This is a genomic window from Streptomyces sp. NPDC005799, assembly GCF_040630525.1.
Lineage (GTDB): Bacteria > Actinomycetota > Actinomycetes > Streptomycetales > Streptomycetaceae > Streptomyces > Streptomyces griseorubiginosus_B.
Map to the genome: position 1 here is coordinate 56,916 of NZ_JBEXXQ010000011.1, position 55,322 is coordinate 112,237.

Sequence of the window (55,322 nt, forward strand, 5' to 3'; positions counted from 1 at the left end):
GGACGTGGTGCCGGCCTAGGCGCCCGCACCCGGTCCGTCACTCGTGGGTAGGGTCCCGTTCTGACGGGACTCAACGCTCGCGTGTACACGGACAGGAGATCGCGTGTCCTCTCTCTTCCCGGCCCTGGAGAGCCCGCACGGGCGGGTCGCCCTGCGGTTCGGCGACCGGTCGATGACCTATGCCGAGCTGGCGGGCGCGACCGGTGCCCTGGCGGCACGGCTGCCCGCCGGCAGCAGGGTCGCGGTGTGGGCCACGCCCGCGCTGGAGACCGCCGTCGCCGTGGTCGCCGCGCTGCGCGCAGGGGTGGCCGCGGTGCCGCTCAACCCGAAGTCGGGCGAGAAGGAGCTCGGGCACATCCTGTCCGACAGCGCACCGGTCCTGGTCCTGGCCGCGCCCGGCGACGAACTCCCCCCGCCGGTACGGGACTTGCCGCGGCTGGATGTCGAGGTCACCGGCGCCGGGAGCAGGCTCCCCTCCCCCGCCGTCGCCGACGAGGACCCCGCCCTCGTCGTCTACACCTCCGGCACCACCGGCCCGCCCAAGGGTGCCGTCATCCCCCGTCGGGCGATCGCGCACACCCTGGACGCGCTCGCCGAGGCCTGGCAGTGGACCGGCGACGACGTCCTCGTGCACGGGCTGCCGCTGTTCCATGTGCACGGCCTGGTGCTGGGCATCCTCGGCCCGCTGCGGCGCGGTGGCTCGGTCCGGCACCTGGGCCGATTCACCACCGAGGGTGTGGCGCACGAGCTCGACAACGGCGCCACCATGCTGTTCGGCGTACCGACGATGTACCACCGCATCGCCCAGGCCCTGCCGGAGCAACCGGAGCTGAGCCGGGCGCTGGGCCGGGCCCGGCTGCTCGTCTCCGGTTCCGCGGCCCTCCCCGTGCACGACCACGAGCGCATCACGGCAGCGACCGGACAGCGGGTCGTGGAGCGCTACGGCATGACGGAGACGCTGATGAACACCAGCGTCCGGGCGGACGGCGAGCCGCGCCCCGGCACCGTCGGCCTGCCGCTGCCGGGCGTGGACCTGCGGCTCGTGGAGGAGGACGGGACGCCGATCACGGCGTACGACGGCGAGACCGTGGGCGAGATCCAGGTGCACGGCCCGAACCTCTTCACCGGCTACCTCAACCGGCCCGACGCCACCGCCGGGGCCTTCACCGCCGACGGCTGGTTCCGCACCGGCGACATGGCGGTGCGTGACCCCGACGGCTACGTCCGGATCGTCGGCCGCAAGGCCACCGACCTGATCAAGAGCGGGGGTTACAAGATCGGGGCCGGGGAGATCGAGAACGCGCTGCTGGAGCATCCGGGGGTCCGGGAGGCGGCGGTGACCGGGGAGCCGGACGCGGACCTGGGTGAGCGGATCGTGGCCTGGGTGGTACCGGAGGACCCCCAGTCACCCCCGTCCGACAGCGCGTTGGCGGACCATGTCGCGCGCCGCCTCGCCCCCCACAAGCGCCCCCGGGTCGTGCACTTCCTCTCCTCCCTTCCCCGCAACGACATGGGCAAGATCATGAAGCGGGCCCTGACCCGTGACTGACACCGAACGCCTCTCGGCCCGAGAGTTCCTCGCACTGCTCACGGACCCCGCCACCTTCACCGAACTCCCTTCGCCCATCCGGGAGTCCGCCCCCGACGGCCCCCTCACCTGGCAGGGTTACGACGCCTCACGCGCCCGCGCCGCCGAACGCACCGGCGAGTCGGAGTCCGTGGTCTGCGGCACCGCGAGCGTCCTGGGCACCCGGGCCGTGCTGATCGCCTTCGAGTTCGGCTTCCTCGGCGGCTCGCTCGGCGAACGCACCGGCGACCGGCTGGAGGCGGCGTACGGCCACGCCCGCGAACAGGGTCTGCCGGTGGTCCCCCTGGTCGCCACGGGCGGCAGCCGCATGCAGGAGGGCATGCTCGCCCTGACCCAACTCCAGCGCGTGGCCCGCCAGTCCGCGCTCACGCGAGAGGCCGGACTGCCCCAGATCGCCGTCCTGCGCGACCCGACGACGGGCGGCGGCTGGGCCACCCTGGGTGCCGGCGCGGACATCGTCCTCGCGCTCCCCCAGGCCCAGGTCGGCTTCGCCGGCTCCCGGGTCCGTCCGCCCGACGCGGATCCGACGGCGTACACGGCGGAGGCCCAGGTGGCGAACGGCGCGGCGGACGCGGTCGTACCGCTGGCGGAACTACGGCAGACGCTGGGGCTTTGGCTGCGACTGCTGACGGACGGAACGAGATGCCGGGCGACGCCGGACGGCGGGGAACTGTCCGTACAGCCCCAGGCGGACACGGCTGCCGCCACCCCCGGACCGTCGGCGACGAGACCGGCCGCGACGGAGCCCCCGGCCACCGCCACCACGGACACCGCATCAGCGGCCGGCACCGAACCCGCCGGTGCCACACCCACGATCCGGCCCGGCACCGAGCCCGAACCCGCGGCGCCCGGACCCGTGTCCGCCCCCGTGCCCCACGCCCTCGGTGCCACCGGCCTTCCGCGCACCGGCTGGGAGGCCGTACAACGGGCTCGTTCGCCTCAACGCCCGCGCGCCGAAACCTACTTGGACGCCTACTTCACCCATCGCCTCGCTCTCAGCGGTGACCGGTGCGGTGGCACCGATCCGGGGATGCTCTGCGGGTTCGGTGAGCGGGACGGTCGTACCGTCGCCTTCGCCGCGCAGGCCGGCACCGCGACCCGGCCCGCCGGCTACCGCACCGCCGCCCGGCTGATCCGTCTCGCGGACCGGCTCGGGATCCCCGTCCTGACCCTGGTGGACACCCCTGGTGCCGCGAATGACGCGGAGGCCGAGCGGCTGGGCGCCGGGGCGGCGATCGCGGAACTGTTCGGCGCGGTGGCCGCCGCCCGCACCCCGATCACGACCCTGGTCATCGGCGAGGGCGGCTCCGGCGGCGCGCTGGCCCTGGCGGCACCCGGCAACACGTACGCCACCCCGGACGCCTACTTCTCCGTCATCGCACCGGAGCTCGCGGCCGCGATCCTGAAACGCCCACCGCAACAGGCCGAACCGACCGCCGACCAACTCCGCATCCGCCCCCAGGACTTGATGGACCTGGGCGTCATCCGCGGCATCTCGGGGCCGCCACCCCATGGGCGTCAGGTGTGAACGGCGACTCCCGGCCTCGCTCTACCCCTCTCCCTGGAGCCGCAGGCCGAGGACTCCGCGGTCGTGTCCGACGACCAGGTCCGCGCCGGCCGCGAACAAGGGGCTCCGCCCGGCCCGGATCGCCCACCCCTCCGACATGCCTGAAGTGCCCCCGGCGAAGTTCTCCGGCCGCCCGCGCAGTCCGTCCAAAAGTACTGGTGGGACCAGAGAAGCAGCATTCTTTATTCTCACTACATATATAGCGATATGCCGCAAAACCCCCATTCAGCCGCACCCCACCCGGCCCCCTCCAAGCAGCGCCGCCACTCCCACCCCCGCACGATTCCAGTGAGGCCCTCCGCTCGGCGGGCCGAGGAAAGAGGTCCGCCCACCCGGCGGTCCCCACGGTCTGTGCTCTCGGGAGGACCCGCCATGACCGCCAGTCTGGAGCAGCTGCGCCGCTGCCATTTCGCCGTCGACCTGGGGGCGGCCCGGACCCGCGTCTATGTGAAGGGCGCCGGACTCGTCGTCGACCAGTCCTCCGCCGCCGCCGTGAACACCAGGACCGGCGCCCTGATCGCCGTCGGCGAGTTCGCGGAGAGGATGACGGGCCGTACCCCGCACTACATCCGCGTCGTCCGCCCCGTCTCCGGCGGAACCGTCGTCGACATCGAGATGGCGCAGCGCATGCTCCGGCACCTGCTCGGCGACAAGGTCCGCCGCACCTTGCGCCGCAAGCCCTTCCTGCGCGCGGCGGCGTGCACCCCGCACGACGCTGATCCGCTCGCCCAGCGGGCCGCCATCGAGACGCTCGTGGGGCTGGGCGCCCGGCGCGTGGAACTGGTGGACACCCTCATCGCCGCCGCCGTGGGGTGCGGGCTGCCCGTGGAGCGCCCGGAAGCCACCATGATCATGGTGTGCGGGGCCGCGGCCACCCAGGTGGCCGTGCTGTCACTCGGGTCCATCGTGACCGCCGAGCGCATCCCCGTTGGCGGTGAGGCCGTGGACCACGCCATCGTCCAACATCTGCGCCACGAGCACGAGTTGATCCTGCCCAGCCAGTCGGTACGGCCCCTGCAGCTCGCCCTCTCCGGCAACGGCCTCACCCTCCAGGGGCCCGCCTCCACCGAGATCCACGGACGGGACGTCGCCACCGGCCTCGCCCGTTCCGTGCGGGTCGACACCGCCGCCGTACGGGACGCCATCGAGACGCCCCTGACCGCCGTGCTCGACGGCATCGGACGCGTCCTGCGCGACTGCCCGCCCGATCTGGTCGCCGACCTGGCCGACCGCGGAATCATGATGGTCGGCGGTTCCGCCCTGCTCCCCGGCTTCGACCAGATGCTCCGCGCGGCCACCGGCATGCCGGTGCACATCGCCGAACGGCCGGACGTGTGCGCCGTACAGGGCCTGGGGTACATGCTGGAGGGCAAGATCGAGCCGCTGGTTCTCGACCCGCTGGCCACCTGAGCCTCGAGGACCCGGGTCCACCATGGGCCACCCGGCCCCGGCGGTCACCGGATGTGAGCCGGTGCGCCCCGTGCGCGCCATGTCGCCCTGGGTTAGGGTGTATTCACCGATGGTGACGGGAGGGGACGCTCCGTGACAATCCATACCACCCAGTTCCTCGACGCGGCGGCCACGGCCCCCCGCCTCAGCGTCACCCGCATCGGCGTGACCGGACACCGCTCGATCCCGCCGTCCGTCCTGCCCTATGTCCGGTCCGCCCTGCGGCGCGAATTCAGTGCCGAGGGCGTCGAGTTGGAGGCCATCAGCAGTCTGGCGGCCGGCGCCGACCAGCTGTTCGCGGACATCGCGCTGGCCCACGGCGTCCCGGTGACGGCCGTGATACCGGGCATGGACTACGAGGCCCATCTGGGCGACGCCGAGACCCGCAGCACCTACCGCAGACTCCTGGGCTCCTGCGCGACCCGCGTCGACCTCCCCCTCCAACCGACGCACGAGGAGGCGTACTTCGCGGCGGGCCGCTGGATCGTGGACCACTCCGACCGCCTGATCGCCGTCTGGGACGGCCGCCCGGCCCGCGGCCCGGGCGGCACGGGCGACATCGTGGCGTACGCGCGGCGCACCGGGGTGCCGGTGACGGTGCTGTGGCTGGACGGCGTGCACCGGGACTGACGCGCACCCGCCGTCCCCTGCCACCAACTGCCCTCAACTGCCCTCAACTGCCGAACCGCACCAGCCACTCCGTGTGCGCCGGTGACATCAGACGCTCCGCCTCCCCCACCGCGTCGGCCCAACCCGCCTCCGTCACCGTGGTGGACATCGCGATCCGGGCCGTCTCCAGGTCCTGTTCGATGAGGGAGTGGGCGTGGGTCAGTGGTCCGTGCCGCCGCACCTCCTGCCAGGCGACACCCGCCGCCGCGGCCGCGCTCAGCAGTCCCGCGAGATCCGCGCCCCCGATCACCCCGAAGGCCCGCAGCATGGCCGCCGTCAGCGCCAGCAGGGTCAGGACCGCGGTGACGGCCGACCAGCGGGCGGCGGCGCGGTGCGCTCGCGAGGCCCGGTTCTTGTACCAGACGGTCTGCTCCAGGAGCCGGTCGCGCAGATAGATGTCCCGGCGCGCGGCGAACGACTTGGCCCGTACGGCCCGCATCTGGGGAGTGATCTGCCCCTCGCCCCGCTCCCACGGCCCGCCCCGGGAGTCCTCCCAGCCGCAACTGCGCAGCTCCCGCAGCCGCTCCTCCAGCCGCGCCGCGAACACGGCGTCCGGGTCGGCGACCCGGGAGTGGAACGGGCCGCCGTGCACCATGTACTGCCAGGCCAGCGACTTCAGCACTTCGGCCGCCGCCCGGTGTGCCTGCCAGCGGGCCCGGGAGCGGCGGCGCGAGGTGCGCAGCCCGAGGGCGATCGTCGCCGCGTACAGCGCGGCGGCGCACACCGTCCACACATGCCCGGAGGCCCGCTCGGTCAGCGCGGCGGCCGTGGTCGCCAGCAGAAGCACGATGAGATGAGTGCGGACGGCCCGGAAGGACTCGCTCTGATGACGCAGCGCCCACTGATCACTCACCCGGAACAGCGGTGGCAGATCCTGAGCGCTCAGTGTCGTGCTCGGTCCGGGAGATGTCGCAGCTCCCATGAAGCCCCCTGAGTCCACTGCGCGCCCCCGAGTCTCCGCGCGCCCCCGGCTTCCAGCGTAAAAAGTGAATGCGTACGGAAGCCAGTCCCGCGCGGTGGAGGTTCGCGGCAGCCGTCAGCGCCCGAACCAGCAGCGCACCGTCGTCCCCTCGTCGTCGCTGTGCAGGCGGACCAGGTCGGCGACCAGGTTGACCAACAGCAGGCCGCGGCCGCCGCGTTGGTCGCGCGAGGCAGGGCGGCGGCCGGCCAGGGGATCGGTGATGCGGCCCGCGTCCCGTACCTCGCACACCACCGAGTCACCCTCCGCCCACACCCGCAGCGAGCCCGAACCGCCGCCGTGCACCACGCTGTTGGTGGCCAGTTCGGCGGTGACCAGGGCCAGGTCCTCGAGCCGGGCGGACGTCAGGCCCAGCCGGGCGGCCTCGGCCACGGCCACGTGGCGCACGTCGCTGAGGGAGGCGGCCCGGAAGGCGAACACCGGGGCGTCCGGGACCGGCGGCAGGGGTTCGTTGTAGCGGGCGACGATCTCGCCGGGGGCGTACGCGCTGCTGTCCTCCGCCGCGCCGGAACCGCCGCGCACGAGGGTGGGGTGGGTGGCGTAGGCGTCGGCGATGACCTCGGGGGCCAGCCGTCGGGTGTCGTACGGGCACAGGATGGTCGCCGTACGCCCTTGGAAGGCGACGTTGATCAGCGCCTCGTGCTGGACGCAGGCGGGGTACTCGGTGGCGCTGCGGCCGGCCCAGATCGGCTCGCCGATGATGTGGACGCGGGTACCCGAGGACTGGGCGTCGGTGAAGGCCCGCAGTACGCCGGGGATGATCCGGCCGGGGTTGCGGCCGGCCTCCCGCATGTCGAGGAACCGTACGGAGTCGGCGTCGGCCCCCAGGCCGTCGCGGATCAGCCGGAGGTTGTCCGTCGGCACGGCGACGGCGACCGGTTCACCGGCCTTGAGGGCCGCCCGCACGAAGGGGACGGTGCCCTCCAGGTACTCCCGCTCGTCGGCGTAGAAGAGCGCGGGGTGCACGAAGGGGCCGTCGGGCTCGGTCATGACGGTCATGGCGTGCTCACCTCGATCGCCGGCAGCCCGGGCCAGAACATGTCCAGCAGGCGGCGCAGGGTCGGTGGCGGTTGCTGCAGCACGATTCTTCTGCCCTCCTCGAGGGTCTGGGCGGCGGCCGCCAGCGCGCCCGCTCCCGCCACGTCGACGAAGGTCACGGCCGACAGCTCCAGCCGGTACACCCGCCCACCCTCGCGCACGGCCCGCTCCAGGGCCCGTTCCCAGTCGACGCGCGTCACCAGGCCCACCTCGCCCGCCACGCGCAGCCCATGACTCCCCGGCAGCGAGGACACCGTCAGTAGCGGCGGTGACCCCTCGGCCGGACGGGGAGCCTGGTTCCGGACACCCACGCGGTCTCCTCTCCCACCACGGGTTTCCGTACCCTACCCTCCATCTTCTGGACGATTGGCGGGTACCCGCGACACGAGCCGGTCATTCCCCCTCCCACTCCTCCGCTCGTTCCCCGTCGCGGGGTATACACAGGCGCGCTTCGGGCAGGCGTCTGTCAGCACCGCCGGGTCCCCGCGGAGTTCCGGTACGGCCTCGCGGCCACACCCGGTGGCGATCAGTGACTCAACGTCGAGACGACTGTCGGGAGCAGCGAGGCGGACATGACCTCTGCGGCACACACACCTCTCGGAGGGTGGTTGAACACCCTGGTCATCGACGGCCGTGTGGTGGAGGGGCACGCCGTGCTCACTCCGCGCGGCGAGCTCGTCAGGGGCTGTGCGGACACCCTGGCCAGGAAGCTGGAGGAACTCCCGGACGGGGTCAGCGGGGTCGATCTGGACATGACGGACGTCGTCTTCATGGACACGGCGGGGCTGCAGTTCCTCGACCTGCTCGACGCCTACGGTCGGCGGCACCGCGTCCCGGTGCGGGCCACACGCTGGAACGGGCAGCCGCGCCGGATCCTGGAGCTGGTCGGGCTGGACACCGAGGACCCACTGCGGCACGCGTCCGACCGGACGGCGGGGCCGCGCACCACCTCCGCGGTCGCCCGGGAGCGCGCGGAGCAGCTGGACGAACTGCGGGTGGAGATCGAGCAGTTGCGGCGGGCGATCGTCTCCCGCCCGGTCATCGACCAGGCGCGCGGCGTGCTGATGGCCACGCACGGCTGCACCTCGGAACAGGCCTGGGACATCCTGCGGGATGCCTCCCAGCACTCCAACACCAGGCTGCGCGCGGTCGCCGCCGCGGTCGTGGCCGTGGCGGAGTCCAAGGGCCCGCCGCCCCCGGAGGAGGTGCGCCGAGCCCTTCGTACGGCGATCTCCCGCCGTCTGCACGGCGGTTCATGACGGCCGTCAGTACGGCAGGATCCGGCCCGAGGGTGTCCTGCGGTCGATGGTCGTGTCGCGGGGCGTGCTGGGGCGGCGGTTGACGCGGACGCGGATCTGGCGGTTCATGACGCCTCCTCGGGCCTGGGAAGTCCCTCCGGCTGACGTGAACCAGCCTGGTCCCCGCGCCTTCCCGGCACATCGTGCCCACGAAGTCACCTGTCCTAACTCCCCGGCAGGAGACGGGGCATGACCCGCTACGCCCCGGGGAGGAGGGCGACCCCGAGACACCCCGGCCCTCACCGTCACCGCGCAGTCCGCCCTGGCCCTGCGAAACCCCATCCCGCACGGCAACGAAACGCAAGGGAACGGGCGAAATCAAGCAGACCAAACGAAACCGAACGGAACGGAACGCAGGACGACCACCCCCACACGACCTCCGCGCAACGGCCACCTCGAAAGGCCCCCACCGCGCCATCCCCGACCCCGCCCCCGAAGGCGCACACTGGAGGCCCGCCCGGAGGGCGCCATGTGCACACCCCGTCTGTCCCTGCGGCTCCCGCGCCTCCTGCGGCTCCCCCGCCGTCCCATCCCACCCCGGCCGCCTCGCCCGGCCCAGCTCCGGGCCCTGGTCGCCGTTCTGGACGAGGCGGTGGCCGCGCAGTCGCCGGCCGACGCGGCGGTGGCCGCCTGCGGCGAACCGGGTCCCGTCTCCTGCCTCACGGCTCGCGCCTGCGGCCGCCAGAGCATCGCCCTGCACCGTCTGCGCACCCGCCTGCAGGATCTCCGCCTGACCGACCCGGACCTCGCCCTGGCCCAGGACCGGGCCGCATGTCTGCTGGCCTACGACCTGTGGATGCTGCGCGAGTCCCTGAACCTGGCCTTCACGGTCCACCCCGACCCCCGTACCGAGGCCGCGCGGCTGCGTCTGAACGGCCTCGGCCGTCACGCCGACGACCTGCGTCGCCTGCGTGACGGCCTGCGCGACGGTCTGCGCGCCGAGGTCAGCTGAGACCGAGGTCAGCTGAGGCCGAGCGAGGACAACGCGGTGGTCCAGTCGCTCGCGATGGCCGCACGCGCGTCGTCGAGATCCACCGTGCCGTTGCACACGGCCTTCTTCAGCTTGTTCTCCACGGAGTCCTTGCTTGCGGCCGTCTCGTCGCCGTAGCGGGGCTCGGGCCAGAGGTTCTGCTCACTCTTGGGCGCGCCGCCGAGTTCGAGCGGCACGAGGTGGTCCTCCTCGTAGTCGGACGTACTGGTGTCGTCGTAGCCGTACTCGGCTATCTGCTTGACCTTGAGCGCGTTGGTGTACGAGGTCGACGGCCGTACGGTGGCGGTCCAGCCGGACACGCAGATCGTGGAGTCGATGGTGGCCTGGGTGACGTCGGGGTTGTAGGCGCCGGGCTGGCAGGTCGGGTCCGGCAGCGGCAGATAGTCCTGCGAGCAACTGGCGGCGTGGGCGGCCGAGCCGGTGCTGAGGATCAGTCCGGCGACGCCGAGACTGAGGGACGTGGTCGTGGCGGTGAGGCGGCGCGTGGCACGCATGGGGGTCTCCCACGATCGGCCCGGGTTGTCCGGGCAGTCGTGGGCATGACAGCACCGCGAGGTTCTATGCGGGTAGAACCGTTGGCCAAAGAATCAACTACCTCGCCCAAGCCTTACCGCGCCATGGCCTGCGATTGCCCAAAGCCTGGGAACCCCTTGGGCGTTGGGCAACCCACTGGCAACCAGGCCGCCAGGAGCTCGCACGGCCGGCCCGGCCGGACCGACCGGCCTACGGTGAGGTGGTCAGCGTGCTCGGCGCGCCCGCGGGCGGCGTGCTGGAGGTCGACGTGGCCGGCACCGGCGGCGAGGCCTCACCGGAGTCGGCCTGGGCGACGACGACTCCGATCACCGCCGCGGTCACGGCCGTCAGCGTGATCAACCACCACATCCCGATCGGTTTCGCGTGAGCGGCCATGGCACCCTCCTTCGACGCGAGCGTAGGCGTGTCGGCGAGCTCTGGCCCGCCTTTTCCCAACACTCGACAACCGCACCACCCCACCGCAGCCCCGGCCCCCGCCCCCTCCCGGCCGGACACGCCGTTGATCGACATGTCATCAGCGCCTAGGTTCCAACGTCATGACGAACGTACGCATCGGCGTGATGTACGACCGCGACTGGGCCCCGGAGGACCTGCCCGGCTTCGCCCGGCGGGCCGAGGAACTCGGTGTGGACGACCTGTGGGTGGTGGAGGACCTCGGCTGGAACGGCGGGGTGTCGGCGGCGGCCGTGGCGCTGGCGGCGACGGAACGCGTCCGGGTGGGCATCGGCATCACCCCCGCGCCCCTGCGCAGCCCGGCTCTGCTGGCCATGGAACTGGCCACCCTGGCCCGGGTGTTCCCCGGCCGGCTGGTGGCGGGTATCGGTCACGGCGTCCCGGAGTGGATGGCCCAGGCGGGCGTCGCCCCTCGCTCCCCGCTGGCCCTGCTGGAGGAGACGATCACGTCGGTACGGACCCTGCTGCGCGGCGAGCGCCTGAATCTGGCGGGCCGGGAAGTCCACTTGAACGAGATCCAACTCGTCCATCCGCCGGCCGAGGTCCCGCCGGTCGTCGCCGGCGTCGTACGCCCCCGCTCCCTCGAACTCTCCGGCCGGGTCGCGGACGGCACGGTGATCACCGAGGGCCACGGTCCCGCCGACCTGACGAACGCCCGCGCGCTCGTCTCGAAGGGCGGCGCGCCATCCGGCCACACCCTCACGGTCCTCGCCTTCGCGGCCGTCGGTGACGACCCCGACGAGGTGGCCCGCGCCCTGCGTCCCCACGTCGAGGGCCACGCCGCCTGGCTCGGCCGCCCGCAGGAGGAGGTCTTCACGGTCTCGGGCCCGGCTCCCCAGGCCGTGTCCCGCATCCACGACCTGGCGACGGCCGGCGCGAACACGGTCGTCCTGCGCATCGCGGGCGCGGAGCCCCTACGGCAACTCAAAGCCGTACTGACCCACCGCTGACAGGGCCCACCGCCCCGCGGCAAGAAAAAAGGGGGGCCGGAGCTCTCGCTCCGGCCCCCCTTTGTCGTCGGATCCGCTACTTGCGCGTCGCCGCCGTGGGCCTGGGTTCCGTGCCCTCCGCGCGGAGCGGGCTGCGGTCGGGGCGGGGCTTGGGGGTGCCGCCCTGGGCCGTGGTCGTCTTCTTCTTGGGCTGGGGGGTGACGTCCTGCGGGAAGGTCAGCTGGTCGTTCATCCAGGTCAGGGTGGCGGGCATCTCCCGTACCCAGGTGGGGAAGTTGTGGCTGCCGCTGTTCGGGAGGATCGAGGCCACCCGCATGGGCGCCTTGACGGCCTTGATGAAGTCCTGGGTCTGCGCGTAGCCCTTCTCACCATGCTTGCTGGTGGCGACCAGGACCGAGACCTGGGGCGCCGGCAGATGCTTCAGCCGCCACATCAGGTCGTGGCCGTCGACCCGGGCCTGGCGGCCCAGGCCGCTGCCGAAGAGGTTGCCGGTGGTGGGGTCGTCCTTGACCCGGTAGTCGGGCGACAGGGCCGCGGCCGTGGTGTAGACGTGCGGATCGCGCATCACGAGCTGGAGGGCGCAGCTGGCACCCGAGGAGTAGCCCATGACGCCCCAGGCGCTGGCGTAGTGACCGGCCCGGTAGACGGACTTGATGGCCTCGGGGAGGTCCTTCGCCAGGAACGTCTCGGTCTGCGGTCCGCCGGGGACGTTCACGCACTCGGTGTCGCGGGGCGGGGCGATGGTGGGCCGGATCATCACCACGATCGTCGGCTGCATCTGGCCCTTGCTCTGCAGGTCCGCGGCGGTCTGCGGGACCCGCAGGTGCTGCGCGAGGTTGAAGATGGAGCCCGGGTAGCCGCTGAGCGCGACGATCACCGGGAAGCGCTGGCGGTGGTACGCCTTCTGGAAGTACTGCGGCGGCAGATAGACGAAGGCCGGGTCGACCACGCCGGTGCGCTTGCCGATGATCTTGACCGACTCCACCCGCCCGACGGACGCGGCCGGGCCGTTGGGCAGTCCGCTGACCCGGCTGAGCTGGTCGTTCCCGGCGGGCTGCACGAGCGAGCCGTGGACACTGCTTATGCCGTTCACCGCACCGTCACCGTTCTGGTCGGCCGCCTGCGTCACACCGACGGGAGCGGTGTCGACGTGGCCGAACAGCTCGCCCCAGGAGCCGAAGAACTGGTACGACGAGTTCACCGCGCACGCGAACGCCGCGACGATGGTCACCTGCGTCACCCCGATGGCGCCCAGCCGGCCCAGCACATGCCACAGTCCCGGCTTCGCGAACCGTGGCCACAGCCAGACCAGCAGCGCCACACAGAGGGCGGACAGCGCCACCATCGCGTATACGGTCGTTTGACTGGTCAAACCCATGTCACTCAGTCCCTGACTTCCTGCCCGTGCACAGTTCCTACGCACAGAAGGAGGGCAGAAGAGCCTTCCGCGTTCCGTAACGAGAGTTTTAGGCGTAAGACATGGCCTGTTCCGCTATGTCATACAGGGAATCCCGCCCCCACGAGTGACGAAGGTCATGGGAACGGCACGCACCGCTGCTCAGTGCCACGCCTCCGACAGGCGTACGAAGGTGTGGCCCGATGCCAGCAGCCGGGGGACGGCGGATGCGATGCCGCGGGCCGTGCCGCCCTCCGGGTGGTTCATGTGGCAGATGACCACGGAGCCGGCCGGGGCCGCGCCGACGGTCGTGCTGACCTGTTCGGGGCTGAAGGTGGCGCCCGCGTCGCCGTTGACGGAGAAGCCGGCGAACCGTTCGCCCAGCGCGGTGACGATGCCGGCCGCGATGTCGTCGCAGTACGCGGTGCCGGAGCGGAAGAAACGCGGTGGGCCGCCCAGCAGTCGGGTGAGCTTCGCCCGGTTGCCGGCGACCTCGTCGTAGACCTCGGCGGCACTGCGGGTGCCGGGGATGCCGTAGGCGGAGCGGCCGGTCACGGAGAGGGGGAGGTGGCGGGTGCCGTGGTTGGCGATCTCGAAGAGCGGCTCGGCGGCGAGGCGGCGGAAGACGGCCGGGTTGGCGTCTATCCAGCGGGAGTTGAGGAACAGCGTCGCCGGTATCTCGCGCCTGCGCAGAAAGTCGATCAGGGCACGGTCGTAGCCGCTGCCACCCCGGCCGCCGCAGGCGTCGAAGGTCAGCGCGAGCGCCTTCTGGCCGGCGGGGAGCCGACGCAGTACGCCCGGTGCGTCGAAGCCCCAGGTGCGGGGCACGGCGTGACCGTAACGCGCGACGATCTCGGCCCGGGTGACGGCGGGAAGGCGAGCCGGTCTGACCGTCACCGTGGGCGAGGGGGCGGCGGAGGAGACCGCGGTGGAGGGAACAGGAGAGGAGGGGGAGGGGGTGGCCGCCACTGCCGGTCCGGTGGGCTTCTGCGGCGCCCCGCAGGCGGTCAACGCTCCCCCGGCCAAGGCCGCCAGCACCAGCCGCCGAGTCGTACTCATCCACTCCCCCACCTGCCGGAACGTCCGTCGGCCATGCTAAGCAGCGCGCTCCCCGCCCCCGCCCGCACACCGGACAAGCCTTCCCCAACAAACCTTTGTTGATCATTTGCCCGACCTGACCGAACCATCCCGGCGACCGGCCGATGTGGTCGTGGTCGTGTCCAGTACCTCGTCGGTTCGGTCGTGGTGTCACCGCCTGGCCGCCGGCCGGGGCCATGGGGACCGTGAGCGTGGTCGACGAGGTGACCGAGCGGGTGCTCGTGACGACGGGGGTCTGGTAGACGTACGTGCCGGGGTGCCGTCGGCGTACACCGTGGCCGTCCCGTCGCCGCCGAGAGGGACATCGTGATGGTGGTGCCGCCGTCGGGGGCGGTCGCGGTGACCGAGGCGTCCGCGGCCTCCATGGCGGTGCACCTCTCCGCTGAGCGGAGCCGAACACAAACGAACAGCACTCTGGGCGGGTAGGTCAACAGTTCCGCACGAGAAAAAGGCCAATACGGCATACCCGCCCACCCATTCCTTCATGAACAAACAAAGTCGATCGCACGCTTCTTGACGTCCCGGCGGACTGGCGGCTCTCATGGCCCACTGAACGACCGACGGCATGACGTCGGGACCTCGAAGGAGAGGCGGAACCATGCCCGATCGAGCACCCCATCACAGACCCCCGCGCGAGCGGTGGCGGACGGCCTGCGCCGCGTTCCTCACCCTGCTCGCGGGCCTCGCGGCAGTGCTGCTGCCCGCCACGCCCGCCAGTGCCGCCACCGTCTCCTTCACCCTGGGCGCAACCAGGACCGACCAGAACGGCAACACCCTCCAGCTGCACGGGCTGGGCATCGTCAAGGTCGGCGGTACCTGGTACGGCTTCGGCGAGGACAAGACCGGCGAGACCTCGTCGGACACGTCCTTCCAGGACATCCCCTGCTACACCTCCACCGACCTGGCCACCTGGACGTACCAGGGGGTGGCCCTGGCCAAGCAGGCGAGCGGCGACCTGGGCCCGAGCCGGATCGTGGAGCGGCCGAAGGTCATCTACAACGCCTCGACCAGCACGTACGTGATGGACATGCACATCGACAGCACCAACTACGGCGACGCGCGGGTCGGCGTGGCCACCAGCAGCACCCCCTGCGGTCCCTACAGCTACCGGGGCAGCTTCCGTCCGATGGGCAACCTCAGCCGGGACATGAACCTCTTCCAGGACACCGACGGCACCGCCTACCTGCTGAGCGAGGACCGCAACAACGGCCTGCACATCTACAAGCTCTCCGCCGACTACCTCTCGGTGGACGGCGCCGTGGCCCTGCTGGGCGGCAGCGGCTCGGCGAGCTACGAGGCGCCCGCGATGGTGAAGAGCAACGGCGTCTACTACCTGCTCGCCTCCCACCTGACCGGCTGGAGCGCCAACGACAACGTCTACACCACCGCCACCTCGCTGAGCGGACCGTGGGCGCCGATGCGGAACTTCGCGGCACCGGGCACCCACACGTACAACAGCCAGACGGCCAACATCATCACCGTGCAGGGGAGTTCCGGCACCACCTACCTCTACGCAGGTGACCGGTGGACCACCGGTGATCTCGGCAACTCCCCGCTGATCTGGCTGCCGTTGACGATCCGGGGCACCGTGGTCAACCTCGGCCAGTACCCGGCCTGGTCCCTCGACACCGCCGCCGGCACCTGGACGCCCGACTCCGGTGTGCCGACCAACGCGGTGCACACGCTCAGCAACTCCGGCAGCTCGATGCTGATGGACGTCTCGGGCGGGTCGACGGCGAACGGTGCCAAGGTCATCCAGTGGCAGTCCAACGGCGGCGACAACCAGAGGTGGACGCTGAACCGGGTGGCGGACAACGTCTACACACTGGTCAGCGTCAAGAGCGGCCTGTGTCTGGACGTACCGAACAAGTCCACCGCGGAGAACGTCCAGTTGCAGCAGTGGACCTGTAACGGCGGCGCCAACCAGCAGTTCGCCGCCGATCTGGTCGGCAGCCTCACCGGCACCAAGTTCATGCTGGTCGACGTGGGCAGCGGGCTGAACATCGGGGTGGACTCCTCCTCCACCACCGCGGGTGCCGGCGTCGTCCAGCTGACCGGCACCGGTGCCACCGCTCAGCAGTGGACGCTGTGAGCGGCCGCCGGTACGTCACCTGACGTCGACGAAATCCCCCGCCGTCTTCGCCGGTCCGGTCGTGGCCGTGCCGGCGAAGACGAAGCGGAAGTAGCCGTCCCTCGTGGCCCTGGTGGTGGTTTTCAGCGAGCCGCCGCTGCCGCTGGTGACGGTCTTGAGGGTGGTGTAGGTGTCGCTGCCCTTCTTGCGGAACTGCAGCAGCACCGGCCGCCCCTGGTAGCCGGTGTACTTCCCGCTCTCCCAGTCGGCGCGGGTCAGCCTGCCGGTGACGGTGATGGTCCTGCCCTTCTTCACCGGCTCGGGCGAGGCGTTGACCGTCAGCGTGGCGTACCGCTTGAACTGCGCCGTGCCGGCGACGTCGGCGTCCGTCCAGTCGTCGGTGGTGTCCTGTGCCTCGGCGAGCACCTTCCAGGTGCCGGCGAGGCCGTTGTGGTGGAAGTCCCGCTTCGCGTCCACCCCGAAGCTCACGGTGCAGTCGGAGGTGGTGGGGTCGGTGGCCGAGACCGTGCAGGTGCCCGGCGGCGGATACAGGGGCAGGTGGCCGTCGGCGTCGTCGGTGTTGGGACCGTGCCACAGGTAGGCCCAGGTCTTCGCGACGCCGTCCGGGTCCGTGGCTCTCCAGGTGATGGTGACGGTCCTCTTGGTGGTCAGGCCGAGCACGATGTCCTTGCCGCCGTTGACGACGACGTCCGAGAACGTGGTGTCACTGGGGGCGGCCCGGTCCGCCGCGTGGGCGGCTGCGGGAACCACCGACGCGGACAGGGCGGTGGCGAGGGACACGGCGGCGAGGGCCGGGCGGATGCGCATGGCTTTCCCCTTCGGGATCGGAGGGCTCGCCCGTCTCCCCATGGCGAGACCTGATGATGCGTCACGCGTGTTGGACACTCGCGGGCCCGTGGTGGTTGTCCCGTGGTTGCCGGCAGTTCTTCGAAAGAGAAGGCGGTGTTCGCGTCCGCCGGCCGGGGTCGGCAGGTCGGACGCGGACACCGCCGCGGACGGGTCGGTCAGAAGGCCGCGAGTCCGTTCGGGGTTCCGTTGCCGGTGGGGGCGTCGTAGCCCGGTACCGCCGTGCAGAGGTAGTCGCCCTCGCAGTTGCCGTTCGAGCCGTCGGTGACGTCGTTGAGGCTCGCCGCCGGGGCGGAGTAGAGGCGGGAGGCGTCCGCGTAGGCGCCGGGGTGGCCCGCGAGCGCGATCACCCCGGCCACGTACGGTGCGGAGGCGCTGGTGCCGCCGACGATCGTCCAGCCGCCGCTGCCGCGCGGCACGGAGGTGACGTAGACCGCGAGTCCGGTGTCGGGGTCGGCGACGGCGGAGACGTCCGCGATCGTGCGGCCGGGGCAGTCGGTGTCCTGCTGCCAGGCCGGTTTGTCCACCCAGGCCGAGCAGCCGCTGCCCGACCCGGACCAGGCGGTCTCCTGCCAACCCCGGTCGTTGTCGGCGCGGTTGAGCGAGGTGCCGCCCACCGCGACCACGCCGGAGTACGCCGCCGGGAAGCTCGGGACGGTGTAGCCGGAGTCGCCGGAGGAGGCGACCACCGCCACGCCGGGGTGGCGGTAGTCCTTCGCGAAGCCGGTCGTGCCGTGGCTCTCGGTGCCGCCGTAGCTGTTGGACACCTCGGTGGCGCCCAGGGCGACGGAGGTGTCCACCGCTGCGGCCAGGTCCCCGATGGTGGGTTGGTCGGCCTCGACCAACAGGATGCGGCACCGGGGGCAGGCGGCGGAGGCCATCTCCAGGTCGAGCGCCGTCTCGGTGGCCCAGCCGCTGACCGCGCCGGACGCCGGCAGGGGTCCGGTGTCACCGCGCTGGTTGACCTTGCGGAAGCAGCCGTTGTCCGTGGTGCACGGGGGCAGTCCATAGGTCGCGCGGTAGACGGCGAGATCGGCCTCCGCGGTCGGGTCGTCGTAGGCGTCGACCAGGGCGATGGTCTGGTCCTCGCCGCCGGTCGCGGGCAGCCGGTAGGCGGCGCGCAGGTCGGCCGGGCCGTAGCCGTCGGGCAGTCGGGTGTCCGCGGTGGTCGCGCCGGCGCGGAGCCTGGCGGCCGCGGCCGGTCCGCGGACGCCCAGGCCGCCGTGGACGTCGGTGCGGACCAGGGCGAGGCACCGGGCCTGTCCGGCGGGGGCGGTGGCGCAGGCATGCTCGACGTTCGGCCGCGCGGTCGCGGTGCCGGCCGCGTGGGCGGTGCCGGCGGCGGGGAGCGCGAGGGCGACGAGCAGGGCGGTCACGGTGGGGCGGGCGGCCCGTATCAGGCGGGTGACGCGTCTGGGGTGGGCTGTCATCCGGGGCACGTTCTCCTGGTTCTCCCGGTCGGGGGCGGTGGTCGTCATGAGGTGGTGGCCGCGACGGAGTAGGCGTGCGTGATGGTCTCGGTGAGACCGTTGCCGTCGGCGTCGGCGGCGGTGACGCGGAGCGCCGGGCTGGTGCCGCGCGCGGAGGCGGGGTTGGTCCAGCGGGCCCGGTAGTGGCCCTTCGACCCGTGCAGTGCGGTCTTCTGCCAGGTCGTGCCGCCGTCGAAGGAGACCTCGACGGCGGCGGAGGTGATCGCCGCCCGCGAACCGGCCCCGCCGAAGGTCACGTGCGAGATGTCCAGGCCCATGCTCTGCGTGGTCCGGTGACTGGTGTTCAGGTCGTCCGCGGCCAGGTCGAGGCGCGCGGTGAGCAGCGGCAGCACCCGGCAGGGCGTGGACGCCGACTGCCCTTCGCAGGTGAACGGGGCCGGCAGCAGGGAGTGGGGGTCGTTCGCCGAGGGCAGCCCGAAGGTCAGCTCGGTGCGGGCGGTGGTGGACTGGCTCAGGGTGCCGTCACCGCTGAAGTCCTGGCCGGCCACCAGGCGGTAGCGGGCGTCGGGCGCGGTCTGGCCGTCGACGTAGACCGCCGTGTTGCCGGGCCTGTCGTCCAGCAGGGTGCCGTCCCGGTAGAGCTGGGCGGCGAAGGCGGCCGGCTGCTCGTCGTAGACGCTGGGGCCGCCGTCGTGGTCGGCCTCGCTGTCGGTCGTGGAGAGGTAGGCCAGCAGGTTGCCGTCCGCGAGACAGGCGGAGCAGTCCGAGCCGCCGAACGGGCCGCGGGTGTACTGGCCCAGTCCCAGGCCGATCGGCCCGCGGGCCCAGTCCTGCGTGTAGGTGCGGCCGGCGGTGAAGGGACGGTCGCCCGAGGTGAAGGCGAGGCTCGTGCCGGGGAAGGACTGCTGGACCCAGACGCCGCCGTTGTTGCCGCTCAGGTAGTCGGTCACCCGGGCCGGCATGGTCTGCGGCACGGCCGCCGAGAAGGCGGCCGGGAGTCCGGGGCCGAGTTCGCCGCTGGTGATGATGCCGTCCGGGGAGGCCGCGGGGTCGCGGACGTAGCGTTGCCGTACGGCGGCGAGCTGCTTGCCGGTGACGGTGATCCGCTGGTCGGCCGCCACCGCGTCGGAGAGCCGCCCGGCGAGGTCGTAGCGGTAGGGGGCGCCGGTGGCGGGGCCGTGGCCGGACCACTGGGTGAAGTAGGCGACCTTACCGGTCGTGGCGGCCGGCTGGGGATTGACGTAGACGGGGGTGGTGTCGGTGGAGACCGCCGAGGCGGTGGGAGCCCAGTCGATCGAGCCGTTGGCGACGTCGGTACGGCCCCAGGTGGCGGCGGCGTAGTCGGCCGTGGCCGGGCGCGGTGTGGCGGCAGTGACCTGCGCCGTGGCCGTACGGGCGTCCAGGTCCGTGGTGGTCGCGCCGGTCACGTCGAGGTCGGTCAGCGTGACCAGGGACTGCGCGGTGACGTTGCCGGAGGCGTCGAAGTCCACCACCGGCGCGGCCAGGCTGTAGTGACCGGAGGGCACGGCGACCTTCTCGATGCCGTCGTCCACCGGGACTACCACGCTCATCCTGGTGGCGTCGTCGGTGTTGGTCACCAGGACCTGCCCGTTGAACCCGGCGCCGGACCGGTCCTCCGCGGTGATCTGGAGGATGTTCAGCTTGTACTTGGCCGAGGCGCCGCCGCCGGCCGTCGCGTCCTCGGTGCTCGCGCCGGTGCGGCCCAGGGAGGTGACTCCCGTGAACAGGGGGGTGCTGCCCGGCTTGTGACCGGCCTTCACGTCGGCGGCGATCCGCCGCTTCAGCAGCCGCGCCAGCTTCCTGCCGGAGGCGGCCGTGGTGTACCCGCGGGCCGATGTGCCACTCGTGGACGTCAGCGTCAGTCCGGTGGGGGTGCGCGGCTTCGCGCCCCGGGCGTAGGACACGGTCACCGGGACGCGGCCGGCCGCCGTCGTCCCCTTGGCCAGCGCGGTCACGTCGAACAGCGAGAGGTCCAACTGCCTGCCGACGTACGGCTGCGCCACGGCCGGGATCACATAGCGGTCCCCGGAACCGTCCTGGAAGGAGAGGAACGAACCGTTGCCTGCGGTGTGCGAGGCCGGGCGCACGGCGAGGACGCTCCGCTGCCCGGACCTCGTGGTGACCGTGACCTGGTCGCCCGTCACCAGCGTGACGGTACGGGTGTCGGAAACCTCCAGGACCGCCTTGCCCGGCGGGGTTTCCTGGGCGGCGAGGGCCGGGGTACCGAGGGTGGCCGTGGCGGTCACCAGGACGCCCAGGGCCAGGGCTCTGGGCGCGGAGAGGCCGCTGGAGGACAGGGTTGATCGGGGGCGGGGCCCCGTCGGTGTGGTCATGGACGCTCAGGCTGGACCAGCCATGTGATGGCGACCGGTCGGGAATATGACCGGACCGCAACAGCCCCGCCTGTGTGATCATCGTGTAACAGCGTCGCGCTCGGTCGACGGGCGGCGCCGATACTGAGCGCATGCCTCGTGTGCTCCTCGTCGAAGACGATCCCGGTGTCCGCGAAGGGGCCCAACTGGCCCTGCGCCGCCAGGGGCACGACGTCGCCGCTGCCGCCACCGGGGAGGAGGGGCTGGACCGGCTCCGGGCGTTCCGGCCGCACGTCGTGGTGCTCGATCTGATGCTGCCGGGGATGACCGGGCTGGAGGTGTGCCGACGGATCCGCGCCGACAGCCAGGTGCCGATCATCATGGTGACCGCGATGGGCGACGACGTGGACATCGTGGTCGGACTCGAGACCGGGGCGGACGACTATGTCGTCAAACCCGTCCAGGCCCGGGTGCTCGAGGCCAGGATCCGCGCCGTCCTGCGCCGCCTCGACACGGGACCGTCACCAGGCGGTCGTGGCCCGACGACCGAGACGTACGGCGAGCTCCGCATCGACCGGGCCGGGCTCAGCGTCACCTGCGCGGGCACCGAAGTCCCGCTGGCACCCTCCGAGTTACGGCTGCTGCTGTCCCTGTCGGCCTCCCCCGGCCGCGTGTTCAGTCGCCAGCAACTCCTGGAAGCCGTCTGGGAACACGGCTACCACGGTGACGTCCGGCTGGTGGACGCCTGCGTCAAACGCCTGCGGACCAAGCTGGGCGAACCCCCGCGGCAACCGCGCTACGTGCAGACCGTCCGGGGGTTCGGCTACCGGTTCAACAGCCCCCGGTGACAGCGCGGGTGCCGCGGCGCGGCAGCTGGTCTGCACGGTCGCCGAGGCCCGCCTGGTCGACGACCCGGAGGCGGTGGCCACCGGGGTGACCGTGGTCCTCACCGGACCCGACGGGGGGCACGTGCGCGGGAGCGGCGGCGGCTGCTCCCGCTGAGGCCTCAGGAGGCGATGGTCGTCGCCTGGCCGGTGCCGCTGTTCTGCAGCCACTGCGACCAGGACAGGTTGAAGTCCGCGTAACCGTTGTCGCCGGCGGCCTTGCCGCGGGGAGAGCCGGTGATGGTGATCGGGTCGCCCTGTTTGACGAAGTCGTAGAACCACTTGGCGTCCGACAGCGACAGATGCACGCAGCCGTGCGAGCCCTCGCCGTGCCCCGGATACGGGTCGCCGGTGGAGTAGTGGACGTAGGTGCCGGAGTTGGTGAGGTGAACGTCCCACGGGAGGGTCAGGTCGTAGTAGTTCGGGTCGCCCTTGGTGCAGCTGATGCCGACGCTGCACGAGGTCATGTGGACCTCGGCCTCCTTGTCGATGACCGCCATGGTGCCGTCCCACGAGGGGAACGCCGCGCTGCCCGCGTCGATGGGCAGGGTCTTCACGAGCGTGCCGTCGTGGGTGACCCGCATGGTGTGGCCGGTCACCGACACGGTGGCCTCGTTGTCGTCGCCGATGGTGAAGGCGTGGTGGTAACCGTGCGTGCCGTAGCGGCCGTTGCCGTCGGTGACGCCGGTCAGCTCGGCGTCGACGCTGACCGAGGTGCCCGGCTTCCAGTAGGTCTTCGGCCGGAAGTCGACCCGCGTGTCACTGAACCAGTGCCATGCGCCGATCGTCGGCACCGAGGTCGTGATCTTGAGGGCCTTCTCGATCCCGGCCCGTGCGGAGACGGCGACCGGCTTGCTGAAGACCACGGACACCGGCATCGCCACACCGACGGTGGTGCCGGTGCGCGGGGTGATGGACTCCAGGAGCATCGGCGGCCCGGCCGGCGTGCTCGGCTTGGCGTGGGCACCGGACTTGCCCGTGGCCGCGGCCGCGTTCGCCGAGGCCGCCTTGCCGTTGGACGTGGTCGCCGGGTGGTTTCCGGTACCGCACGCGCTCGTCCCCACCAGCACCACGCCGGTCAGCAGCGCGATCGAGACGGCCGTCCTGCGCCGGCCCGCGGTCACGCGCTTGTTCCCCCACAGCTGTGCATGCCTGCGCAATTCATCGCTCCTTGGATCGTCCCCCATGTCGAACATCTCATCGCACGCGTTCGCCCGATCCATGACCGATTCGTCTTGACCGTGTAACCGTCGTCCCGTGGGCCACCGGAGCGGAGTGCGCCGCCCATGGCTCGCCGGGTCAGTGGTGGGGTGAGCGCATCACCCGCTGGATCCGGTCCTCGCGGGTGTGCGCCTGCGGCCGGTGGCCGGCTGCCCGTACTGCGGCCAGGGTGGCCGCCGTGGCGACGAGGACGACCACGGTGACCAGGACGACCACGGTGAGCATCAGCGGTCGGCCCGCCGCGGTTCGGCCGTGGCCAGCGCCCGGAACGCCGCCCACCGCACGCGGGGCCGTGGCAGGCCACGGCGTTCCAGATAGCGCGCGGTGGCCCGATGCGTCCGGCGCAGCACCCGCAGCGCGTCACTCGGGCGCCCGGAGCCCATCGGCTCCACCACGGTGCCGGGCACCAGCAGCCAGCCACCGTCGGTCTGCCGCAGCTCTCCGCGGACGAGGGCGTTCCGCATGCTGTTGAGGCGCTCGTCATGCCGGTGCACCAACAGGGAGGCGGGACCGGCCGTCACGGCGACGTCGGCGGGTACCGTCACCGCGAAACCCGCGTCCGTCGCCACGGGCCGGGTCCGGGCGAGTACGGGTGCTCCCGTCCCGTCGCACGCCGCGAGCACCGCGTCCGGGTAGCGGGCGAGTTGCGCGGCCCCGAGCGGGGATGACGCGGGGGAACCGGTGACCGGCCCGGTCGCGGGCAAGGAGGCCGACGGAGGGCGCACCACGGCCTGTTCCGGGGTGACCTTGATGAGCAGGCGCAGGTAGTACCACTCCATCAGCCGTCGGACGCCGGGGGCGAGGTAGGACCGGCTGTGCGGCTGCCGCTCGAAGAGCATCCGCCAGTAGTCCTCGGCTCCTTCCGGCCCCGTCATGATCTCGTCCGGGCAGACGGCCCGGCCGCGGACGAGGATCTGCGGTGCGTGGTCGAGGCCGCTGCCGGTGGGGTCGGACCAGAGCAGGGCCACCCGCCCGTCCCGGCGTACGTTCAGCGCCTTCTGCGCGAAGGCCAGGGACGTGGTCAGCAGCAGCGTGCCGTCGGGCCGACGGCTGACCGCGGCGGGCCAGGCCACCGGTGCGCCGTCCCGGCCGAGCGTGACGAACTCGCAGGTCCGGTAGGCGTCCAGGACGTCGAGGGGGACGGAGTCGAGGGCGGTCACCGGCCCGCCTCCTCGGGCAGCGCGCCGCGCAGGGCACGGCAGGACGCGGCGTACTGCCGTCGGCCGACGGTCTTCCACAGCAGACGGCCGAGGAAGGGGGCCTTGCCGAGGAAGTAGGCGCGCTCCTCCGGCGTCGCGTCCTCGAGGATCGCGCCGACGGCCGTCATCACCTTGTTCCTGGGCAGCTCCTCCAGCCCCCGCCGGCCCAGCACGTCCCACTCGGCGACGGTCAGGTGGGTGGCGACCAGCGGCAGCACCAACCGCTCCTCGTCGTCGAGGTGTTCGAGCAACGCGGTGCGATGCTCGGTCAGCGCCAGGGCCAGTTCCTCCCGGGCCATGGGGTCGGCATCCCGCAGCCACACGGGCAGCCACTCGGCCACGACCGTGAGGCTCCGGTCGATGCGCTGATGCTGTTGCTCCATCCGGTCGACCAAGTCACCGTCCGCGCCCCGGGCGTGCAGCAGTGGCCACACCAACTCGTCCTCCAGGGAGTGGTGATGGTGCAGCCCCATGACGTAGTCGTCCAGGTGGGCCGCGATCCGTGCCGCGCGGGTGGTGTCGCCGTCCGGCACCGCCCGTACCAGTCGGGGCGCGAGCGCCGACTCTCGCCGGAAGACGCGGTGGACGACCACCATCTCGTGGGTGTAAGGCCGTTGGCCGGAAGGGGAGGGAAATGCCGTACTGCGTGACACGCCTGCTTGCTCCAACATCGAGTGCCGTCAGATCCCGCCCACGGTCGCCCGACCGTCTTGGCATCTGCTTGGCATCTGCTTGCCACCACCCTTGGGAAGACCCTTGGGACACCACTGACCAGCGCGTTTAGCGCCTGTTGAACGGCCTGTCCGCGCCGCTCGGGTAGATTCGCGCGGCGTGCCGCGTATTCGAGTCCTCGGCCCCCTGGGCGCCGAGCTCCGGGGGAGGTCCGTCGCCCTGGGAGCTCCCCGGCAGCGGGCCGTTCTCGCGCTGCTGGTCGCGGCCCGCCAGGAGGTGGTGCCCGTCGACCGCATGGTCGACGAGCTGTGGCGCGGGGCGCCCCCGGCCAAGGCCACCGTCTCCCTGCACGCCTACGTGTCGAACCTGCGCCGCCTGCTGGAACCGGAGCGGCGCCCGCGCACCCGCCCGGCCGTCCTGGTCACCTCGCCGCCGGGTTACGCCCTGCGGCTGCCCGCCGAGGCGGTGGACGCCTGGCGGTTCGAGGACCTGGTCTCCCGGGCCCGGAGCACTCCGCCGGACCGGGCCCGGGAGTTGCTGGCCGAGGCACTGCAGTGGTGGCGGGGTCCGGCGTTCCTGGGGCACCGGGACGAGCCGTGGGCCGTGTCCGAGGTGGCCCGGCTGACCGAACTGCACGCTCAAGCACGCGAGTTGGCCGTCGCGGCCGACCTGCGCACCGGACACGCCTCCGAAGCGGTGCTGGCGGCCGGAGTCCTGGTGCGGGACAGCCCGTTGCGGGAGGAGGGCTGGCGGCTGCTCGCCCTCGCCCACTGGGCCTGCGGCCGCCAGGGCGACGCCCTGTCCTGTCTGCGCCGCGCCGCCGCCGTAGTGCGCGAGGAGCTCGGCTGCGACCCCGGACCGGCCCTGGCCGGCCTACCGCTGGGTGTGCGAGCACCTCGACGGCATGAACGCCGCGACCCGCAACGACCCCGCCGGGCTGCGCCGGCACAACGCCGAAGGGCTGGAACTCGCCCTGTGCTACGGCATGGTGTGGGGTCAGGGCATCGCCGCCGCGACCTCGGCGATGCTGGCCGCGGTCACCGGCCGCTTCGACGAGGCCGAGGCCCGCTACGCCGAGGCCGACGGCCTGTTGCGGCGCGTCGGGGCCCACCACGCCACGGGCCCCCGCACCCTGGGCCTGATCACCATCCGTCTCGCGCAGGGGCGGGCGGACGACATCGAACCGGTCGTCCGCGATCTGCACGCGGAGATCGGCACCCGGTCGCCGTCGCCCACGCCCTGGTCCTGGCCCGACTGGGACGGCTCGAGGAGGCGGCGGCGGTGTCCTTCCTGCCGCGCCCGGTCACGGACCACCTCTACGGGATAGAGCTGGACTACCGCTGCGAGGTGGCGGTCCTGCTCGGCGACACGGAGACGGCGGCCATGCTGATCGAGCAGATCCTCCCGATCCGCGACCAGTTCGCCGGGACGGCCGGCGCCGCCTACGCGACCCGCCCCCTGGCCCATGCGCTGGCCGATCTGTACCGGCTCCTCGGGGAGGACCGGGCGGCGGCCGACCACTACGCGCTGGCCGAACGCGTCGCGCTCGCCTGGGAGGCGCCGCACCGCGTCACCGAGGCCCGTCGGGCGGCCGTACGACTGGAGGCGGAACGCAAGCGCCGCCGGACCCTGGGTGTCTGAGTCCCGCCCGGGCGGCGTAGGCGCGTCACGGCCGCCGTGCGTCGGAGACGAGCGGCAGGCGCAGGGTGAAGACCGTTTCCGTGCCCGGGGTGCTGGTCACCGAGACCGTGCCGCCGTGCGCCTCGGTGAGCTGGCGGACGATGGCGAGGCCCAGGCCGCTGCCGCCCGTCTGGCGACTGCGGGACTTGTCGGCGCGCCAGAAGCGGTCGAAGACGCGGGGCAGGTCGTCGGCGGCGATCCCGGTGCCGGTGTCGGCGACCTCGATCAGGACCTCGTCGCCCGCCCGGCGGCAGCGCAGGGTGACGCTGCCGCCGGGAGGAGTGTGCCGGAGGGCGTTGGACAGCAGGTTGCCGACGGCCTGGCGCAGGCGTACGGGATCGGCCGAGAGGGCCGGGGTGTCCTCGACGCGGGCGGTGAGCGTGACGCCGGCGGTCTCGGCCCGGCCGCGGTGGGCCGCGACGACGTGGTCGAGGAGGTCCCGCAGCCGCAGGGGCTCGGGGTGCAGCCGGAAGCGGCCCGCGTCGGCCTGCGCCAGATGCTGGAGGTCGTCGACGATGTGCTGGAGCAGCAGGGCCTCCTCCAGCAGGGAGGCGACGAACGCGTCGTCGGAGACGGCCAGTCCGTCCTGCGCCGCCTCCAGCCAGCTGCGGATCGTGCTGAGCGGGGTGCGCAGTTCATGGGCGACATCGCTGACCATGGCCTTGCGCTGGACCTCCACCCGCTCGCGGCGCTCCGCCAGGTCGTTGAAGGCGGCTGCCAGCCGGCCGATCTCGTCGTGGGTGGTCACCGGTACCCGCAGATGCTGCTGGGCCGGGCGGCGGGCGGCGTCGGTGAGCGCGCGCAGGGGCCGTACCAGGCGGGTGCCGACGGTGACGGTGACGGCCACGGTGAGGACGAGGACGAGCGCGGCGACACCGGCGACCCGGGCCGTGTTGGCCGAGGAGAGGTCGAAACCGGGTGCGGCCGCCGATCCGGCGGGGGTGGCGACGAACAGCAGCGCGGCCGGAGTGACGTACGGGGCGAGCTGCTCGCGACGGGCGGTGTCGATGCACGACTGGACGGCGTCGCCGGCGTTTCCGAGCGGACTGAAGCTGAGATCGACCAGCACGGGGCCCAGGTTCTGGCGTTTCAGGCAGCCGGCCACCAGGGCGTTGAGCTGGTCGAGCGCCCGTTTCTCGGTGCTGGTGGGATCGTCGAGTCGGTAGAGCTGGCACACCTCGCCGACCTTCCGCTGGATCCCGATGTCGCCGCCGAGGACGAGGGCGGGCCTCCCGCTCGGCTCCTCGGTGACTCCGGCGGGGTACCCGGCGCCGCGCAGACAGGACTGCAATTTCCCCACCCGACTGAGCAGTTCCGCACGCTCGGTTCTCGGCAGCCGGTACGGGCCGACCGCCCGCGGGTCGATGCCGTCGGCCTTGACCCCGGGCAGCAGCGCGGGGTCGGCCCGCAGGGGGTCGATCAGCGCCGAGGCCTTGGTGGGGAGGGTGGTCATGGTGCCGGACGCGGCGATGGGCAGACGGTCCTGGGTGGTCAGGGTGATACGGCGGCCGGTCCGTTCGGTCAGCCGTTTCAGGACGGGCCTGACCGCGGTCCAGCCGGTGTGGGTGGCGGCGTAGCCGATGAGCGTGTCGTAGATCTGGGCGTCGTCGGCGAGGACCTGTCCCTGCTCCTGCTGGATGGCGCTGGTGGTGGTGCGCGCGGCGAGCCAGGCGGTGGCCGCGACCGAGCACACGGCGATGGTGATCGACGCGGCCAGCAACCGGACCAGCAGGCTGCGCCGCAACGGCACTCTGCCCCCGGCCCTGCTCCGCTCAGCGTCCACGGCTGCCGTCGCTGAGGCGGTAGCCGACTCCGAACACCGTCTGCAGATAGACCGGCCGGCGGGGTACGGCCTCGATCTTCTTGCGGAGGTTCAACACGTGGACATCGATGGTGCGTTCGGTGATGTAACGGTCGTCCCCGCGCGTGCCGGCCAGGAGCTGGCGCCGGGTGAAGACCCGTTCCGGTTCGGCGGCCATCGTCGCGAGGACGTCGAACTCGCCGGGGGTGCAGGCCACTTGGCGGCCCTCGATCTCGACGGTACGGCGGACGGGGTCCACCGCGAGGGCGCCGACCCGCAGCACCGGGTCGTTCGGGGCGGCGGCCGTCCGGGTCCGCCGGAGCAACGTGCGGACACGGGCCATCAGTTCACGCGGACTGTAGGGCTTGGTCAGGTAGTCGTCGGCGCCGAGGTCCAGGCCGAGCAGCAGATCCTCCTCGGTGCTGCGGGCGGTCAGCATCAGCACCGGCAGATCGCTCTCACGCCGGAGGATCCGGCACACGTCCAGACCGTCGACGACCGGCATCATCACGTCGAGGACCAGCAGGTCGGGCCGGTGGCGGCGGACTTCGTCGAGCGCCGTGCGCCCGTCGTGGACGAGCAGCGCGGTGTGCCCCTCCCGCTCCAGATAGCGGCGGATCACCTCGGCCTGTTTGATGTCGTCCTCGGCCACCAGGACACGGGCGTTCATGGCGGCCAGAGTAGGCACGACGGGATCAGGTCAGACGGCTTTCTGACGGCGTCCTGACAGGATCGTCATAACTTCGGGCCATGGTCTGCGCCATGTTGAAACCCTCCACTCGAGCCGCGGTGTTCACCTCCGTCGGCGCGGCCGGCCTGCTCCTCCTCACCGCGTGCGGGGGCGCCGGCGGAAACGACGACGCGGACAAGGGCGGCAAGGACGAGGTCGCCTCACTGAACACCCCTGCGGCGAAGGGCGGTTCGGCCAGTGCGAGCGCCGATCCCGACGCGGGCCGGCCGCAGATCCGGCTGGACAGCACCCAGGACGACGTCAACCGCATGTGGGACGGCTGGACCTCCTGCCTCGAGGAGCACGGCGTCGACAAGACGTACAAGAGGCACCCGGACGCCCCCGGCGTGAAGGCCTGCGCGGGGAAGCTGCCACTCGATCCGCCGGAGCTGGACCCGGCCAAGAACCCGGACTTCGACGACGACACACGGGCCATGGTGCGGTGCATGAACGAGCACCACATCAAGAGCGTGGTCACGGACCGGGGCTGGGGCCTGGTCGACGGGGCGAGCCTGAACGCCCCCAACTACGACCAGATCATGGTCGCTTGTCAGGTGAAGGCGTTCGGTGACCACCACTGACGACACGGAGGCCGCCCGTCCTGCGAGCGGACGGCGCGGGACACCGGGCAGACGGAGGGTGGTCATCGGGGTGGTGGCCGTGGCGGTCGTCGCGGCGAGCGCGCTGACCGTGACCGCGTGGCAGAACGGCGGCGGGAGGCCGGCCTCCGGCGGCGCCGCCGTACACACCGCGACCGCCGTGGTGACCAGGAGCGACCTCTCCAACGCCCAGACGCTGGACGGAAATCTCGGCTACGGCCGGGCCACCACGGTGAAGGGCGGCAAGAACGGCCTGCTCACCTGGCTGCCTGCGACGGGGGCCACGGTGCGCCGGGGCCGGCCGCTGTACCGGGTGGACAACGTGCCGGTACCGCTCTTCTACGGCGGCACACCGCTGTACCGGACCCTGGAGGCCAGGGACACCACCGGGCCGGACGTGAGGACGGTGGCCGACAACCTCAGGGCACTCGGTTACGACATCGGCGTACAACCCGCGGTGGGCACCTGGGTCACCCCGCGGCACATCACCCCGACGGCCACCGCGAGCCCGTCGAGCGCACCGTCCAGCGCCTCCCCCTCCGCCCCTGTGGCGCCCTCCACCCCCGTCCAGGTCAAACGCGGCGACGGTGTCCTGACCGCCGGTCTCATCGCCGCGATCAAGCGGTGGCAGACCGCGGCCGGCATGCCGGCCACCGGTGTGCTGGGCGTCGGTGACGTCCTGGTGCTGTCCGGTGCCGTACGGGTCGAGGGCGTCCAGGCGCAGCTCGCCGACCCGGCCGACGGGACCCTGATGACGGTCACCTCCACCGCCAAGTCGGTGACCGTCCAGGTGGACCCGGGCGAGGCGGGCTCGATGAAGCGGGGCGACACGGTGACGGTGAGCCTGCCCGACGGCTCCACCGCCCCCGGCACCATCGCCTCCATCGGCGCCACCGTCCGCACGACCGACGCCTCGAACGGCGACGACTCCTCCGGGCAGCCCCGGCTGACCGTCGGCATCGACCTGCGCGACACCGCGGCGGTGCGCGGACTGAACTCCGCCCCGGTACAGGTGAAGTTCACCTCGGAGACCCGCGAGGGCGTGCTCACCGTGCCCATCGGGGCCCTGACGGCGCTGCGCGAGGGCGGCTACGCGGTCCAGTTGCCCGGCGGCCGGCTGGTGGCGGTGAAGACCGGCATGTTCTCCAAGGGCGTGGTGGAGATCAGCGGTGCCGGCATCAGCGCCGGGACCAGGGTGGTGACGACGTCATGAGCGCGCCCCCGGTGCTGGCGGTGCAGGGCGCGAGCATGGTGTACCCGGGCGGGGTCACGGCGCTCCACGACGTCTGGCTGGCCGTCGAACAGGGCGAACTGCTGGGCATCGTGGGCCCGTCCGGGTCCGGCAAGTCGACGCTGCTGAACATCATGGGCACGCTGGACCGGCCGACCAGCGGCACCGTGGAGATCGACGGCCAGGACGTGGCACGGCTCTCCGACCGCAGCCTGTCGGCGTTGCGGGGCCGCCGACTCGGCTTCGTCTTCCAGCAGTTCCACCTCACCGACGGGCTCACCGCCGCCGAGAACGTCGCCACCGGCCTGCTGTACGCCGGGGTGCCGCGCCGCAAACGCCGGCCGCTGGCTCTGGAGGCACTGGACCGGGTGGGGCTGGCCCGCCGGGCCCGTCATCTGCCGCAGCAGCTCTCCGGCGGTGAGCGGCAGCGGGTGGCCATCGCCCGCGCCCTCGTCAACCGGCCCGTCCTGGTGCTCGCGGACGAGCCCACGGGCGCTCTGGACACCGCGAACGGTGTGGCCGTACTGGATCTGCTGACCACGCTGAACCGCGAGGGGACCACCATCGCGGTCATCACCCACGACCGTGACATCGCGGCCCAGTTGCCGCGCCGGGTGGAGATCCGCGACGGCCGCCTGCGCTCCGACACTCGCGTCGACGCCGACGCCCGCATGGAAAGCTGGTCATGACCATCACATCGACGCGGCGGCACGCCACCGGCGGGGTCGGCGACAGCAGGCCGGTGCGGCTGGCGCCGCTGGACATCCTGGGCCTGGGGCTGCTGGGCATCCGTACCCGCAAGATGCGCGCGGCCCTGTCCGCGCTCGGCATCTCGATCGGCATCGCCACCCTGATCGTCGTCACCGGGATCCCGGCGTCCAGTCAGAAAGCGCTGATGAAGGAACTCTCCGCGCTGGGCACCAACATGCTCAAGGCCGTACCCGCCAACCAGGACCCGCCGGTGCTGCTGCCCCCCGAGTCGGTGGACATGGTGCGCCGGATCGGGCCGGTCACGGCGGCCAGCGCGGTGGCCAACACCCATATGGAGGTCTTCCGCAACGACCGTCTGGGCGCCGACGACTACACCGGCCTGACCGTCCTGGCCTCCAGACTCGACCTGCTGCGGACGATCAACGCGCGGGTGGCCTCGGGCCGCTTCCTCACCCCGGCCACGGAGAGGTTCCCCACGGCCGTCCTCGGCTCGGTGGCCGCCTCCCGTCTCGGCATCCCGAGGATCACCACCGGGCGACCCGCCCCGCAGATCTACGTCGAGGGCCACTGGTTCACGGTCATCGGGATCCTCGCCACGACCCCGCTCTCCCCGGACATCGACCGCTCGGTCCTGGTCGGCTGGGACGCGGCGCGCACCCTGCTGAGGTTCGACGGCCACCCGACCGTGCTCTACCTCAAGGCCAGGGAGTCCCAGATCGAGGCCGTACGGGACGTACTGCCGGCCACCATCAATCCCCCGCTGCCCGGTGTGGTCCAGGTCAGCCGCCCGTCCGACGCGCTGGCCGCCAAACGGGCCACCGCGTCCACGTTCTCCGCGCTCTTCCTCGGACTCGCCGGGGTCGCGCTCCTCGTCGGCGGCATCGGAGTCGCCAACACCATGGTCATCTCGGTCCTCGAACGCCGCCGCGAGATCGGCCTGCGCCGGGCCCTGGGCGCCAACCGGGGCCAGATACGCGCCCAGTTCCTCACCGAGTCGGTCGTCCTGTCAGCCCTCGGCGGCCTGACCGGCACCGCCCTGGGCACGCTGGCGACGGTCGCCTACGCCACCCACCAGCACTGGCCACCGGTCATCCCCCTCACCTCGGTGACGGCCGGCCTCACCGGCGCGATCCTGATCGGCATGCTGGCGGGCGTCTACCCGTCCCTGCGAGCGGCCCGCCTGACACCGACGGAGGCTCTGGCGACGACCTAGCCGCGTCCTTCGCCGGCCGCCCCACGGTACGCGTGAACGCGAACGGGAGCGAGTACGTGGTCAGCTTGGAGTCGGTGGTGACGGAGTTCTGGATGGGCAGCAGTTGCGGGTCGTAGGTGATGGTCTGGCGACCGGTCGCCGACTTGAAGGTGAAGTCGTGCGTGGGGTCACCGACGTCCCCGGCCGCGGAGGTGCTGCCGCTCTGCGTGGGTTCCGAGTAGCGCCTGTTCGCGCAGATCGGGGTCCTGCGCGAGGCAGCCGTTGACCTCCGTGATGTCGGCCTGTTCGTCCCAGCCCTGCTCGCGCAGCGAGGCGGACAGGTCGAGCAGGCTGGTGGCGACGGCGTCGAAGGCGTCGGTGATCCGCCGGGCAGGATCGCCGCTGGTGCGATGGGGAAGCAGGGCGGGGGCCGGTGGGCGGTGAGTGCGGTGGAGGAAGCCCAGAGCTGTACCGGATGCGGCCGTACGCCCGGATTAGGCTCGGCGGGTCATCGGGCCTCCACCGTCTCCGCGAGGGCACGGAAGATCAGGGCGGTGGAGGTGGCGCCGGGGTCCTGATGGCCGATGCTGCGGGCACCGAGGTAGGAGGCCCGGCCCTTGCGTGCCTGCATCGGGGTGGTCGCGCGCATGCCCTGCTCGGCGGCGTCCGCCGCGGCCCCGGCCGCCGCGGCGAAGTCCCCGCCGGAGTCGACCTGCCGTTGGAAGGCGGCCACCGCGGGGGCATAGGCATCGACCATGGTCTTGTCGCCGGGCTCTGCCGCGCCGAGCTTCTGGATGCTCTGAAGGCCGGCGGCAAGAGCGGCGGCGAACTGCTGTGAGTCGACGGTTGGCGCCTCCAGCGCCTTGCCCATCGCACGGAACGTGCTGCCGTACAGCGGACCGGACGCGCCTCCGACGCTGGAGATGAGGGTGGTGCCCGCCTTGACCAGGACGGCCCCGACGGTGTCCGGCTCCAGTCCGGCCAGGGCCTTGGTGGCGGCGGAGAAGCCGCGGTGCATGTTGATGCCGTGGTCGGCGTCGCCGATGGCCGAGTCGAGCTGGGTGAGGTGGTCCCTGTGCTGGTCCACGGCGGCTGCGATGGCCTGCACCCAGGTGCGGGCGAGGGCGGTGTCCACGGAGTCTCCGTTCATTTGGTGCCTGGGTTCGCGGTTGGGTGAGCCGGGGGCGGGGACGGATCGCGGGGGTGGGGTCTCGGCCGGCCCGGGGGGTGGTCCCCGGCCCTCGGTGTCGCGCGGCCCCGCCCCCCAGCTCGGTTCAGATGCCCCAGCGCAGTGCCGGGGTGTTCACTGGTGCATCCCACAGGGACAGCATGTCGACATCGGCCTTGCACACGGTGATGGAAACGCCCGCCATGTCCAGGCTGGTCACATAGTTCCCGACGAGGTTGCGAGCGACAACCACTCCGTTGCCCGCGAGTACGGCGGCGACCTCCTTGAAGACCACGTACAGCTCGATGAGGGGCGTGCCACCCAGGCCGTTGACCATGACGATGGTCTCGTCCCCGGCGGCCAGCGGCTGGTCGGCGAGGATCGCCTCCAGGGCAGTGGCTGCGATCTCCTTGGCCGGGCGGAGCTTCTCCCTGCGGCGACCGGGCTCGCCGTGGATGCCGACGCCGACCTCCATCTCGTCCTCGGGCAGATCGAAGCCCGGCTTGCCGGAGGCGGGAGTGGTGCAGGCGGTCAGTGCCACGGCGAAGGACCGGGATGCGGCGTTGACCCGCTTGGCCATCTCGGCGACGGTGGCGAGGTCGGCACCCTGCTCGGCGAGGGAGCCGGCGATCTTCTCGACGAAGACGGTTGCTCCGGTGCCGCGGCGACCGGCGGTGAAGCTGGAGTCCTGGACGGCGACATCATCGTCGACCAGCACGCTCTCCACGGTGATCTCCTCCTCGCCGGCGAGTTCGGCGGCCATCTGGAAGTTGAGTACGTCGCCGGTGTAGTTCTTCACGATGAACAGCACGCCGGCGCCACCGTCGACGGCCTGAGCGGCGGCCAGCATCTGGCCGGGGACCGGGGAAGTGAACACCTCGCCGGGACAGGCGGCGTCCAGCATGCCCAGCCCCACAAAACCGCCGTGCAGGGGCTCATGCCCGGAGCCGCCGCCGGAGACGAGGGCGACCTTGCCCGACCTGGTGCCGCCCGCGCGGGCGATCACCTTGTTCTCCGCGTCGACGGTCAGTTCCTGGTGGGCGGCGGCGATCCCGGCCAGGGCATCGTCCAGCACCGTCTCAGGCGCGTTGATGAGCTTCTTCACGACAGGGCTCCTTCGGCGGTGACAGGCTCAACGTCCCGGTTCTCGGCCGGGGTTGTGGTGGCGGCGCTGCGATGGGTGTTGAGAGCGGTGTAGAAGACGCCGGCAGCGACGGCTCCGAGCACCTCCGCGGCCAGGTAGACGGGCAGCTGATCCCAGTGGACCCGTCCGCCGAACAGCTCTCCAGTGATCATCGGGCCGAGCGTCCTCGCCGGATTGATGGACGCCGCGGTGGCGGGTGCCACCGGGATGATGATCGCGAACACGCCAAGCCCTATGGCCAGGCCCGCGAAACCGCCGGCCGCGCGCCGATCGATGGCCCCGAAGACGACAAAGGCGAGGATGAACGTGCCGACCGCCTCGGCGAAGAAGGCCTGCCCGGCACCAACGCCGGTGCCGTAGGCGGCGATACCGAGGCCGACGTCGACAGCCTTCTTCCCGAGCACTCCGACGATCGCAAGAGCACCCAGCACCGCCCCGGCCACCTGGGCGGCGACATAGCCGGGGACGTCCCGCCAGGGCATCTTCTTCGTGACAGCCAGCGCCAGTGTGATGGCCGGGTTGATCTGGCAGCCGGAGACATGGCCGATCGCATAGACCATGGCGATCACAGCGGTAGCGAAAGCCAGCGAGATCATGCCCAGCTGCGCCATCGTGAACGGTGCGTCGCCGCCGACGATGAGCGTTGCGGGAACCGAACCGACGCCGACGAACACCAGCACCGCGGTGCCCAGCAATTCGGCGAGAAGTTTCTGAGGGTAGGTGTTTTCTTCCATGGACGGCGCCCGGTGCCGAGCTCGGCTCGGGGCGCTCACCTCCTCCGCGTTGAGCAGGCTGTGCGGGTGGCCGCCAGGTGGTCAGGGTCGAGCATCCTGGCGGCCGGCCCAGGGGAACCGGACAGCTCAGCGCCTCCGGCAGGACGTTCATCATTGATGAACACTGTTCCGGAAATTAAGGCCGCGTTTCGCGCCTGTCAAGAGCTTCGGCGACCACCGGGTCCCGAACACGGGAAAAGCCCCCCGGCGGCATGCCGAGGGGCCGGGCGCCGGAAGGCGGGGGCTGCCGCCGGATCAGGTCCCCGTGATACGGGCGCCCCCGCGGGGGGCGCCCAAGTCGCGGGAGAGGTTGCGGGCGGTCTCGCGGACCACCACGGCAAGCTCCTGACGTGCCGGTTCGGCCAGCAGGCGCTCGACGGGGCCGACGATGCCGATGGCGCCCACCACCTCGCCGGATCGGTCGAAGACAGGGGAGGCGATGCCCGCGTCCCCGATGGCGGACTCCTGGTCCTCCATCGCGTAGCCGGTCCGGAGAACCTCCTTGAGCTGCCCGGCCAGCTCCTGCGGGTCGGTGATGCTGGCGCCGGTGAGCACGGCCGGCTCACCCGCGAGCAGCCGGTCACGCTCGGATGCCGGGCCGCAGGCCACGATGGCCTTGCCCAGGGCGCAGGTGCTCCACGGGATGCTGGCCCCCACCTCCAGGATCTGCACGGCGCCCTCAGGTCGGAAGGCGTGGTGCACCACCAGGATGTGGTCGCCGGTGAGCACGGCCACCCACACCGCCTCGTTCGCCCGGGTGGCGAGCTGGTCCGCCCAGGTCAGCGAGCGGGTCCGCAGCTCCTGGGTGTCGAGGTAGGCGTTGCCCAACTGCACCAGGTCCGGGCCGAGCTGGTACTTCGAGCTGTCACGGTCCTGCACCACCAACCCCTCGGCCTCCAGCGTGCGCAGCAGCGCATGCACGGTGGGCTTGGCCACGCCCAGGCGGTCGGCCAGCTCGGTCACACCCAGCCGAGGACCGGTGGACGCGAGCTCCCGCAAGATCTGCACCGCACGCTGCACCGCCTGCACCATCGAAAATTTTCTCCTCGATTCAGTATTGATGAACAGCGTTCCGAGATTTAACGTACCTGTTCATGAGCAATCCTGTCGGCATCGTACTCGTGTCCCACAGCGCCGAGCTCGCCACGGGCCTTCGCCTGCTGGTGGAGCAGATCGGCTCCGACACAGTCCCCCTCGCCATCGCCGGAGGAACCGACGACGGCCGGATCGGCACCAGCTACGACCTCGTCCTGACCGCGATCCGGCACGCCGACCGGGGAGCCGGCGTTGTCGTCCTCCCCGACCTCGGCAGCTCAGTCCTGACCGCCCGCACCGTCCTGGAAGACCACCCCCGCCCCGACGTCACCATCGTCGACGCGCCCTTCGTCGAAGGAGCCGTCGCAGCCGTCGTCACCGCCGCGACCGGCGCCGACCTGAAGACCGTCGCCGACGCCGCCAAGGAGGCCCGCAATGTCCCCAAACTCTGACGCCACCACCACGACCGCGGCGCATCACGAAACCGCCGTCATCCTGCCCGCCAACCTGCACGCCCGCCCTGCGGGTCAACTCGCCCGCGCCGCAGCAGGATTCACCAGCGCCATACAGCTGGAGCACGGCGGCCGCACCGTCAACCCGACCAGCGTCCTCGCCGTGATGGGGCTGGGCGCCACAGCCGGCACCACCGTGACCGTCCGCGGCGACGGCCCCGACGCAGAGCAGGCCGTCACAGCACTGGCCGACATCCTCACCAACGCCCGGTAACTGGCCGCCGCCACCGCGCCGAACGAGCCGCCGCTTCGGGCCTGTGGAGCAAAGCCAGGAGATCAGGCCAGTACGTCTCGCTGCTGAACTTCCTTGAGCACTCCGGCCACCGTCGCGAAGTCGTTGTCCCCATGGAGAACGGTGTGCCCGTGGTGGACGGCGACCGCGGCGTCGACCCAACGGCCCTTGCTCACGGCAGCACTCGCTCGTTCTCGCTGTGCGCGAGTACCCGCTCCAGCCAGGCCAGTAGGTCGCCCTCGACTTCGGAGCGGTTGGTCTCGTTGAACAACTCGTGCCGCGCTTCGGGGTAGACACGGTAGGTGATGTCGGTGAGACCGGCCTTCCGGTAGCGGTCGACGAGCAGGTCACTCAGCGCGAGCCCGGCGTTGAGCGGGTCCCGGTCGCCGACCAGGACGTAGACAGGCAGGTGTGCCGGGATGCCCCGGGGCTGCGCGAGTGCTGCCGAGGCGACGGCGACCTGCCGCATTCCCTCCCCGTCGAGGCTGGCGCCGCACAGCGGGTCCGCGAGGTAGGCGTCGACGGCAGCGGGGTCACGGCTGAGCCAGTCGAACAGCGTCCGAGCGGGCTCGAAGCCCTTGTTGAGGGCGCCGAGCGGGTCCCCGGTATCGGCCGCCTGGTTGGCGAGCATCACGTCGACCGCGGTGGTGCCGGCCAGAACCAGGGCGTCGATCAGATGGGAGTGGTGCAGTACGTACTGCTGTGCGGCGAAGGAGCCGAGGCTGTGACCGAGCAGCACCAGGGGCAGGCCGGGGTGCCGCTCCCGGATGGTCTCGGAGAGTGTCACCAGGTCGCCGACGAGGCTGTTCCAGCCGTCCTGGCCGAGATGGCCGGGTGCGGCGTGCCTGCTGAGCCCGTGTCCCCGGTGGTCGTTGGCGTACACGGCGAAGCCCTGGGCCGTCAGCGCCTGGGCGAGCGCGGCGTACCGGCCGGCGTGTTCGCCCATACCGTGCGCGATCTGCACCACGCCGCGCGGCGGTCCGGCGGCCTGCCAGTCGTGCACGTGAATGCGTATGCCGTCCTTGCCGCTGTCGAAAGTGAACATGATTCTCCTGGGAGAGGGTGAGTGGAGGGGCGTGGTCCGTGCCGGTGGGGCGGTCAGGCACTTGCGCCGAGGTAACCGGCCACGATCCGGGACCGGTCCGCTCTCAGTTCCCGGGCCGTGGCCTGCACGGTGAGTTCGCCGTGGGACAGGACGCAGCCTCGGTCGGCGACTTCCAGGGCGAGGCCGACGTGTTGCTCGACGAGCAGCACCCCGCAGCCGGAATCGTCGGCGAAGCGCCGGACGACGGGCAGCAGTTCCTCGACGATGACCGGGGCGAGGCCGAGACTGAGTTCGTCGAGCAGCAGCAGCTTGGGACGGCGGGCCAGCGCCCGTCCCAGAGCGAGCATCTGCTGTTCTCCGCCGGACAGGAGTCCGGCCTTGCGGTCCCGCAGGCGGGTCAGGACCGGGAAGTAGGCGTACGCCGCCTGCTCGTCGAGCCGTTCTCCCCGATGTCCCAGCCGCAGGTGTTCCGCCACGGTCAGTGAGGAGAAGATGCCCCTGCCTTCCGGGACGTGTGCGATGCCTCGTCGCGCGCGGGCCGCCGCCGGCACCTGGTCGAGGGGTGTCCCGGTGAAGGCGATGGTGCCGGCGGAGGGACGCAGCAGCCCGGAGACGGCCTTGAGCGTGGTGGTCTTGCCGGCGCCGTTGGCGCCCAGCAGGGCGACGACCTCGCCCGCGCCGACGGTGAGGTCGAGATCGCGGACGACGGGGGCTCCGTCGTAGCCGACCGTGAGACCGGACACTTCCAGGACGGGTGTACTCATGTTGTCTCCGGTGCGCTGCTGGGAACCCCGGGTCGGCCGGTGGCGAGAGAGGGAGTGCCGGCGTCCGGTAGGGGTGCGTCGGCGGGCTGGACGGCGGATGCGCCCAGATAGGCGGTGATGACGGCGGGGTCGTCGCGGACCTCGCTCGGGGGTCCTGCCGCGATCACCTTGCCGAACTCCAGGACGACCAGGTGGTCGCAGATGCCCATCACCAGGCCCATGTCGTGGTCGATGAGGAGCAGGGCCGTACCGGCGTCGGCGACGGCGCGCAGGCGGCGGCCGAGTTCGGCGCTCTCCGTGGTGTCCAGGCCGGCGGCGGGCTCGTCGAGGCAGATGATGCGGGGGCGGGCGGCCAGGGCCCGGGCCACGCCGACGAGTTTGCGCTGTCCCTGGGACAGTTCGGCCGGGGATGCGTCGGCGAGATCCTGCAGGCCCAGAGTGGTGAGGGCATCGGCGACGGCGGAGGGCGGTGGTGTGCGGCGGCCGAAGGTCTCGCCGAACGCCCTGACCCAGGTCGGGTGTTCCGCTGTCACGCGCAGGTTCTCCGTCACCGTGAGGTCCTCGAAGAGTTCGCTGCTCTGGAAGGTGCGGGCGAGACCTCGGCGGGCCCGGGCATGCGGGGGCATGCCGGTCAGGTCCTCGCCGTCCAGTTCCACCCGGCCCCGGGCGCCGACCAGTCCGCTCACCGCGTCCACGAAGGTGGTCTTGCCCGCGCCGTTCGGACCGATCAGCCCCACCAGTTGGCCCTCGGCGACATCCAGGACGACATCGCTGAGTGCGTGGACGCCGCCGTAACTGACGTCCAGTGAACGGACCTTGAACATGCTCATCGTGCGACCTCCTGGGGGGCGGGCGCCGCCTCGGCCCCAGCGGTGTCCGGCGTGGCGTTCACGGCGAGGGCAGCCTGGGTGGCTTTCGCCGTGCGGGCGGCCCGTTTGGCCTTCTTACGGCGGTGGTTGGCGCCCGCGATGCCGTCCGGGTTCGCGATCAGCGTCACGATCAGGGAGACGCCGGCGAAGAGCAGCGCCCAGGTCCCCTTGATGCCGAACCACTTGTCCAGGGCGTGCGGGACGAGCGCCTCGGTGGACATCAGCCCGGCGATGACGGCTCCGGACACCATGGTGATGCCGCCGATGTAGGCGAAGCCGATGAGGCCGAGTGCGGCCAGCGCGGTGAACCGGACCGCGCTGACGGAGCCGAAGTTGTAGCCGTACAGGGTCCCCGCGGCGCTGGCGATGAAGGAGCTGATGGCGAACGCCGCGATCTTCACCCCCCGTACGTTGACGCCTGCCGCCGCGGCCGCGCGCTCGTTGGAGCGGACGGCGAGCATGCGCCGCCCCAGCCCGGTGCGCCTGAGGTTGGCCACGTACAGGCCCAGGGCGAGGGCGACGGACAGGACGAGGAAGCCGAAGAGGGGGCTGGGTTCGTTGCCGTCCAGGCCGCGGAAGGCCGCCCCCGGACCGAGGTTCACCCCGAACAGACGGGGAGGAGGCACGGTCACTCCGGCGGTGCCGCCGAAGGAGGTGTTGGTGAACAGGGCCTGTTCCATCGCGAGCGCGGCGGCCAGCGTGACGACGGCCAGGCTCACACCGCGGACCCGCAGGGCGGAGATGCCGGCGGCCACACCGAGCAGCGTGGCCAGCAGGGTCGCGCCGAGGGCGTTGAAGGGGAAGGGGATGTGCAGTCCGGTCGCCAGGTGGGACAGGGCGAAACCGGCGGTGCCGGAGAGCGCGAGCTGCATCACGGAGATCTGTCCCACGTAGCCGGTGATGACGACGTACGAGAGGACGATGATCGCGCCGATCAGCGAGTTCGTCAGCGCCTGACGGAAGTCGAACGGCAGCACGACCAGGGCGACGGCGGCGGCGGCCGTGGCCAGGACGGCCGGTCGCAGCAGTCGGTCCGGCAGCGGTACGGCGGGCAGCCGCTGCTCGACGAGTTCACCGCGGCGCGGCAGGCCCGCCCCCTTCACGTAGAGCGCGACGATCATCAGGACGAAGATCAGCAGCTGCTGGAGTCCGGGCATGGCGTTGCCGTTGTCGGTCGGGAACCAGCTCTGGGTGGACAGGTAGTAGACGACCGACTGCAGGACGCCGATGAGGATGCCGGCGGAGCAGGCGATCCACAGTGAGGTGAATCCGGCGAAGAGTGCCGCCGCCAGGGCCGGGACCACCTGCAGAGGGAGAGTGATCGAGTCGACCTGGACGATGGGTGCGGCCAGGACGCCGAGCAGCCCCGCGATCAGCGCGGACAGCAGGGTGTTGGCGAGGGAGACGCCGTTGGGTGACAGACCGGCCAGCAGGGCCGCCTGTTCGTTCTCCGAGGCGGCGCGGGTGGCGAGCCCGAACCGGGTCCATCGGTAGAGGGCCCCGAGGGCGAGCGCGACGGCGACCACGAGCCCCGTCAGGATGAAACGGTCCACGGGCGTGGTGACCCCCAGGACGCTGACGGTGCCGGAGGGCAGGATGCTGGGGGCCTGCTGGGGCTGGGTTCCGAACACCAGCACCACGGCGGCCTGAAGGGTGAGCAGAATGCCGAGTGACGCCGCCAGCTTGGCCAGGGGTGAGACCGCGCGCAGCGGCTTGAACACCGCTGCTTCGGTGAGCACACCGACCGCGAGCGCCGCCATGAGCGCCCCCGCCAGGGCGGCGGCGGTCGGCACCGAGAAGCCGAAGAAGCCGGTGCTCAGGGCCCAGAAGAGGTAACCGGCGACCATCGCGACGGCGCCGGTCGACAGGTTGATGATGCCCGAACCCCGGTAGGTCGCCACGACACCGAGCGCGATGCCGGCGATCAGCGCCCCCTGGCCCAGGCCGAGCACGGCGAAGAGCAGGATCTGTTCCATTGCTTACTCCTGGAGCGCCGTGTTCCTGAGTCCGTAGCGAAGTGGCCGGGCTCGGGAACACGGCACGGGAAGGTCTGTCGCGGGCCGGACGCGACCCGGGCGGACGGTGGGACGGTGGTCACCGGGGCGGGCGGAGCCAGTCGGTCAGCGGCTGGAAGGCACCCTTGCCCTTGTACTGGTAGAACCGCGCCTGGTCGTTGCAGACCGCGGGGGCGTCCGGGTACTTGGCGCACTTGACCTCGGCGGCACCCATGACGACCGGCCCGGTGAACTTCTTCAGCTGCGCGGAGACGGTCGCCGGGGTGATCTTGTCGGCTCCCACGGCGTTGAGCACCTTGGCGTAGGTCAGGATCGTGCTCCAGCCCAGTGGCGCGAAGACCTGGGACGCGGTGGCCTTGTCCAGCCCCACCTGGCCGGATGCCGCCAGGAACGCCTTGGAGTCGGCGGCCGAGGTGTCGGTCGGCAGCGTCTGGGCGACGCCGTACGTCCATGTGGGCAGATCACCGCCCAGGCCCTTGGCCACGTCCGGTGACATGCACAGGGGCGTGGACACCACGGGCTTGTCGATGCCGAGCTGCTTGAGTGCCTTGGCGACTCCGACACACCCGGAGCCGATCGTGATGGGCACGATGACATCGGCGGAGTTGGCGCCGGCCGCGGTGACCGGGCCGATGAGGTCCGTGGCCTGCGCGTCGAAGCCGACCGACTTCACGGTCAGGCCGGCGGCCTCGAGTCCCTTGACCGCCGCGCTTGAGGCGATCTTGTCGCCAGGGGTGTTCGTGTGGATGACCGCCGCCGTCTTCGCCTTGAGGACGTCACGCGCGTACGTGCCCCAGGTGCCGAAGATGTGCGGCAGGTCGCCGAAGGTGCTGTAGGTGTTCTTCGCCGTGGGCAGGGTGGGCCCCGTCGCGACGCCGACCAGAACCGGCTTCTTGCCCGCCACCACGGAGTTGAAGGAGGAGTCGCCCAGGTACAGATTGCCGAGGGCGATGGCGGAAACGGCCTTGTCGCCGAGCAGTTGCTGACCGCACTTCTGCCCCTCCTCCTCGGCGGAGACCACGGTGCAGACGTTCAGCGCCAGCGGGTGGCCACCGATTCCGCCCAGCTTCTCGTTGACGTACCGAACGGCTGCCTTGGCGCCCAGGGTGGCCTCGGGGCTGCCGCCGGGGCCGCCCTCGACGTTCACCCAGCCGAGTGTGATCGGGGACCGACCGGAGTCGGCCTTGCCCGCCTTGCCTCCCACGTAACTCTGATAGTCGGTCACCACGGCGGCCGAGGGGCGGGTGTCCGCAGTGGCTGACGAGTCGGCCGCGGCGGCGCCGTTCGAGGCCGAGCCCGGGCTCTGCGCGCCACCGCAGGCGGTGAGGCCCAGGACGGGCGCCATGAGGGAGGCGATGAGGCCCAGTCTTCGGACACGCGGATGGGTGGGCATACGAGACCTCCAGAGCGGAGCGAAGGGAAGTCATGCCGAGGCATGCACAACGAGGAATCGAACGGTCGGCCGGGGACCTGGAGCGCACGGGGTGACCAGCGCGGAGGGCGGCTCGGAGGCACGGAAAGGCCTGTTCAAACGGCCTTCCGAGGTTTCGTAACTTTCTTACGAACCGGGAATCTAGGTGTAGGCTTACCCCCTGTCAACGCCTTGGTTCACTTTGATTTAACGATCAAGCAGCTCGATTTAACGATCAAGCAGAGGAGGGGGAGGGTGTGACGACGCAGGCCGGAAGGCGCAGACTGCCTCGGCGATCGCTCGAGGAGACTCGGGCTCTCATGCTGGAAGCGGCGACCAAACTCGTCTGTGCGGGAACCGCCGACACCAGCGAGGCCGCGGTCTCCGCCGCACTGGCCCACGTGCGGGTCAAGCAGGTGACGGAAGAGGCCACTCGCATCATCCGGGACCGGCTGGGCGACGAGGCGGCGCCGGCGGTCACCACGGGATCGATCTACCAGATCTGGCCGGCTCAGGCCGACTTCCAGGCCGAGTTGTTGTTTCACCTGACCTCCCGGCAGGCGGAACTGGTCCCCGGCCTGCCCGACAGCATCCGGCGCTTCCAGGAAGCCGTTGAGAACGGCGTCACCTGGCAGGAAGCCCTCAACGACGTACTGACCGACAACCACAAGAACCACCGGGTGGACCCGATCTACCGGGTGATGCTCGGTTTCTATGCCAGCGCCGCGAACCCCCGCGTGCGTGAGGCCCTCGGGCACTACGGCGAATCGTTCACGAAGGTGGCCTGCGAGGCGTACCAGGCCCTGCTCGACACCTACGGTCTGCGCATGCGCGCGCCCTACCAGGTCGATCACCTCGCCACCAGCATCGCGTCCCTGCTGGACGGCTTCCACATGCGGTGGATCGCCGGCTACGGAGACCTGGCGGACCCGCACGGCGACGAGAACTGGTCCCTTGTCACCAGGGTTGCCGTCATGCTGTTCGACCAGTTCACCGAACCCGTACCCGCGGACGGCACTTCCTGAGGTCTCTGCCCCCGCCTGCGACCCGCACGGGCGGCACTGGACATCGCGTCCGTGACCGCGGAGGTGCCGCGAACGGAACGCGCCCGTTCGCCGCCGGCCGCACCCGCGTGAAGGCGACCCTCGACGCCCACTACGTTTGGTGCCCGACGCCCGACGGCGCAGCCGCATCCGTCATGACGCTCCAGGCAGCCCTCGGCCTGGAGGCGGATGTACCCGGCGGCACGGTGCCGGTAGCCCCACCTTCGCAGACGCGTACGGCCCATTGACGCTGACGGAGCTGCGGGTGGCCGGCGGCGTACTCGACGTCGCCGTCGCGGTCGACGGCACGGCAAGCGTGGCGGCGCCCGATCGGGTAGCGGTGATCTCGGGCAGGCCGGAGTGAGGGCGCTGATCATCGGTGTGCCCGGATCAGGATGCGGTGGCCAGGGCCCGCACACTGGCCCGTCGGGGCCGTCATCGACCTGGGCCGCAATGGGCGTTCGGAAGTGGACAACGGACAGCAACAAGCCCCGTCCGCACCTTCTGCTCGGCGGGAATTGGCCCCACCTACGTGCGCGAGGTGCAGGCCGGCTGCGACCTCTGAAGGGGAACCACCCATCTCCGCCCCGACCAGCGTCTCGCCCTGCGAGATCCGCCCGTCCCGGTTCACCGACGCGACGGTTACCACGATCACCGGGGGAGAATGGTATGTGGGGGAATCGTAAAGACAGAGGGGCAACCATGGTCGCCGAAGCGGTAGTTGAGGACAGCGGGAACGGGGCTCCGTTGCTGGGCCGCTCCGTCGAGCTGGCCCGGTGCGACGCGCTGCTCGACCGTGCGACGGGCGGCGCGCGCGGCACGACGCGGGGCGGGGAGTTCCGTGACAGCGGCCGCTCCCGGCTCGTCGACATCACCGGTGAGGCCGGCATCGGCAAGAGTCGGCTGCTCGGCGAGGTCTGTGCACGGGCGAGCCGACGCGGAATGACGGTACTGCGCGGCAGAGCCACGGAGTACGAGCGGCAGGTGCCGTTCCAGGTATTCACCGACGCGCTCGCCCACCTCGACCCGCAGGCCCCGGACGGCTTCCAGGAGACCGAGACGGAGGCGGTGGCTCCCCTGCTTCAGCGGAGCGGCGCGGTCGACCGTTTCGGGCTGCACCGGTCCACGGCCGTCCTGCTCGCCCGGCTCGCCGCCCCGTCCGGACTGCTGCTGGCCCTCGACGACCTGCACTGGGCGGACCCGGCGTCACTGGAGCTGCTGGACCACCTGGTACGCCATCCCGTGCACGCCCCTGTCGTCCTGGCCGTGACCCGTCGTGACCGCCAAAGTCCCGAGTCCCTCGCCGCCGGGCTCACCCGAGGCCTCGACACCGGCACGGTCGTCAGACTCGGCTTGAGACCGCTGAGCGCACGCGACTGCGCCGAACTGGCCGGCCCGGGCCTGCCGCCCGCCGAGACCGCCGCGCTGTACGCCACGAGCGAGGGCAACCCGTTCTACTTCCTGACCCTCCTTCAGGCCCACCGCGGGAGTGCGGCGCCCGAGTCCTCGGCGCCGCCCGGGCTCGGCACCCTGCTGCTGGACGAACTGACCGCGCTCACCTCCTCCCGGCGCGGCATCGTCGAGGCCGTGGCAGTACTGGGCGAGCACGCCAACCCGGCGATGGTGAGCCGGGTGACCGGCCACTCCGGCGCCGCGTTCACCGCCGATGTCCACGCCCTCACCCGCCGCGACCTGCTGCGCTCCGCCCCGCAGGGCCTGCTGACCCTGCGTCATCCGGTCGTGCGAACCCTCGTCCACGAAAGCACACCCCCTCTTGAGGCGCGTCGAGATCCACCGGCTCGCCGCGCAGGAACTGGCGCGCGCAGGCGCCTCCGCCGCCGAGCGGGCCCACCATGTGGAACAGTCGCTGACCGCCTGGGACCCGGCAGCGGTGGCCGTACTCGAAGAGGCCGCCGCGAGAACCGCCCGAACGGCCCCGGCGAGCTGCGCCCACTGGCTCGATGTGGCAATCCGCCACCTTCCACACACTCCCGAACACACCGCCCGGCGGCGTGAGTTGGTCCTGAGGCGGGCCCGCGCCCTGGCCGCGTGCGGTGGCCTGCGCGAGAGTCGCGACCTGCTCCAAGAGCTGATCGCCACCCCGCGGCGGTCACCCGATGGCCCGGCCACCGGAGAGGACCAGGGCCTCAGAGTGCGCGCGGTCGTCCTGTGCGCGCTGGTGGAGCGTCATCTGGGGCGCTGCACCGAGGCCGTCGCCCTGTTACGCCGGGAGCTGGCCCGCGGCCCCGCACCGGCCCACGTCGTCCGGCTCGGTCTGGAGCTCGGCTCGGCCGCGCCCCAGGACAGCGACACCTCGTACGCCCAGGTCCGCACGGAGGTCGAGGTGGCGCTCGCGGCGGCCCGGTCCATGGGGGACGAGGTCGGGGAGGCGGGCGTCCTCGCCGTGGCAGCCTTGGGAGAGGCGTACGAGGGCAACATGACCGCGGCGCACCGGCTCGCCCGGCAGGCCGGCGCCCTGGTCGACTCCCTGCCCGACAACGATCTCACCGCGCTGTGCGAACCCCTGGCCCGGCTCGGCTGGGCCGAGGCCTTCCTGGAGCACTACCCGGACGCCGAGCGGCACGCGGAGCGCGGCCTCGACATCGCCCGCCGCAGCGGTCAGCTCTACGTCGTACCCCATCTGCTGCTGTGCCTGTCCCATGTCCGGGTCCAGACCTGCCGGATCTCCTCGGCGCTGGAACTCGCCGACCAGGCCGAGGACATAGCCCGCGGGATCGGCAGCGACCAGTTGCTCGCGTTCGTACTGGCGAGCAAGGCCTCGGCGCTCGTCGCCGGCTGCCCGCCGGGTGATCCACGCCCCCTCGCCGTCGCCGAGGAGGCGGTGGCCGCGGCCGGTAGCGGAGTCGACTGGTGGGCGTCCACGGCCTGGTGCATCTTCGGCTGGGCCGCGCTCATGGCCGGCGACCCGGTCCGCGCGCGGGAGGCGATGCTCCAGGCGGGCGGCCCCGAACTGCAGCGGATCCAGCCGTCGATGCGCCCGCTGTACCTGGAGATCCTGGTCACCTCCGCACTGGTGACGGGCAGGTCCGAGGAGGCCCGCGGCTGGGCGGAGCGGGCTCTGAAGGAGGCGGAGAGACTGGGGCTGCCGATGCAGCGGGCGTCCGCGCTGCGCAGCAGCGCCCATCTACCGCTGGCGCAGGGGGACACGGCAGCGGCGGCGGACCTGTTCGCGGAGGCCGCGGCGGAGAGCGCCCGGTCCGGCGCGGTCTTCTGGGAGGCCCACTCCCTGCTGCTCGGCGCCCCGCTGGAAGCGGCGGCGGGTCGCGGCCGGGGCGGCACGCACGCCTGGCTCAGGGGGCGCCGGCTCGCCGAGGCGGGCGGCAGCGGAATGCTGGTCGGCCTCGCCGACGCCACCCGTCCGCCCGGCGGCGGCTTGGAGGCTCCGTACGGTTCCCCGGACCGCGCCGAACTCACCGAGCGGCTGGCCACGTTGACCGCCCGGGAGCTGGAGATAGCCGAACTGGTGGCGCAGGGGCTCACCAGTCAGGCCATCGCGGACCGGCTCTACGTCAGCCGTCGTACCGTCGACACCCATGTCTCCCGCACCTTCCGCAAGACCGGGGTCTCCTCGCGTACCGCCCTGGCCACATTGATGGCCCGCCGCCGCGGTGGGAGCCGTTTCGGGGACGGCCGCGCTGACCAGGGCTGAGCCTGGTAGGCCGTAAGCCGCCTACCTGACGTCGACGAAGTCGCCGGGCGCCGTCGTGGAGCCGGTCGTGGTGGTGCCGGCGAAGACGAAGCGGTAGTAGCCGTCCGAGACGGCTTTGGTGGTGGCCTTCAGGGTGCCGGTGCTGCTGGTGTTGACCGTCTTGAGGGTGGTGTACGTGTTGCTGCCCTTCTTGCGGAACTGCAACTGCACCGGCTGGTTCGCGTATCCCGCGTACTTGCCCGTGGTCCAGTCGGCGCGGCTCAGCTTGCCGGTGACCGTGATGGTCCTGCCCTTCTTCACCGGCTCGGGGGAGGCGTCGGCGGTCAGCGCGGCGGCACGCTTGATCCTGGTCCTTGCGACGTCGTCGTCGTAACTGGCGTTCGCGTAGAGGTCGTAGGCGCCCAGGAAGAGTTTCCAGGTCCCCGCGGTGCCGTTGCCGTCCTTGAAGGCGACCGCGGGGTCGATGGTGAAGACCGTCTTGCAGCTGTAGCTGTAACCGCCCTGGACCGGCGTCTCCGTGCAGACGGGGTTGTCATCCGTCCCCAGGGCGCCCGTGATGGTGTCCGTGCTCGAACTGTCGGTGCCCTGCCACAGGAACGCCATGGTGAGGGCTACGCCTTCCTCGTCGAAGGCGGTGAACGTGACAGGCACGGCCTTCTTGCCCGTCACACCGAGAACGACGTCCTTGCCGTTGTTGACGACTCCGTCCTTGAACGTGGTGCCGCCCAGCCCGTCCTTCGGCCGGACGCTCTGCGAGGCGAAGGCTCTGAGAGCCGTCGCCGTCCCGGGGTGCTCCGCTCCCTGGGCGGCGCCCGGAAGGACGAGCGTCGAGAGTACGAGGGCGCCGGAAAGGACGGCGGTCGCGGTGTGCATACGCATGTGAACTTCCCAAGAAGTGGTCGGGCCACCCTGCCGAACTGGCCTTACGGCAGGGCCTGTTGATATGGCGAAGTGATCGGTGCGCGCCCGGCCCCGCGGAGGGCCCGGCCCCGGCTCATGGCGTGGGAGAGCGGAGGACGTCGTCGATGTCGAAGCTGTAGTCGGGCGTCGGGTAGAGATCGGTCGGGTACAGGTCGGTCGGGTACAGGTCCGTCGGCTGGGAGCCCGGTGTGGGTACATCGGCCGGGTCCGCGGTGGGCTTGCCATCCGGGCTGCACACCTGCGGTGCCGAGGGCTCGGACAGTTCGTAGTCGGCGACCCGCTGCGACCGGAAGTCCACCGTGGCGCGCCCCCAGATGTCCTTGGCGCCGCCGACCCCGACCTCCTTGGGCAGTTCCCTGCTCGCCAGCGGTTTGCCCACGGCGATCGAGAGCAGGGCTCCCTCACAGGGGCTGCGGTCCGTCGCGTAGAGGGACGCGGGCAGGGCGATCTTCTGCTCGACGCCGGCGTCCGTACGGAGTTCGACGCGCTTCACCCGGCGGATGTCGAAGTAGTAGTCGGGCCGCCTCCCGTCCGAAAGCCGATCACCGTCGTCTCCGTTCGCGACTCCGTAGACCAGTTTCCAGAACTCGACCTGCACGGTGATCTTCCGGCAGAGCGGGCCGTTGTACCCCGGCAGGCTGACCACCTTCACCTCGCCGTCCCCGTAGTCCTCCTTGGGTGTGTCGACGAAGCGTCGGACCCACTCCCTGGATTCCTCGGCCGTCCACCCCTTGTTGTCGTGGCAGCCGGACGCCCCGGTCGGATACGGCGGAGTGAGCGAGGGAGTCGGCGAAGGGCTCGGCGACTCGGACACCCTTGTCGCGCTCCCGGACGGATCCCCGGTGAGGGAGGTGCCCCGGGCGCTCGAACAACCCCCGGTGAACAGGACGGCGACGGCGAGGGCCGCGGCGACCGGCACGACGGAGTGGTTCGGCCCGGATACGCGCCTCGACACGTACCTCACTGGTCGAACCAGTTCCTGGCTTCCGCGGAACTGAAGCCCCGCAGCACGACGAGAGCGAAGGCGATGCCCGGGACGACCCCGACGCCGCCCCCCTGGAACAGGCCCAGCACACCGCTGAGCAGGCTCAGCGCCTCGATGACGATGACCGTGACACGTATCCCGTTCGACCGCTTGCCCGCGAAAACACCGCACAGCAGGAGCGCCCCCGCGATCAGCAACGACAGCACCGCCACGAACCGGATCAGCCCGGCCCCCTCGTCCTGACCGTGGTCCACCGCGTCGTTCACCACGGCCAGCAACAGCAATCCCGCCGCCAGGTTCAGCACGGCCTGGACCCATACCCCCACCATCGCCAGCCTGACGTTCTTCGGCATCTGCGCTTTCACGCTCGGTGTCGTCATGAAGGCAAGGAAACGGCACAGGTGTCAGGGACACGTCGGTAGGAGTACGTATGTCATGTACGTACGTGTCATCGCCGCCTGTCCGCCGCGATCTCCTGCGCCGTCGTCAGCGGGCCGCAGCCCGGCGCCGCTTCGCCCATTGGTACCTCGGGCGGGTGGAGGGCGCCGAGGCGGCCGCGCGCCGTCCGCTCCGGCGTCCGCGACAGGAGGCGCTGCTGGGGAGCGTCGCGACCGACCGCGGACGAACCGCGGCCGCACCGCTCGGGGCACTGCAGCTACTGCTCAGATGCCCCGGGCCGTAGGCGACAACCCCGATCGCCTGCTCCGCTGCAGATCGGACGGGCCGCACCCGTCCCGAGTGCCGAAGCACCCCAAACCCACCAGGAACCCACGCCCGGTTCGATACACGACCTGCCCGACTTCACGGCAGCAGGCGTTCCACGAGAGCGTTGCACTCCTCGACGAGTCGGCCGCTCACCTGGTCCACCAGGGCGAACGGCTGGAGCCGGAGGGTGATGCCGGCCAGCCAGCCGGCCAGGTCCGTGGCGATCACCGCGCCTCCGGGTCCGGTTTCGAAGGCGGGAATGAGGGCCAGCAGCATCCGGGCCCACGTGGCCCCGAAGTCGTGGAACTGGTAGCGCATGGACAACACCTGGGCCCGGGAGGCCGCGGCGAAGAGGTAGTGCGCCTCGCGCCCGAGGAGGCCGGCGTCGCGCGCACTGTGCGGGTCCGGATCGTCCAGGAGATCGACGGCGAGACCGGCCAGCAACGTCGCCACGGCGGGTGCGGTCTGCTTCTCGCAGCGCAGCGAGGGGACCATGGTTGTCGCCCCGTCCGCCGGGTCGAAGGCGAGGTCTCGCAGCACCGACGGCACCCGGTCGTCCCCGAGTCTGCGTGCCGCGGCTGCCAGTGCGGCGGCGAAGGTCGTCGAAGGCGACCTCTCGGCGCTCCCGGTGTCCTGTCCGGTCAGGGACTGCCAGGCCCGGGTCGCCTCGGCCGTGGTCAGGGGGTCGAGCTCACGGGCCTCCCCGATGAACTCCCCGGCTTCGTCGCCACGACCCGCTTCGCGAAGATTCAGTCCGTGGTGGACGAGCGCGTTCACCAGATGCGCGAGATCCCCAGGGGCGTTCGTCAGGGCCATCGCCCTCGCGGTGTGCACCTCCGTCGCCCCGACGGCGAGGGCGATCTCGGGCCGGCCCTGCTGGATGTGCACGCGCGCCGCGATTCCGGCGGAGCCCCGCAGGTACCGTCCGTGGACGAAGGCCTCTGTCTGTGGGCCCTCGTTGAGCGCTTCGGCTTGGGAAAGGTAGAAGCGGACGGCCCAGTCCGCCGAACAGACGGCGAGGTCACGGTCGCCGTAGTCGTACAGGACGCTCGCGTTGAGGCTGAGCACCCGGGCGAGGTCCAGGCACAAGGGCGAGTCGCTGCTGCCCGCGCCGAGCTCCAGATACGTCATGACCGCCTGGTCCGCCTCGATGACGGCGGAGACCCCGCGCCCCAGATCGGCCAGGACCAACGCCTTGCGCACGTGGACATCGGCGACGAGGGGTCGCATCTCGGGTTCGCCCAGCTCGCCGAGCTCCTCGTAGACGCCTGCGCACTCCGTGAGCGCCGCGAGGGACTCGTCCGGCTGCCCCGCGCTGGCCAGCGTCGAGCCGAGTCCGTACAGGACGCTGCCGAGCATCCGCTTGGCTTCCCGGTCGTCATGGTCCCGCCCGACCAGCAGGTACATCAGCCTCCGGGCCTCCTGCTGGAACGGCACCGCGTCTACCGAGCGCCCAGCGATCATCAACGCCTGCGCCTCGGAGAACAGCTCCCCCACCTGTCGCTGCAGATCCCAGGTCGCAGCGTCCGAGTCCGGATCTCGGTCCGGGTTCGAGGCCGGACCCTCAGGGGACGAACCAGACTTCACCGAACGACGCCACTTCATGTGCCCGCCTCATGTCGAATGACGGAAAACCCGTCGCTTCAGGCACGTCCGGAGACTCATCCGGTACCGGACCCCCCTCTGCGCACCCCCACCCCACCCCCTTCCTCCCCCGTCAACTTCCCTTGAAACAGGGAGGGTTGATGGGCCACAGCCCACGGGGAAGCAGCGTGCCGCACGGTCGGCAGTGCATCATCCGCCGGAGGTCGCGGCCCTCCCTACTTGAGCAACCGGAATCCCGGATGAGCCGCCCACCGGCGCAGAAGTTCCGAGGATCCGAACGTGACGGGGCTGGGGTCGGCCATCTGCGCGATCGCCCCCGGCAAACCCCCCACGACGGCGACCTGCTCCCGGCGCGTCTCCACGCCTGCGACCCCGCCGACGATGTCCATCACCTCGGCGGCGAGCAGGGCCGTCACCACATGATCGACCTGGCCGTTCGACATCGCGATCACGCCCACGTCATGAGTCGGGGCGAACCCGATGAACGGGCGCAGGTCCATGTCCCCGTGCTCCGCGTCGAACATCTCCTCGTCACCGAAGCCCGGCCCGGACACGACCACCGCGAACGGCCGGGATCCGTCACGGTTGCTGTCGACGATCCCCAGACGCTCCGCCACCACACCGAGATCGAACGATCCAGGCCGCCGCTCCTCGAACCAGTCGGACACGCTCACCAGGAACAGGCGAAGCTGATGCAACGCGGAAGCCGGCACAGTGTGCTGCAGCTCGATCCCCACCGAAGGTCCCGCCATGCCAACGAGCCTAAGGGCAATACCAGTGACTCCATGGCCAGGAGCTTGCTGATCCGCCGTCATGAATGCGACCCCGGCGGGTCACCGCGAACAGTTCACGGCGCAGGCGGGCGACGTCGATGCCGGGTCCGGCTGTCTCGCCGCCCATCGGAACAGGCGTTCAGGCCGCAAGGCGCGGGCCCGCCCCAGGGCGAAGGGGGGCCGGGGCCGGCCGCCCCGACACCCCCCGTACCGACCGGGCTCAGACCGCCGCCATCGCTCGGGCGGGCTCCTCCTCCCCCACTGCCTCAAGGGCGTGGGAGGTGCCCCCGTCCGCCAGCAGGTCCATCAGACTCGCCCGGGCACGGGCCACGCGGGAGCGGACCGTGCCGATAGGGCAGTCGCTGACTTCGGCGGCCTCCCCGTACGGAAGCCCGACCATCTGCGTGAGGATGAACGCTTCCCGGCGCTCGTCGGGGAGCGCCGCCAGGAGGTCCAGCAGGGCGATGCCTCGTCGAAGCCGGGCAGGTCGCACGGCTGGGACAGCTCGATGGCCAACTGCCAGTCCGCTACGTCGGACAGGCGCGGGCGGGCGGCGGCGTACCGGTAGCTGTCGATGACGGCCCGTCGGGCGATGGACAGCAGCCAGGTGCGCGCCGAGGAGCGGCCCTCGAAGCGGTGCAGGCTGCCGAGTGCGCGCAGGAACGTGTCCTGGGCGAGGTCTTCCGCGGCCTGCGGGTCGGCGCACAGATGGGCGACGTAACGCTGGACGTCCCGCTGCAGGGCGCGCACGAACTGCTCGACCGCGTTGGCGTCGCCCCTTCCGGCGGCGAGTGCGCAGGCCGTGATCGACTCGTCGAGGGCTGCCGTCTGGTCACCTTTACCGCTTTGGGCGCGCGGGGTGGGCAGGGCAGAGGTAATCACCTGGTGTCCTTCTCGGGATCCGCGATCCGCACCGACGCGCGCAAGGGCACGCGGGCGGTCCGGTGAGTGGGGAGACGGCCTACGGCGCGGTGGCGCTACGGCGCCGGTGCGGTCGTACGGCCGTGTTCCGAGGTGCGCACGGGCAGCCTCGGGATCCAGCTGTCGTCAAGCGACAGCCGTCCCCGCGGGCGGACCCCGAGAGATGAGCGTGTGGACGAGCAGGAGGAGACGCGGCGCCCGGTCCGAGCGGCGGCGCCCCAGGTGCGGGCGGGGGCGCTCCGGGGTGTCCGGCAGAGTGAGCAGCAGCCTCAGTGGTGCGGCCAGCCATCCGGCGACGGCGCGCAGGATACGGAAAGCGGCCTTCTCGCCGTACGCCAGCCACAGCCCGCACAGCAACGCGGCCAGCAGGTGGGCGGCGAACATTCCCGCGGTGGGCGAAGTACCGGCCGCCGCATGCCCCATGTGATCCATGGGGGTCATGTCCATGGAGCCCATGTGCATCGGGCCCATGTGTATCGGGCCCATATGCGTCACGCCCATGTGCATCGGGCCCATGTTGCTCATGCCCATGGATCCCGAGGCCCCGGACGCCTCGGTCGTCGACCGGGCGAGCGAGAACGCCTCATGCAGCGACGTCTGGGTGGCGACCACGACCGCCACGATCAACGGCAGGCCACGCTCCCGGCCCGCCAGGGACCAGCCCACGGCACCGGTCGCGACCACTCCGGCGGTCAGCGCCCAGGCGGGCACGCCGGTACCGGACATCAGGATGTGGCCCAGGGCGGCGAGCAGCACACACACGGCCGCGAACACCGCGGCCCTTACTGTGCGAGAACACCACCCTGCTGTCATGGCGCCTCATCCTCGCATCCGGGCGTCGCTCGTCAGGTGGGGGTACGGATATCCACAGCTACCCCCACTCAATCCACAGCTTGTGATCCAGACCACGCACACGGGCGGGAACTCAGCGGGACTTCGGCCCGACGTTTCTTTGGCCTGCTCTTGCTCCCGGCGGGGTGATGATGTGCGAGGCACTATCCCCGCCGCACGCGGGGACAGCTCGCGGGCCGGGTCGTGCATACCGCAGTCCAGCACGCCGGCCCCGCACACGCCGGAATCGCTCGAAGAGGGCCCCATGC

At 71.5% G+C, this 55,322-nt stretch carries 50 protein-coding genes and 5 pseudogenes (1 of these 55 only partly in view); 22 read left to right on the forward strand and 33 right to left on the reverse strand.

Annotated elements, in window-relative coordinates; translation table 11 throughout:
• The 5 genes from ABZ453_RS13175 to ABZ453_RS13195 all read left to right on the forward strand — a co-directional run.
• Nucleotides 1-19, forward strand: the 3' portion of a protein-coding gene (locus ABZ453_RS13175; RefSeq protein WP_359014547.1) for a MerR family transcriptional regulator. The gene continues 1,028 nt to the left of window position 1, outside the view; the window shows 19 of its 1,047 coding nt (coding positions 1,029-1,047); its start codon lies beyond the left edge, outside the window; the stop codon is at nucleotides 17-19.
• An 84-nt stretch (nucleotides 20-103) separates the two neighbouring features.
• The gene (locus ABZ453_RS13180; protein WP_359014549.1) at nucleotides 104-1,549 is read left to right on the forward strand and encodes an acyl-CoA synthetase; all 1,446 of its coding nucleotides are present in this window, start codon (nucleotides 104-106) and stop codon (nucleotides 1,547-1,549) included.
• Nucleotides 1,542-3,116 (forward strand): carboxyl transferase domain-containing protein, encoded by a 1,575-nt coding sequence (locus tag ABZ453_RS13185; RefSeq protein WP_359014551.1) that lies wholly within the window; start codon nucleotides 1,542-1,544, stop codon nucleotides 3,114-3,116. The genes ABZ453_RS13180 and ABZ453_RS13185 overlap by 8 nt, the downstream gene beginning before the upstream one ends.
• Nucleotides 3,117-3,527: 411 nt before the next feature.
• On the forward strand, nucleotides 3,528-4,565 hold the full coding sequence (locus ABZ453_RS13190) for a rod shape-determining protein (protein WP_359014553.1): 1,038 nt from the start codon (nucleotides 3,528-3,530) through the stop codon (nucleotides 4,563-4,565).
• 132 nt (nucleotides 4,566-4,697) lie between these two features.
• A complete protein-coding gene (locus ABZ453_RS13195) occupies nucleotides 4,698-5,234 on the forward strand; it encodes a hypothetical protein (protein ID WP_359014555.1) in 537 nt (178 codons plus the stop codon).
• A gap of 43 nt (nucleotides 5,235-5,277) precedes the next feature.
• On the opposite strand, the gene ABZ453_RS13200 is transcribed toward ABZ453_RS13195, so the two are convergent.
• The 3 genes from ABZ453_RS13200 to ABZ453_RS13210 form a co-directional block, all read right to left on the reverse strand.
• Complete coding sequence (locus ABZ453_RS13200; RefSeq protein WP_359014557.1) at nucleotides 5,278-6,195, reverse strand: DUF4231 domain-containing protein; 918 nt, start codon at nucleotides 6,193-6,195, stop codon at nucleotides 5,278-5,280.
• 114 nt (nucleotides 6,196-6,309) lie between these two features.
• Nucleotides 6,310-7,251: a sensor histidine kinase gene (locus ABZ453_RS13205; protein ID WP_359014559.1), complete on the reverse strand. Its 942-nt coding sequence runs from the start codon at nucleotides 7,249-7,251 to the stop codon at nucleotides 6,310-6,312.
• Nucleotides 7,248-7,601: an STAS domain-containing protein gene (locus ABZ453_RS13210; RefSeq protein WP_359014561.1), complete on the reverse strand. Its 354-nt coding sequence runs from the start codon at nucleotides 7,599-7,601 to the stop codon at nucleotides 7,248-7,250. The genes ABZ453_RS13205 and ABZ453_RS13210 overlap by 4 nt, the downstream gene beginning before the upstream one ends.
• Before the next feature lie 261 nt (nucleotides 7,602-7,862).
• On the opposite strand from ABZ453_RS13210, the gene ABZ453_RS13215 reads away from it, so the two are divergent.
• Both ABZ453_RS13215 and ABZ453_RS13220 read left to right on the forward strand, forming a co-directional pair.
• A complete protein-coding gene (locus tag ABZ453_RS13215) occupies nucleotides 7,863-8,549 on the forward strand; it encodes an ANTAR domain-containing protein (protein ID WP_359014563.1) in 687 nt (228 codons plus the stop codon).
• 508 nt (nucleotides 8,550-9,057) lie between these two features.
• Nucleotides 9,058-9,540 carry a hypothetical protein gene (locus ABZ453_RS13220; protein WP_359014565.1) on the forward strand — a complete coding sequence of 161 codons (483 nt, stop codon included), beginning with the start codon at nucleotides 9,058-9,060 and terminating at the stop codon, nucleotides 9,538-9,540.
• A gap of 8 nt (nucleotides 9,541-9,548) precedes the next feature.
• Here the strand turns inward: ABZ453_RS13220 and ABZ453_RS13225 are convergent, their stop codons facing one another.
• On the reverse strand, nucleotides 9,549-10,073 hold the full coding sequence (locus tag ABZ453_RS13225; protein ID WP_359014567.1) for a hypothetical protein: 525 nt from the start codon (nucleotides 10,071-10,073) through the stop codon (nucleotides 9,549-9,551).
• 248 nt (nucleotides 10,074-10,321) lie between these two features.
• Between ABZ453_RS13225 and ABZ453_RS13230 the strand changes: the two genes are divergently transcribed.
• Both ABZ453_RS13230 and ABZ453_RS13235 read left to right on the forward strand, forming a co-directional pair.
• Nucleotides 10,322-10,480, forward strand: a complete 159-nt coding sequence (locus ABZ453_RS13230) for a hypothetical protein (protein ID WP_359014569.1) — start codon at nucleotides 10,322-10,324, stop codon at nucleotides 10,478-10,480.
• A gap of 169 nt (nucleotides 10,481-10,649) precedes the next feature.
• The gene (locus ABZ453_RS13235) at nucleotides 10,650-11,516 is read left to right on the forward strand and encodes an LLM class flavin-dependent oxidoreductase (protein WP_359014571.1); all 867 of its coding nucleotides are present in this window, start codon (nucleotides 10,650-10,652) and stop codon (nucleotides 11,514-11,516) included.
• A 76-nt stretch (nucleotides 11,517-11,592) separates the two neighbouring features.
• On the opposite strand, the gene ABZ453_RS13240 is transcribed toward ABZ453_RS13235, so the two are convergent.
• Entirely contained in the window at nucleotides 11,593-12,894 is a 1,302-nt protein-coding gene (locus tag ABZ453_RS13240) for an alpha/beta hydrolase-fold protein (RefSeq protein WP_359014573.1), read from the reverse strand.
• 180 nt (nucleotides 12,895-13,074) lie between these two features.
• A complete protein-coding gene (locus ABZ453_RS13245; RefSeq protein WP_359014575.1) occupies nucleotides 13,075-13,971 on the reverse strand; it encodes a polysaccharide deacetylase family protein in 897 nt (298 codons plus the stop codon).
• 637 nt (nucleotides 13,972-14,608) lie between these two features.
• On the opposite strand from ABZ453_RS13245, the gene ABZ453_RS13250 reads away from it, so the two are divergent.
• Nucleotides 14,609-16,102, forward strand: a complete 1,494-nt coding sequence (locus ABZ453_RS13250) for an RICIN domain-containing protein (protein ID WP_359014577.1) — start codon at nucleotides 14,609-14,611, stop codon at nucleotides 16,100-16,102.
• 15 nt (nucleotides 16,103-16,117) lie between these two features.
• Here the strand turns inward: ABZ453_RS13250 and ABZ453_RS13255 are convergent, their stop codons facing one another.
• From ABZ453_RS13255 to ABZ453_RS13265, 3 genes are all read right to left on the reverse strand, one after another.
• A complete protein-coding gene (locus tag ABZ453_RS13255) occupies nucleotides 16,118-16,909 on the reverse strand; it encodes a hypothetical protein (protein WP_359014579.1) in 792 nt (263 codons plus the stop codon).
• A gap of 197 nt (nucleotides 16,910-17,106) precedes the next feature.
• Nucleotides 17,107-18,426, reverse strand: coding sequence for a S53 family peptidase (locus ABZ453_RS13260; protein WP_359014581.1), 1,320 nt, complete (start codon nucleotides 18,424-18,426; stop codon nucleotides 17,107-17,109).
• The gene (locus ABZ453_RS13265; RefSeq protein ID WP_359014583.1) at nucleotides 18,423-20,732 is read right to left on the reverse strand and encodes a hypothetical protein; all 2,310 of its coding nucleotides are present in this window, start codon (nucleotides 20,730-20,732) and stop codon (nucleotides 18,423-18,425) included. The genes ABZ453_RS13260 and ABZ453_RS13265 overlap by 4 nt, the downstream gene beginning before the upstream one ends.
• Before the next feature lie 131 nt (nucleotides 20,733-20,863).
• Between ABZ453_RS13265 and ABZ453_RS13270 the strand changes: the two genes are divergently transcribed.
• Nucleotides 20,864-21,559 carry a response regulator transcription factor gene (locus ABZ453_RS13270; protein WP_359014584.1) on the forward strand — a complete coding sequence of 232 codons (696 nt, stop codon included), beginning with the start codon at nucleotides 20,864-20,866 and terminating at the stop codon, nucleotides 21,557-21,559.
• A gap of 158 nt (nucleotides 21,560-21,717) precedes the next feature.
• On the opposite strand, the gene ABZ453_RS13275 is transcribed toward ABZ453_RS13270, so the two are convergent.
• The 4 genes from ABZ453_RS13275 to ABZ453_RS13290 all read right to left on the reverse strand — a co-directional run bounded on the left by ABZ453_RS13275 (nucleotide 21,718) and on the right by ABZ453_RS13290 (nucleotide 24,611).
• Nucleotides 21,718-22,755: a L,D-transpeptidase gene (locus tag ABZ453_RS13275; RefSeq protein ID WP_359014586.1), complete on the reverse strand. Its 1,038-nt coding sequence runs from the start codon at nucleotides 22,753-22,755 to the stop codon at nucleotides 21,718-21,720.
• A gap of 139 nt (nucleotides 22,756-22,894) precedes the next feature.
• Entirely contained in the window at nucleotides 22,895-23,041 is a 147-nt protein-coding gene (locus ABZ453_RS13280) for a hypothetical protein (RefSeq protein ID WP_359014588.1), read from the reverse strand.
• Nucleotides 23,041-23,976 (reverse strand): pyridoxamine 5'-phosphate oxidase family protein, encoded by a 936-nt coding sequence (locus ABZ453_RS13285; RefSeq protein ID WP_359014590.1) that lies wholly within the window; start codon nucleotides 23,974-23,976, stop codon nucleotides 23,041-23,043. The genes ABZ453_RS13280 and ABZ453_RS13285 overlap by 1 nt, the downstream gene beginning before the upstream one ends.
• On the reverse strand, nucleotides 23,973-24,611 hold the full coding sequence (locus ABZ453_RS13290) for a hemerythrin domain-containing protein (RefSeq protein ID WP_359014592.1): 639 nt from the start codon (nucleotides 24,609-24,611) through the stop codon (nucleotides 23,973-23,975). The genes ABZ453_RS13285 and ABZ453_RS13290 overlap by 4 nt, the downstream gene beginning before the upstream one ends.
• A gap of 235 nt (nucleotides 24,612-24,846) precedes the next feature.
• Here ABZ453_RS13290 and ABZ453_RS13295 point away from each other — a divergent pair.
• The 3 genes and pseudogenes from ABZ453_RS13295 to ABZ453_RS13305 all read left to right on the forward strand — a co-directional run.
• A pseudogene (locus tag ABZ453_RS13295) lies at nucleotides 24,847-25,551 on the forward strand (BTAD domain-containing putative transcriptional regulator); the annotation flags it as partial.
• 40 nt (nucleotides 25,552-25,591) lie between these two features.
• The gene (locus ABZ453_RS13300; protein ID WP_359014780.1) at nucleotides 25,592-26,014 is read left to right on the forward strand and encodes a hypothetical protein; all 423 of its coding nucleotides are present in this window, start codon (nucleotides 25,592-25,594) and stop codon (nucleotides 26,012-26,014) included.
• The gene (locus tag ABZ453_RS13305) at nucleotides 25,969-26,328 is read left to right on the forward strand and encodes a hypothetical protein (protein WP_359014782.1); all 360 of its coding nucleotides are present in this window, start codon (nucleotides 25,969-25,971) and stop codon (nucleotides 26,326-26,328) included. The genes ABZ453_RS13300 and ABZ453_RS13305 overlap by 46 nt, the downstream gene beginning before the upstream one ends.
• 25 nt (nucleotides 26,329-26,353) lie before the next feature.
• Here ABZ453_RS13305 and ABZ453_RS13310 read toward each other — a convergent pair whose 3' ends face one another.
• A complete protein-coding gene (locus tag ABZ453_RS13310; RefSeq protein ID WP_359014594.1) occupies nucleotides 26,354-28,150 on the reverse strand; it encodes a HAMP domain-containing sensor histidine kinase in 1,797 nt (598 codons plus the stop codon).
• A complete protein-coding gene (locus tag ABZ453_RS13315; protein WP_359014596.1) occupies nucleotides 28,140-28,838 on the reverse strand; it encodes a response regulator transcription factor in 699 nt (232 codons plus the stop codon). Before ABZ453_RS13315 ends, ABZ453_RS13310 begins: the two co-directional genes overlap by 11 nt.
• Nucleotides 28,839-28,930: 92 nt before the next feature.
• Between ABZ453_RS13315 and ABZ453_RS13320 the strand changes: the two genes are divergently transcribed.
• The 4 genes from ABZ453_RS13320 to ABZ453_RS13335 are packed head-to-tail and all read left to right on the forward strand — an operon-like array spanning nucleotide 28,931 to nucleotide 32,652.
• A complete protein-coding gene (locus tag ABZ453_RS13320) occupies nucleotides 28,931-29,479 on the forward strand; it encodes a hypothetical protein (RefSeq protein ID WP_359014598.1) in 549 nt (182 codons plus the stop codon).
• Entirely contained in the window at nucleotides 29,466-30,710 is a 1,245-nt protein-coding gene (locus tag ABZ453_RS13325; protein ID WP_359014600.1) for a hypothetical protein, read from the forward strand. The genes ABZ453_RS13320 and ABZ453_RS13325 overlap by 14 nt, the downstream gene beginning before the upstream one ends.
• Entirely contained in the window at nucleotides 30,707-31,417 is a 711-nt protein-coding gene (locus ABZ453_RS13330) for an ABC transporter ATP-binding protein (RefSeq protein ID WP_133041173.1), read from the forward strand. The genes ABZ453_RS13325 and ABZ453_RS13330 overlap by 4 nt, the downstream gene beginning before the upstream one ends.
• Entirely contained in the window at nucleotides 31,414-32,652 is a 1,239-nt protein-coding gene (locus ABZ453_RS13335) for an ABC transporter permease (protein ID WP_359014602.1), read from the forward strand. Before ABZ453_RS13330 ends, ABZ453_RS13335 begins: the two co-directional genes overlap by 4 nt.
• Nucleotides 32,653-32,819: 167 nt before the next feature.
• On the opposite strand, the pseudogene ABZ453_RS13340 reads toward ABZ453_RS13335, so the two are convergent.
• From ABZ453_RS13340 to ABZ453_RS13360, 5 genes and pseudogenes are all read right to left on the reverse strand, one after another.
• A pseudogene (locus tag ABZ453_RS13340) lies at nucleotides 32,820-33,110 on the reverse strand (hypothetical protein); the annotation flags it as partial.
• Nucleotides 33,111-33,139: 29 nt separating this feature from the next.
• The gene (gene dhaL / locus ABZ453_RS13345; protein WP_359014604.1) at nucleotides 33,140-33,781 is read right to left on the reverse strand and encodes a dihydroxyacetone kinase subunit DhaL; all 642 of its coding nucleotides are present in this window, start codon (nucleotides 33,779-33,781) and stop codon (nucleotides 33,140-33,142) included.
• A gap of 124 nt (nucleotides 33,782-33,905) precedes the next feature.
• The gene (gene dhaK / locus ABZ453_RS13350; RefSeq protein ID WP_359014606.1) at nucleotides 33,906-34,904 is read right to left on the reverse strand and encodes a dihydroxyacetone kinase subunit DhaK; all 999 of its coding nucleotides are present in this window, start codon (nucleotides 34,902-34,904) and stop codon (nucleotides 33,906-33,908) included.
• On the reverse strand, nucleotides 34,901-35,677 hold the full coding sequence (locus ABZ453_RS13355) for an aquaporin (protein WP_359014608.1): 777 nt from the start codon (nucleotides 35,675-35,677) through the stop codon (nucleotides 34,901-34,903). Before ABZ453_RS13355 ends, dhaK begins: the two co-directional genes overlap by 4 nt.
• A 294-nt stretch (nucleotides 35,678-35,971) precedes the next feature.
• Complete coding sequence (locus tag ABZ453_RS13360) at nucleotides 35,972-36,748, reverse strand: IclR family transcriptional regulator (protein ID WP_359014610.1); 777 nt, start codon at nucleotides 36,746-36,748, stop codon at nucleotides 35,972-35,974.
• Between the two features lie 62 nt (nucleotides 36,749-36,810).
• Here ABZ453_RS13360 and dhaM point away from each other — a divergent pair, with 62 nt between their 5' ends.
• Both dhaM and ABZ453_RS13370 read left to right on the forward strand, forming a co-directional pair.
• Nucleotides 36,811-37,203 (forward strand): dihydroxyacetone kinase phosphoryl donor subunit DhaM, encoded by a 393-nt coding sequence (dhaM, locus tag ABZ453_RS13365; protein ID WP_359014611.1) that lies wholly within the window; start codon nucleotides 36,811-36,813, stop codon nucleotides 37,201-37,203.
• A complete protein-coding gene (locus tag ABZ453_RS13370; RefSeq protein WP_359014613.1) occupies nucleotides 37,187-37,477 on the forward strand; it encodes an HPr family phosphocarrier protein in 291 nt (96 codons plus the stop codon). Before dhaM ends, ABZ453_RS13370 begins: the two co-directional genes overlap by 17 nt.
• A 62-nt stretch (nucleotides 37,478-37,539) precedes the next feature.
• On the opposite strand, the pseudogene ABZ453_RS13375 reads toward ABZ453_RS13370, so the two are convergent.
• From ABZ453_RS13375 to ABZ453_RS13400, 6 genes and pseudogenes are all read right to left on the reverse strand, one after another.
• Nucleotides 37,540-37,644 (reverse strand): annotated as a pseudogene (locus ABZ453_RS13375) (VapC toxin family PIN domain ribonuclease); the annotation flags it as partial.
• Between the two features lie 23 nt (nucleotides 37,645-37,667).
• Entirely contained in the window at nucleotides 37,668-38,540 is an 873-nt protein-coding gene (locus tag ABZ453_RS13380; protein ID WP_359014615.1) for an alpha/beta hydrolase, read from the reverse strand.
• A 53-nt stretch (nucleotides 38,541-38,593) separates the two neighbouring features.
• A complete protein-coding gene (locus tag ABZ453_RS13385) occupies nucleotides 38,594-39,304 on the reverse strand; it encodes an ABC transporter ATP-binding protein (protein WP_359014617.1) in 711 nt (236 codons plus the stop codon).
• Entirely contained in the window at nucleotides 39,301-40,134 is an 834-nt protein-coding gene (locus ABZ453_RS13390; RefSeq protein ID WP_359014619.1) for an ABC transporter ATP-binding protein, read from the reverse strand. Before ABZ453_RS13390 ends, ABZ453_RS13385 begins: the two co-directional genes overlap by 4 nt.
• A complete protein-coding gene (locus ABZ453_RS13395; RefSeq protein WP_359014621.1) occupies nucleotides 40,131-42,149 on the reverse strand; it encodes an ABC transporter permease in 2,019 nt (672 codons plus the stop codon). Before ABZ453_RS13395 ends, ABZ453_RS13390 begins: the two co-directional genes overlap by 4 nt.
• Nucleotides 42,150-42,267: 118 nt before the next feature.
• Nucleotides 42,268-43,581: an ABC transporter substrate-binding protein gene (locus ABZ453_RS13400; protein ID WP_359014623.1), complete on the reverse strand. Its 1,314-nt coding sequence runs from the start codon at nucleotides 43,579-43,581 to the stop codon at nucleotides 42,268-42,270.
• 338 nt (nucleotides 43,582-43,919) lie between these two features.
• On the opposite strand from ABZ453_RS13400, the gene ABZ453_RS13405 reads away from it, so the two are divergent.
• Complete coding sequence (locus ABZ453_RS13405; protein ID WP_359014625.1) at nucleotides 43,920-44,624, forward strand: hypothetical protein; 705 nt, start codon at nucleotides 43,920-43,922, stop codon at nucleotides 44,622-44,624.
• A 720-nt stretch (nucleotides 44,625-45,344) separates the two neighbouring features.
• A pseudogene (locus tag ABZ453_RS13410) lies at nucleotides 45,345-48,312 on the forward strand (AAA family ATPase).
• 21 nt (nucleotides 48,313-48,333) lie between these two features.
• On the opposite strand, the gene ABZ453_RS13415 reads toward ABZ453_RS13410, so the two are convergent.
• From ABZ453_RS13415 to ABZ453_RS13445, 7 genes and pseudogenes are all read right to left on the reverse strand, one after another.
• Nucleotides 48,334-49,191 (reverse strand): hypothetical protein, encoded by an 858-nt coding sequence (locus ABZ453_RS13415; RefSeq protein ID WP_359014627.1) that lies wholly within the window; start codon nucleotides 49,189-49,191, stop codon nucleotides 48,334-48,336.
• A gap of 115 nt (nucleotides 49,192-49,306) precedes the next feature.
• Nucleotides 49,307-50,188, reverse strand: a complete 882-nt coding sequence (locus ABZ453_RS13420; RefSeq protein WP_359014629.1) for a hypothetical protein — start codon at nucleotides 50,186-50,188, stop codon at nucleotides 49,307-49,309.
• A gap of 5 nt (nucleotides 50,189-50,193) precedes the next feature.
• The gene (locus ABZ453_RS13425) at nucleotides 50,194-50,598 is read right to left on the reverse strand and encodes a hypothetical protein (protein ID WP_359014631.1); all 405 of its coding nucleotides are present in this window, start codon (nucleotides 50,596-50,598) and stop codon (nucleotides 50,194-50,196) included.
• Nucleotides 50,599-51,019: 421 nt separating this feature from the next.
• A complete protein-coding gene (locus tag ABZ453_RS13430) occupies nucleotides 51,020-52,387 on the reverse strand; it encodes a hypothetical protein (RefSeq protein ID WP_359014633.1) in 1,368 nt (455 codons plus the stop codon).
• Between the two features lie 356 nt (nucleotides 52,388-52,743).
• Nucleotides 52,744-53,343: a DUF6368 family protein gene (locus ABZ453_RS13435; protein ID WP_359014635.1), complete on the reverse strand. Its 600-nt coding sequence runs from the start codon at nucleotides 53,341-53,343 to the stop codon at nucleotides 52,744-52,746.
• A gap of 178 nt (nucleotides 53,344-53,521) precedes the next feature.
• Nucleotides 53,522-54,183, reverse strand: a pseudogene (locus ABZ453_RS13440) (sigma-70 family RNA polymerase sigma factor).
• Nucleotides 54,184-54,348: 165 nt separating this feature from the next.
• Entirely contained in the window at nucleotides 54,349-55,035 is a 687-nt protein-coding gene (locus ABZ453_RS13445; RefSeq protein WP_359014637.1) for a hypothetical protein, read from the reverse strand.
• Nucleotides 55,036-55,322 lie beyond the last annotated feature (287 nt).

What these genes read in the sequence shown, in the direction of transcription:
- ABZ453_RS13405 (WP_359014625.1), top strand. Translation starts at nt 43,920, where the DNA reads ATGCTGGAAGCGGCGACCAAACTCGTCTGTGCGGGAACCGCCGACACC.
- ABZ453_RS13330 (WP_133041173.1), top strand. Translation starts at nt 30,707, where the DNA reads ATGAGCGCGCCCCCGGTGCTGGCGGTGCAGGGCGCGAGCATGGTGTAC.
- ABZ453_RS13260 (WP_359014581.1), bottom strand. Translation starts at nt 18,426, where the DNA reads ATGACGACCACCGCCCCCGACCGGGAGAACCAGGAGAACGTGCCCCGG.
- ABZ453_RS13300 (WP_359014780.1), top strand. Translation starts at nt 25,592, where the DNA reads ATGAACGCCGCGACCCGCAACGACCCCGCCGGGCTGCGCCGGCACAAC.
- ABZ453_RS13370 (WP_359014613.1), top strand. Translation starts at nt 37,187, where the DNA reads ATGTCCCCAAACTCTGACGCCACCACCACGACCGCGGCGCATCACGAA.
- ABZ453_RS13190 (WP_359014553.1), top strand. Translation starts at nt 3,528, where the DNA reads ATGACCGCCAGTCTGGAGCAGCTGCGCCGCTGCCATTTCGCCGTCGAC.
- dhaM (WP_359014611.1), top strand. Translation starts at nt 36,811, where the DNA reads ATGAGCAATCCTGTCGGCATCGTACTCGTGTCCCACAGCGCCGAGCTC.
- ABZ453_RS13245 (WP_359014575.1), bottom strand. Translation starts at nt 13,971, where the DNA reads ATGAGTACGACTCGGCGGCTGGTGCTGGCGGCCTTGGCCGGGGGAGCG.
- ABZ453_RS13415 (WP_359014627.1), bottom strand. Translation starts at nt 49,191, where the DNA reads ATGCGTATGCACACCGCGACCGCCGTCCTTTCCGGCGCCCTCGTACTC.
- ABZ453_RS13225 (WP_359014567.1), bottom strand. Translation starts at nt 10,073, where the DNA reads ATGCGTGCCACGCGCCGCCTCACCGCCACGACCACGTCCCTCAGTCTC.
- ABZ453_RS13430 (WP_359014633.1), bottom strand. Translation starts at nt 52,387, where the DNA reads ATGATCGCTGGGCGCTCGGTAGACGCGGTGCCGTTCCAGCAGGAGGCC.
- ABZ453_RS13240 (WP_359014573.1), bottom strand. Translation starts at nt 12,894, where the DNA reads ATGGGTTTGACCAGTCAAACGACCGTATACGCGATGGTGGCGCTGTCC.
- ABZ453_RS13400 (WP_359014623.1), bottom strand. Translation starts at nt 43,581, where the DNA reads ATGCCCACCCATCCGCGTGTCCGAAGACTGGGCCTCATCGCCTCCCTC.
- ABZ453_RS13220 (WP_359014565.1), top strand. Translation starts at nt 9,058, where the DNA reads ATGTGCACACCCCGTCTGTCCCTGCGGCTCCCGCGCCTCCTGCGGCTC.
- ABZ453_RS13395 (WP_359014621.1), bottom strand. Translation starts at nt 42,149, where the DNA reads ATGGAACAGATCCTGCTCTTCGCCGTGCTCGGCCTGGGCCAGGGGGCG.
- ABZ453_RS13215 (WP_359014563.1), top strand. Translation starts at nt 7,863, where the DNA reads ATGACCTCTGCGGCACACACACCTCTCGGAGGGTGGTTGAACACCCTG.
- ABZ453_RS13390 (WP_359014619.1), bottom strand. Translation starts at nt 40,134, where the DNA reads ATGAGCATGTTCAAGGTCCGTTCACTGGACGTCAGTTACGGCGGCGTC.
- ABZ453_RS13355 (WP_359014608.1), bottom strand. Translation starts at nt 35,677, where the DNA reads ATGGAAGAAAACACCTACCCTCAGAAACTTCTCGCCGAATTGCTGGGC.
- ABZ453_RS13235 (WP_359014571.1), top strand. Translation starts at nt 10,650, where the DNA reads ATGACGAACGTACGCATCGGCGTGATGTACGACCGCGACTGGGCCCCG.
- ABZ453_RS13380 (WP_359014615.1), bottom strand. Translation starts at nt 38,540, where the DNA reads ATGTTCACTTTCGACAGCGGCAAGGACGGCATACGCATTCACGTGCAC.
- ABZ453_RS13280 (WP_359014588.1), bottom strand. Translation starts at nt 23,041, where the DNA reads ATGCTCACCGTGGTCGTCCTGGTCACCGTGGTCGTCCTCGTCGCCACG.
- ABZ453_RS13265 (WP_359014583.1), bottom strand. Translation starts at nt 20,732, where the DNA reads ATGACCACACCGACGGGGCCCCGCCCCCGATCAACCCTGTCCTCCAGC.
- ABZ453_RS13445 (WP_359014637.1), bottom strand. Translation starts at nt 55,035, where the DNA reads ATGACAGCAGGGTGGTGTTCTCGCACAGTAAGGGCCGCGGTGTTCGCG.
- ABZ453_RS13290 (WP_359014592.1), bottom strand. Translation starts at nt 24,611, where the DNA reads ATGGTGGTCGTCCACCGCGTCTTCCGGCGAGAGTCGGCGCTCGCGCCC.
- ABZ453_RS13270 (WP_359014584.1), top strand. Translation starts at nt 20,864, where the DNA reads ATGCCTCGTGTGCTCCTCGTCGAAGACGATCCCGGTGTCCGCGAAGGG.
- ABZ453_RS13250 (WP_359014577.1), top strand. Translation starts at nt 14,609, where the DNA reads ATGCCCGATCGAGCACCCCATCACAGACCCCCGCGCGAGCGGTGGCGG.
- ABZ453_RS13385 (WP_359014617.1), bottom strand. Translation starts at nt 39,304, where the DNA reads ATGAGTACACCCGTCCTGGAAGTGTCCGGTCTCACGGTCGGCTACGAC.
- ABZ453_RS13425 (WP_359014631.1), bottom strand. Translation starts at nt 50,598, where the DNA reads ATGACGACACCGAGCGTGAAAGCGCAGATGCCGAAGAACGTCAGGCTG.
- ABZ453_RS13360 (WP_359014610.1), bottom strand. Translation starts at nt 36,748, where the DNA reads ATGGTGCAGGCGGTGCAGCGTGCGGTGCAGATCTTGCGGGAGCTCGCG.
- ABZ453_RS13320 (WP_359014598.1), top strand. Translation starts at nt 28,931, where the DNA reads ATGTTGAAACCCTCCACTCGAGCCGCGGTGTTCACCTCCGTCGGCGCG.
- ABZ453_RS13335 (WP_359014602.1), top strand. Translation starts at nt 31,414, where the DNA reads ATGACCATCACATCGACGCGGCGGCACGCCACCGGCGGGGTCGGCGAC.
- ABZ453_RS13200 (WP_359014557.1), bottom strand. Translation starts at nt 6,195, where the DNA reads ATGGGAGCTGCGACATCTCCCGGACCGAGCACGACACTGAGCGCTCAG.
- dhaL (WP_359014604.1), bottom strand. Translation starts at nt 33,781, where the DNA reads ATGAACGGAGACTCCGTGGACACCGCCCTCGCCCGCACCTGGGTGCAG.
- ABZ453_RS13315 (WP_359014596.1), bottom strand. Translation starts at nt 28,838, where the DNA reads ATGAACGCCCGTGTCCTGGTGGCCGAGGACGACATCAAACAGGCCGAG.
- ABZ453_RS13205 (WP_359014559.1), bottom strand. Translation starts at nt 7,251, where the DNA reads ATGACCGTCATGACCGAGCCCGACGGCCCCTTCGTGCACCCCGCGCTC.
- ABZ453_RS13435 (WP_359014635.1), bottom strand. Translation starts at nt 53,343, where the DNA reads ATGACGGCGGATCAGCAAGCTCCTGGCCATGGAGTCACTGGTATTGCC.
- ABZ453_RS13255 (WP_359014579.1), bottom strand. Translation starts at nt 16,909, where the DNA reads ATGCGCATCCGCCCGGCCCTCGCCGCCGTGTCCCTCGCCACCGCCCTG.